This is a genomic window from Clostridium fessum (assembly GCF_027698965.1).
GTDB lineage: Bacteria > Bacillota > Clostridia > Lachnospirales > Lachnospiraceae > Otoolea > Otoolea fessa.
This window is the reverse complement of the sequence record NZ_JAQEQF010000006.1, coordinates 173015-217438: the sequence shown is the minus strand read 5'-3', so window position 1 is coordinate 217438 and position 44424 is coordinate 173015. Positions and strand designations below refer to the sequence as shown.

Genomic DNA, 44424 nt, shown 5'->3' with positions numbered 1-44424 from the left:
TCAGGGTTTTACATACTGTTCAGTTTTCAAGGTTCTTTGTTATTGCCTCAGCGGCAACTTTTATAGTTTATCAAAAGTTTTTGCTTTTGTCAACACTTTTTTATTTTTTTACAAATCCACGTTTTTCCGAAATTTTTCTGAGTTCATCAAGAATCTTCAAATCATTTCTTTCGTTCCGTGTTTTGTTTTTGTCCTTGTCTCGAGGACGTATGTTATGATACCAGAGCATTCCCGGAAAGTCAAGCATTTTTCTGAATTTGCTATTTTATATGTTTTTTTGTGATTTTCAAGAATATTCTGGCATCATTTAAACAGAGCTATTTCTATATTGCTGTTCTTTCTTCTACAATTTTATCTTCTCATCAGCAGCCGGAACAGTTCTGACAGGTTCTGCAATCGCGTGCTGTCTGGTTCTATTGATTTTTATTGCTTTCCCGGGTTTTCTTAGCAATGTGTTCCTTCTTTCCCATCCGTCCCGCTATCTTTCTGGCACTCTCGGTCACTGCCAGACCGCCTTCACTCGTCTCGCGTAAAGCAGCCGGAAGCGCATTGCCGATCCGACGCATGGAATCGATGACCTCGTCTGCCGGGATTGCACTCTTGATTCCCGCCATTGCCATCTGCGCACTGACCGCCGCATTGACGGCGCCGGCGGAATTCCGCTTGATACACGGAACTTCAACCAGACCACAGACCGGATCACAGGTTAGTCCCAACATATTTTTGAGGGCAAATGCCGCTGCATTCGCGATACACTCCGCATCGCCGCCCTGCAGATATGCCAGCCCCCCTGCTGCCATCGCACTTGCTGAACCAATCTCCGCCTGGCATCCACCCGATGCACCGGCGATGCTCGCATTTTCTGCAATAACCGCACCGATTCCTGCACTGACAAAGAGCGCCTCGACCATCCGGTTCTCCGTTTCCTTACAATATTCCTCATACGACAAAAATACCGCCGGAATCACCCCGCATGCGCCCGCCGTCGGAGCCGCCACGATTCGTTTCATACAGGCGTTGGACTCTCCCATTTTCACCGCTTTTTCCATCACAAGCCCCATGTATCCGCCCGCCAGGCTGCGACCGGAGGCATTGTATGCGTGCAGTTTTTCTCCGTCGCCGCCCGCCATTCCACTTGCCGAGACGATCGAGCCGTCGTATTCCTGATCTGCCTGGCGCATCGCCTGATACATCTGCCGCATTGTTTCAAACGATTCTTCCACCGTCACCTGGCGTTCCTGCACATCTGCCAGAAGAACCACCTTCCAGAGCGGAATTTGATGTTCGTTCGCTAAGCGGACCAGATCACTCACTGAATGATATAACATTTCCATTTTCCCGTTCCATTCCTTTTCTTATATGAACCTTTCCTATCGAAGACTTAAATATGTTACCTTTCGGATACCCTCCTGACGGCGCAGCCACACAAGCCCTTCTTCCGGAATCTCTTGATCGCACTCAATAACCATCACTGCCATGCCGCCGCGCGCCGCACGGTAGAGCTGCATCGTCGCAATATTGATCGATTTGTGCGCCAGCATCGCCGTCACATCCGCCACATGTCCCGGCTGATCGTCGTTGTGGACAACCAAGGTTGGATAACTGCCGGAAAAATTGGCTTCAATCCCATCGACCTTCGCAATATTGATCCGGGAACCGCCCAGTGATTCACCTACTACCGTCAGACTGCGCCCGGAAATGCCCTCAAGCTCCAGTTCCGCCGAATTTGGATGCGCCTCTTTTAAATTGGCTTCATCAAAGGAAAACTCAATCCCCTTCTCCTCTGCCAGGTGGAAGCTGTCCGGAATCCGCATGTCATCCGGCGCCATCCCTAAAAGTCCCGCAATCAGTGCTTTCTGGGTTCCGTGTCCGGTTCCCGTTGCCAGAAATGAGCCGTACAGACCAATCCGTGCCCGCTTAACCGGTTCCCCAAGAAGCTTCTGCGCCACAAATCCAATCCGAACCGCGCCCGCTGTGTGGGAACTGGACGGTCCGACCATCACCGGACCTACTATATCAAATAGATTCATATTTCTTTCCTTTTCTCTCGTTTACTTCGCCAGGTAGCCGCCATCCACCGGGATTACCGCTCCCGTTATATATTCTGCCGCGTCACTCGCTAAAAACACGGTAATTCCTGCCAGATCCTCCGCCTTCCCCCAGCGGTGCATCGGGATCCGCGCCGTTACCTCTTCATACTGACCCGGATTTTTGGCTTTCATATCCGATGTGAGCTTTGTCTCCATATAACCAGGTGCGATCGCATTGACGGTCACACCACGCGATGACCATTCATTGGAGCAGGCTTTCGTGAGCTGCGCCACGCCACCCTTACTTGCCGCGTATGCCGGTATCATCACACTTCCGAAAAAGGATGTCATCGATGCCACATTAATAATTCTGCCGTATCCACGCTGCAGCATATCCCGCGCCGCCAGCTGAGACATCTGGAACATAGCACCTAAATTTACTCGCAGAACCCGATTCCACTCTTCCATCGGAAAATCTTCTGCCACGCACCGGTGCTGAACTCCCGCACAGTTTACCAATATATCCGCCTGACCGTCAAGGCTTTCCACCAGATGATTATAGATATCCGGAACCTCCTCTTCTCTTACCAGATCTCCCACTATTCCGTGAACCACCGCCCCGGTTATCCGTGCAAGCGCATCTGCGCTCTCCCGCACCTTCTCACTTGTTCCCAAAATGGCAACCTCCGCCCCCGCTCTGCACAGTCCCTCTGCCATGCCATAGCCGAGCCCTCTGGTTCCACCCGTGACGATCGCTTTCTTCCCCTTTAAGCTAAACAAATCCATAAAATCGCGCATCTTTCATTTCCCCTTTCAAAAGCACCCATCTGTAAACAGTCCCCCTGCTGCTGAGCGCGAACTATCGATACATTTGTTTTCTATTTTCTATATATAAAAGCTGCCGCGAAACAAGAATTTCATCCTTTTCACAGCAGCTTTTTTTCTTTTATTCAATGCATTTTCTTCCGCTACCTGACCGGCTGCATCGAGCGATCCGCTTATGCCAGCTTTTCGCCGGTCAGCATCTCATAGCTCTGAAGATATTTTTCAATGGTCTTGTCTACAATCTCCTGCGGGAGTGTCCAGTCATTGCCCGGATGAGCGGTCAGCCAATCGCGTGCAAACTGCTTGTCGAAGGACGGCTGGGAATGTCCTGCCTCGTAACCCTGTGCCGGCCAGAAACGGGAGCTGTCCGGAGTCAGCATCTCATCACCAAGAACGATGTTGCCATTCTCATCCAGACCGAACTCAAACTTGGTATCTGCGATAATGATACCTTTTTCCAGTGCGTACTCCGCACATTTTTTGTAAAGTGCTATCGTGTATTCACGCAGCTTATCTGCATACTTCTTTCCCTTGCCCGGGAAGTATTTTTCCAGATGATCTACGCTCTGCTCATAGGAGATGTTTTCATCATGATCGCCAATCTCTGCCTTAGTGGACGGTGTGTAGATCGGCTCCGGCAGTTTGTCAGACTCTTTTAAGCCTTCCGGCAGTTCAATTCCACAAACCTTTCCGGTCTTCTGGTAGCTTGCCCAGCCGCTTCCTGTGATATAACCGCGGACGATGCACTCAATCGGAAGCATCTCAAGCTTACGGCACATCATGCTCTTTCCTTCGAATTTCTCCTGCTGGAAGAATTCCGGCATGTCTTTTACATCTACGGAAATCATGTGATTCGGGATAATATCTTTCGTAAGGTCAAACCAGAACTTAGACATCTGTGTCAGTACCTTGCCTTTGTTTGTCACTTCATTATGTAAGATAACATCAAAGCAACTGATACGATCCGTTGCAACCATAATCAGACTGTCTCCATTGTCATAGATTTCACGGACTTTTCCTTCTTTAATCGGTTTCATCTCCTGCATTTTTCGCACCTCATTCTTAAATTTTATGGTGGAATCCAGAGCCCCCCTATATCACAAATGTACAGCTCTGTATCCTTCTATCTGATAAATTACCACTTATCCGCCCTTATTGTCAAGACTCGCCTCCCCGTTTCCCCCTTAAATCCCAACAATTCAGCATTTTACCCTGTAAAGGGCAGTTTGGCATGAATTTTTCTACGCCGTTTTCTTCCAAAATGGAATAGTAAAAATGCAGCGTTATCTGCCGTTCTTCCCTGCTTAAAGAAGAGTTGGCAGATGACACCGCATTTTATCAATTTACCATTTATTATGTATATGCCTCGGATTTTCAGCCCGACACACTCTTACTTATTTCAGAGCTGCAAATCCACGCTCCAGATCCTCGATGATATCGTCGATATGCTCGGTACCAATGGACAGACGGATGGTGTTCTGCTTAATGCCCTGATCTGCCAGCTCCTCGTCGGTCAGCTGGGAGTGGGTTGTTGTTGCTGGATGGATAACCAGGCTCTTTACATCTGCTACGTTTGCTAACAGGGAAAAGAGCTGCAGGTTGTCGATGAACTTATGAGCTTCTGCCTGTCCGCCCTTGATCTCAAAGGTGAATATAGAAGCGCCGCCGTTCGGGAAATATTTCTCATACAGGGCATGATCCGGATGATTCGGCAGAGACGGATGATTTACGTGCTCTACTAACGGATGTTTGGACAGGTACTCAACAACCTTCTTGGTATTTTCCACATGACGGTCGATACGCAGAGACAATGTCTCAGTTCCCTGAAGAAGCAGGAATGCGTTGAACGGGGAAATCGTAGCGCCCATATCACGCAGAAGGATCGCACGGATGTAGGTGACGAATGCTGCCGGACCTGCTGCCTCTACGAAAGATACGCCGTGGTAGCTCGGATTCGGATCTGCGATTGCCGGATATTTGCCGCTTGCTTTCCAGTCAAATTTACCGGAATCTACGATGATGCCGCCCAGAGTGGTTCCGTGTCCGCCGATGAACTTGGTAGCGGAATGTACGACAATGTCTGCGCCATGCTCGATCGGGCGAATCAGGTACGGTGTACCAAATGTATTGTCAATGACTAACGGAAGTCCGTGTTTGTGTGCAATCTCAGCGATCGCGTCGATGTCCGGGATATCACTATTCGGATTTCCGAGAGTCTCCAGATAGATAGCACGGGTATTTTCCTGAATTGCACCTTCTACCGCTTCCAGATTATGAGCATCTACGAAAGTTGTAGATACACCGAAATGGGAAAGTGTATGCTCTAAAAGGTTATAGCTGCCGCCGTAGATGGTCTTCTGTGCTACGATGTGACCGCCGTCTGCTGCCAGTGCCTCGATTGTATATGTAATAGCAGCTGCGCCGGATGCGGTTGCCAGTGCTGCAACGCCGCCCTCCAGTGCTGCGATTCTCTTCTCAAATACATCCTGTGTGGAGTTGGTCAGACGTCCGTAAATGTTACCGGCATCTGCCAGACCAAAACGTGCTGCCGCATGGGCGGAATTTTTAAATACATAAGAAGTGGTCTGATAAATCGGAACGGCTCTAGAATCGGTTGCCGGATCCGGCTGCTCCTGACCTACGTGTAACTGAAGAGTCTCAAATCTATAGTTTCCCATCTCAAAATACCTCTCTTTCTTTTTCTGGAAGTTTATTTCCTAGTATGTAAATTCGTTTTTATTTTATATTCATTTTTTTATTTGAGCAAGCGTTTTTCCATTTATTTTCAAGCTTTCTATAAAATAATTGCTTTTTCCGCAATATTATATTTGCTTATGCAAATGTATATTTGGCTTTTTGGGTAAATAAAAAGCCGGACCGCTTAATCTTCTTTAAGCTCCCGGGCAAATGGCTTGCATCTTAAATCGTTGTCATTCTCTTGAACGGCAGATATGCAAATTTACCTGACCATATAAAATGCCCGGGAATTACACATTCGACAACAACACATCAGATTTCCGTTCCATACAATATTCTGTCTTGCCATTGTATCTGCCTCCTTTTCATTTTCATGTTCTTTCCGAACTCGATGGCTTAATGATACTCTTATAAACCAACTTTGTCAATAGGTATTAGGAAAAACTTTTTTTCTTTGTTTTCCACGCTTTTCTCCTTGAAAGTCCTATTACCTTGCGTTATAATTGGTTAATAGTAAGGAGGTTACCGAATGATATCAACAAAAGGAAGATACGCCCTGCGCGTTATGATCGATCTGGCGGAACAAAATTCTGCTGGATATATACCACTGAATGAAATTGCCACCCGTCAGCAGATTTCTGAAAAGTATCTGGAAATCATCTTGAAGGTTCTGGTCAAAAATAAATTACTGGAAGGACAGCGCGGCAAAGGCGGCGGTTACCGTCTGACCCGTCCGATGAATGAATATACCGCCGGAGAGATTCTGGAACTGACCGAAGGCTCTCTCTCTTCCGTTGCCTGCCTTGCACCGGATGCGCCGCCGTGCGAACGTCAGACAAGCTGTGTGACCCTGCCGATGTGGAAACGCTTTGATCAGGTTGTACACAATTTCTTCTATAATATTACTTTAGAGGATCTCGTAAAGGAAAGTCAGTCTTTGCCGAAAAGTACGAATTAGCATTTATAAATGAACGGGAAATCTTATCATTCATATTGGCATCGTTTGAAAATCCCATCACTTCGCGCTTTACAAGTTTACAAGGATTCAAAAAAGGCATTCCATTTTGACCGAATGCCTTTTTATTATATATAGATTTTTCTATTTATTTCAGATTGAAGGCACCTCAAACATTATTTTTTGATGCCTTTCCGCTCCTCTGCCCGCTCGAGCAGTTTCTCCGCCTCTTCCAGAGCTCCTGGAAGATACGCTTCCGTCCACTCTTTTCCGGCTTTTTCCTGCTTCTTGATTGCATCCCAATCTGTGATCGGTTCCCCCTGTTCGGACAGCATAGGCTTACCAAACACGTGCGGATGGCGGCGGATCATCTTTTCGCTGGCGCCATCCATGACCTCGCGTATCGTAAACAGTCCTTCTTCCTCCGCGATCTGGGCGTGAAGAAGAATCTGCAGCATTAAATCTCCCAGTTCTTCTTTCAGGTTCTCCGCATCGCCGGTCGCCTCCCAGATATTGATACCGCCGATCACCTCTGCCGCTTCTTCAATGCAGTACGGTTTCAGAGATGTATGCGTCTGCGCCCGATCCCACGGACAACCGTCCTCGGCACGGAGATGGCGGACTACCTCGCAGAAGCGCATGAACGATGCGGCGCGGTCATTTTCTTTTTTTATCTCATTTGATTCTCGTTTCATTCTCTCTATCCATTTTCTTGTCTGCTTTTATTTCTGAGCTTGTTTATATGCCTATCTTTTTATTATATTCCAAATTTTGCTTTCTGTCAGCCGTAAAATAAATTTGGAATTGACAGTCTGATATTTTTCATTTACAATACAATTATAATAAAATAGATTCTTTTATTTATCGGGACTCCTGCCCGGATGCTCCCTTCGTAAATAAGAGCCATGAATCTTACAGGATACGTGGGTCTTTTTTTATTGCACATGATTCCGATACAGCTACCATACCGGACTGCTGCCAATCTTTTTTGATTTGGAAATTATCCAGTAAATAAGCGCTCGGATCATCCAGATAGAAAATCCCCTGTCAATTTCTGCACAATGCAGTATACCTGGAGGATTGATACCATGACTTTTTATGAAACTTTAGATTCAATTATGAAACAGGATTTTGGCGGTCGCGGACTTTTAGCATCTCTGCCTGCTTCCCCACTTGCGGCTGTATCTGCTTCTCTCGCCCATGCGAAAAGAGCCGTTCTTCTGACCGGTTTCCCGGTTCGAATGCCAGACGGTTCTATTACCGGCGAGACGGATGGACCTTCCGGAACTGCCAACCTCGCAGCAGCGCTGACGGCAGCTGGCTGCGGCGTGTCAGTCGTAACCGACTGGTCTTCTTATCCGCATCTGGAAGCGGCTCTCCGCTTCCGCGCTCCGCAGGCAACCTTGATCCGTCTGCCGGAACAGAATACGGATAACTTTATCCGCACCTTTATCCATGATGCAAAACCGACCCATCTGATCAGCCTGGAGCGCCCAGGTAAAGCTGAAAACGGACATTATCACAGCATGCGCGGTGAACAGCTCGACGACATGATCACGGATTCGGCTCTTTTCCTGTCTGCTGCCAGAGAAGCTGGTGCCACGGTCATTTCCATCGGAGATGGCGGCAACGAGATGGGAATGGGGACTTTCCGCCGTGAAATTCTCGCAGGTGTTCCACACGGCGAACTTATCTGCACCGCAGAAGCAGCAGACCTGACGCTGGCAAGCGGCGTTTCCAACTGGTGGGGCTGGGGCATTGCCTCCCTGCTCTCCCTGGAATTAGGACGGAATCTTCTCCCCTCTGACCGCACCGAGACAGAATTACTCCGCCGGGTTGTGGCAGCAGGCGGTGTGGATGGATGCACGAAAAAAGCGGAACTGACCGTTGATGCACTCCCCCTGGAGACGCATCTGAGGATTTTGCAGTCTGTCCGCGAATTGACCGATGAAACGCTTAAAAAACAGACAGCAAAGAGGGAGACTCCTTGTTTTTGCAGAGAGCGGAAGGTACTGGCAGCTATTTAGGGACTTTTGGTTTTTTATTTGTTTTCATTTTCATAAAAAAGACCCGCCTATGTATTTCACTACATAAGCAGGTCTTTTTTGAATGCTTGTTTAACGCTCGCTTTTTACGCTTACAATTCACTTTTATCGTAACTGTTCAGTACCTTCACAGTCACACGCAAAAATCCATTAAAAATTGCCTACGGCAATGGGATTTTTGCCTGCTGGCCCATGTTTTCGTACGGTCAGCGCAGTAAATGCGCAGACCTACTGAACAGTTACCTTTTATCTTCTCTTTATTTGCTCTTACTTTTCTTCCGCAATCTGATATGCCTGGGTCACATTTTTCGTGATCGCTTCCGCTTTCCGGTCAGCCGCCACAACCACATGACTCAATGCAAGTAATGCCAAAACGTTCGGAATAACCATCAGCGCGTTGAAGAAATCTGCCAGAGCCCATACTAAATTTACCTTTAACATAGAACCAATGACAATACAAATCACTACGATGAAGGAATAAACCTTTGCCGCGCCCTCGCCGAACAGATATTTCGCATTCGTCAGACCAAAGAAATGCCATCCCAGAATCGTCGAAAATGCGAAGAACAGCAGGCAGATCGCAATAAAAATAGAACCAAAGTTTCCAAAGCTCTGCATGAATGCCGCCTGTGTCAGCGCTGTACCATCCTTGCCGGAGCTCATCGCATCCGTTGTCAGGACTGCAAATACGGTCAGATTTAAAATAACAAATGTATCAATAAAGACACTGATCATCGCACAAAGCCCCTGATGATGCGGGCTTTCTGCTTTCGCACGTGCGTGAGCATGCGGTGTGGAACCCATACCTGCCTCATTGGAGAAAAGTCCTCTCGCTACACCAAAACGGATTGCTTCGCGGACGGTGATACCAGCACCAGCGCCCATTACCGCTTTCGGATCAAACGCGCCCTTGATGATCATCATAAATGCTGTCGGCACGTGATTGATATGAAGACCAATCAGAATCAGGCTTCCTACAATGTAAACGCCTGCCATAACTGGCACAACCTTCTCTACCACAGCTGCCAGACGTTTGGTTCCACCAATGAAAATGAATCCTGCCAGTACTGCCAGCACAAGACCGATCGTGATCGGCGGAATATTGATTCCATATACCTGAAATACCTCTGTAAACGCAGCACCGATCGAGTTGGACTGTACCATATTGCCCATAAACCCAAGTGCTAAAACAATAAAGATAGCAAACAGAGTGGATAATACCTTTCCAAAATTACCTTTAAATGCCGCCTTGATGTAGTAGACAGGTCCGCCTGTCACCTCACCATTTACCTCTGTCTTGTAGGTCTGTGCCAGAACCGCCTCGGAGTAGATGGTCGCCATTCCGAAGAACGCGCTCAGCCACATCCAGAAGATTGCCCCCGGACCGCCGCCAAACAGCGCTGTCGCCGCACCTGCCAGGTTACCAGTACCAACCTGTGCTGCGATCGCCGTCATGATCGACTGAAACGGGCTCATTTCCCCTTTTTCATGTTTTTCTCCGTTCAGGCTGAAATGTCCAAACACATGCTTGCAGCCCTCTCCAAATTTTCTTACCTGAATGAATTTGAGACGAATCGTGTAATAGATGCCCGTTCCACACAGCAGAATCAGCAGAAGAAAACTCCACAGAAAATCATTGCCTTTGTTTACCAGTGTCAAAATCGTGTCCATTTTTTATCCTCCTCTATGTTTTCGTTACGATTCCGGCTCTTTTATAAATCCGGGATCGAGTAATAAAATAAGAGCTGATACAAATCAGCTCTCCAAAGAGTAGAACATATGCATACAATAGAACTCATCCCCTGGTTCCATTGTGATTGGTTGTATGCCCTGTCCTTTTGCCTGAGAGATCAACGAATACCATGGACGTGCATCCGTCTTACACCTTCGGCGCTCCTTCTTGGAGACTCTCCAGAGTGTCCCTGCCTGACTGACCTTCGATCACTCGTCAGGACGGTTCAGTAAACAGGAACGAACTTATGTGAGGTATGCTATCACATTTCTTCTGCTTTTTCAACTGATTTTTATAAATTATACGAAAATCCTCAAAATATTACGGTTCGCGACACGTTTTCCCCCTTTTCATTAAACTGCTCATACTTTTCCCCAATCAAAAGAGAATCCATCTGCGGGTATGCACCATCTTTTAAAATATACGATGGAATTTCCCCTTCTGGCTGCCATCCCGGCTTTTTCCCTCCCCATTCTTCCCGGTTTTGAGCTGCCTCTGCCTCCGTCACTTTCCTCCATGCCGATTCTGCTGCCTGACCACGCTTTCCCTGCTTTGTCAGAGGAATCACTTTAAAATGATATACGCCCGCAGTCTGCATCAACGGTATAAAATCGTACTGTTCAGCACTCGTCCGATGCGGATGTCCGACACGCTTCGCATCCCGGTAAAGCATCACCAAATATGCCGAAGCCCCCGGCGCTTTCTTCCACCTGCCAATTCCTCTTTCCGCCCAGACTGCTGCATCCACCGTCCCTATTATCTCTCCGGCATCCTGTAATTCGATCGTCAAAAGCAACGTAGTGCCATTATCCTTCCGAACTGCCTTGCTGCATACCGCGCCAAGCCCTGAAAACTGGATGTCCTCCTGGCGAAGGACGGAAAAAGAATCATCTGCGTCGGATTCCAGTTCTATTTCGTATAGAATTTCCGGAGCAGGTTCTTCTGCATGGATTTCTTCTATCTTTCGTTCTTCTAAAGAAACTTCTTTGGTACCTATATTTTCAGAGTCGGCTTGTATGCTCCCTTTATATTGTTCATTTTCTTTTTTTCCCACCTCTGCCCCATCCATCGCCGGTCCGCTTGCCGGATCACCGGAAATTCGTTCCACACCAGTGACGCTATATGCCCTGTCCCGGCTTTCCGCCTCCAAAACAGGCATTCCCATTTCATCCAGCTCTTCTGCTGCCAGCCGAATCCTGACCCGATCGATGGATGCCGCGGCAGCGGGAAAACATCCCGCAGCCGTCTGGCTCAGTACGGCTGCTCCGAAGAGCAGCCCTTTCGCCATCTGATTCATAAAATTCCTCCTCTCCCACTTTATGTACTCTCGAAATCTTTCTGTGCTTGATTTTGTGAAATGTTTTTTGTTAGCCGCAAAAGCAAGTGCAGAAAAGACTCCGAGAGTACATCTTTCTTCTGTTCATTTTTCTCTTATTTTTTTACTCCTCCTTGCCCTTATCATTCCTCTCCATATTCTTTTTTATATTTTCCTCCTTTCTTAGCCGCTCTACGAGCGCCAGTCCAGCCCCAGCGCTCATACATATCAGTCCAATCACCAGTTTCCACTTCCAAATCAGTGAAATCACTTCATTCAGACGCTCTTTTTCGTCCTCAACCTGATAAGCACCTTCTACTTCCCAGGTGGCTGATTCTCCATATCCCATCTTCGGAAGCGGCTTCATCTGTCTGCCGTCGAGAACAATTTTCCCATCTCCACAGATCGACTCTGGCACATGAACTGTTAAATAGCCCTCTTTCAGATCTTCTATCACTTTCTTTGGATGTTCCGGCTGACCGTGTCCCGGTCGCCCCGGATTCTCCGGCTTCAAGCAGTCATACATCCGCACAACCGTCACCGTTTCGCCCTCTGAAACCGTAAATGAAACTGGTTCGGCTTTTTCGTAGCCCTCCGGCGCTTCCAGCTCTTCCAGAATATAGCGGCAGCCCTCCTTTAAAATGCCCTGTATGCATTTCTCCTTTTCTTCAGAAATCCATTCCAATATTACCTTTCCAGTCTCATCAGAAATCCTCAGGCGGGCACCTTTTACAAATTCGCTATCTCCTTTCTGCTCCCTCCATTTCCGCTTCTCAACCTGCACTTTTGTCGGTCTGTCATACATCTTCACCTGATCGACTCGACCGTCCAGTGATACCGTAAATGTCACTTTTTCTGCTTTCCAGTACCCATCCGGCGCTATTTTTTCTACCAGCACATAGTTTTTTCCAGCGTTTAACTTTCCTTTTATCACATGGGCGCCCCGATCAGATACCCACGAATCAACCAAGGTTCCGCCTTCCTTCTCCTCCCAGAGTTCCATCCGCGCCCCCGGCAGTTCCTTTTCTCCCGTCACACTGTATTTTGTGATTTCCACGTGCGTCGGCTTATCCTGCATGGAAATCCGCTCGACCGTTCCATCCTCGGAAACAGTAAACGGAATCTCTTCCGCATACGCAAATCCATCCGGCGCTCCCGTCTCGCGCATTATATAACTCTTTCCCGGTGTCAACGTTCCAATTATCTCATGAGGATGATCCGCAGAAATCCATGATTCGATTACATTTCCAGACTGATCCAGAATCTCTATCTGAGCACCCGGAAGCTCCGTTCCGCCCAGATCTGTCTTTGAAAAGACCAGCTTTGTCGGGGAATCTATCATTCCAATTCCATCTATCTGTGCATCGTCCCACAGAGAAAAAATCATCTGATTCGACTCCACCTCTTCCGCTTTTCCACCGTCCAGTTCCAGCAGTTCAACCAGGCGGTATCTATTCCCACGTTTGAGCACTTCGCGCACCGACCGATCATTCTGATGAAATTCCCAGAGCGCTGTATTTCCATGCCGGGAGGTCCGTCCCGTGCTTCCTGTACTCTTCCACTCGATCGGCAGTCCATCCGGAGTCTGTGCCGGAACTTGTGCCCGAACCTCATAGTTGGCTCCCCACGGCATTCCTGTCAAAACAACCGATTCGCCACAAGAAAGCGTCAGGCTTCCTCCACTTCGCAGCGTTCCCGATTTAGAACCTGTGTACGAAATCAAGCCTGGAAGCTCTTTTCCCTCCGCATTCTTTAAGTATAACGTATATGTTATATCTACCTGCCTTAACAACGCCGCGGCAGTTCCTGTCACCCGCCCAGCGATAGCAATTGCGCCCGGAGATAGAATTGGATGGAAGGATTCATAGCTTTTGCCCGTTTTTCCCCATATCGTTGCCGTTACCGTCATACCAGAATGATTTTCCTGTCCGTTTTCATTTATATGCTCTCCAACCAGAACAGCCACCCGCAAAATGCCTCCTGATCCGGCTGCCACATTCTCTATATTCCAATACCAGGATTCACCTATTTGTTCCGCTCCGCCCATCGAAGCCGCTGTCATTAGTTCACACCCAGCTGGAATCTCCAGTCCAATCTTCATATTTTCTTTTTTATCTGACTGGTTCCGATATGTAATTTCATATACAATTACACTTCCCGGCAGCACCGCTGCTCCATCTTTTCCAATCGGGGAAACGGCGCGGATGCCACAAGGGTCGCTGTATTCCGGATTTCGTATTTCATGGATATATCCCAGGCCATCTCTGTTTTCCGGGATCCAGCTTTCCACTTCCCCGCCATCTGTCTCTTTTTGATGATATTCTTCCAGACGATACCTCGTTCCTTTTAATGTTCGAAGCGTCAGCGGATAATGTCCGTTCTCATCCCAATTCAGACGGAATGTATTTTTTCCTATCGTCCGGCGGCTGCCGTCACTGAACTCAATGATCTCCCGCAGTTCGAAACGATGTCCTTCCGCCACCCCCTCTTTTTCACATTTTTCTCGTTCCAGATAAGGCGCAGAAGCTTTCATCAGTGAAGAAAGTACAAATTCTTCCCCACTGTCCAAATCCCACAGTGTTCTCACCAGACGAAGTGCTTTTCTTCCCTGCACCCGCAGAGACGTTATGCTGTCAAATAAACCGTCTGCTGTCTCTGTCTCCAGCGCATTTGCACCATCTCTGGCTGCATTAATCCCCCTGCCTGTATCTGACACCGTGAAAATCATCGGTTTCTGCACAGTGTATCCATCCGGCGCTTCCAGTTCTTTCAGAAGATACGTGTGCCCGGCAATCAGCTTTCCTTCTATCACGTGTGTTTTCCCATCGCAGATCCAGGTTTCCAATGCCTCACCCGCTTCAGTGTACACACCATCCAAAAATCCGGCTTCATACACTGCCAGCTTTGCTCCTGATACAAAGAGACCCGTATCGAAATCCAGCTTGGAAATTTTGATTTTCGTTGTTTCATTCGGCACCGTCAGATCATACGTTAGCACCTCGCATTCCTTCTGATCTTCTATCAGCACCTCGTACACGCGCGGAATAAGTTGATATCCATCCGGCGGCATCGTCTCACGGACTTCGTAATGGTACGGAATCCAGCCTCCATTCTCCCCTATCGTTCCGATTGGCAGAAACGGACTTTCCGCCTGACCGCTCTCGTCTGTCTCCATCTGAACCCTTTCTCCCGTCTCTCTGTTTTTCACTTCAAACACCGCACCTGCCAGTTTTTCCTCTGGCTTTCTCTCATCCACCTTTTCAACCCGAACTTGCCCCTGTTTCAGCGTATTAACCGCTTCGATTGTCTCCTCCGAAGCAGCAGCCACAATAAATTTCCTAGGTTCCATGGGCCGATAACCTGCCGGTGCCGAAAATTCCACCAAATAATAAGCTCCATAGGCAATCGGAGAAATCCGATGCGGCTTCCAGTCCCCTGCCTTCCAGCCTGCCGGAATCTCCTGTTTTTCTGCTTCTTCCTCTGTAAACTTTCCATCCGATCCAGAAATCCAACGTTCCACTAAATATTCTTTTTCCTGCACCAGACTTCCATCCTGTGCCGCCCGGAAAACAGCAAGCTCTGCGCCTGCCAGATAAATTGCCTCTTCGGATATCTCCCCTGATCTTCCCAGCTTGGAAATATAGACAGACTTTGCCCTGTTTTCCAGCCCGTAAAGCTGAATTTCAGCAGTTTCTTCGACAATTACCGGCTTCGGTGCTGCTTTCTGATAGCCGCTTGGTGTTTTCGTCTCCACAAGAACGTAATAGCCTTTCTTTCTGTTCGAAGCCAAATCATTTTTCGTCGGATTCAGCGGTAAATAATCAATTCGGTGAATCCCATCGGAGGTATCATAACTGACCAGAGTTCCCTCCGCCTGGTAATTCCATCGGAAATCATAGCTGTAGCCTGCTTTTCCATCTAGCTGCAAATTTTTCGTCACCTGAACAAGCACCTGTGAACCATTTCCCAGATTCCAGAGCTGACGCACTGATTCGCCCTGTTCTGTCGCCGTTTCTTCCTGTTTTTCAGCGGTATATCCACACCATGTAACCGTGTTAAACCTTGTATGATATTCTGCATACAGCTTCTGATAGCGGGCTGCAAAGCTGTCGCTTCCTTGGCTGTAGGCTTTCGCATCTTCGGTCTTCCAGCTCGTCACCCGTTTTTCCCGGTCATAGCGCGGTGTTCCATCCGCTTCCATGACAATTCCATTTTCATCTGTCACTGCCTCGTACAGGGTCAGCTCCGCCGCATATGCATTCGGCAGACATTCTTTTTTTCCATCCTTCTCCTCATATTTGAAAAAGGCAGTTTTTATATGATCTTCCTGCATCGTGATGAGCTGCAGCTTAGAAGTTTCCCGGATTTCCACCTCCATTTGATTTGTCAGATATCCCGGAGGCGTCTCTATCTCCCCGAGAATATAATCGCCTGCCGGAATCCCCTCCCATGCCATTGGCGTCTTTCCGACGGTCCATTTGGCAGTCACTGTCTTTTTCTGGTTTCTCTCATCTAGTACCGTCCAGTTCGCCGGAAGTTCCCCTTTCTTTTCCAGATAATACCCGGACGGATGTGCTTCCAAATCATCACTCGCAATTCTTTTTGCTGGATAGAGCGCTAACACGGCTCCTTCCACACTTGAAAACGTATAACCTCCTTTTCCTTCCTCCCAGGTCTTAGAATCCGATTCGTTCAAAATGCGATCATAGTCCCGGACTGGCTGCTGATATTGTTCTGGCGCGTCGATCTTTTCAATCTGCACCGTGATCGGGCGGTTAGTAAGGCGCAGCTCCTGTACTTCACAGGTTTCCTCTACCGTAAGACCTGCCGGCATCCGTTTCGCATAGCCGGATGGAGCACGCGTCTCCTCTAAAATATACGTTCCCACCGGGACGCGTTTTAAAACGTCCACCTGCCCATCTCTGATCCGTGTATGGAACGGATCGTTTGGCATTTCATCCCCGGTTATCCAGCTGTTTTCCATCAGATACGCCTCACCCTGACGATGGTACAGTGGTCGGTCATCTTCCCGTTTTTCCGGATCATTTCCAATATCATAGAGCGCTGCTTTCAACTGCAGATCCCATGCATTGGCATTGTAAGCTCTGAGAAGATCGCTGTATCGGTAACGCACATAATCTCCATCCCGATCATAAACGGGATATCCTTTGATATAGGTCTGATCGGAACGCTGGTAATAAATCGGCAGCCCATTTTCATTCAAAACCGGATTGACATGGGGCTGCAGCAGACCTCCGTCATATGTCCCGATCGTGTATTCCTGTTCCGTATCAGCATACATCGTTGCCACGCGGCCAGTCTTTATCTTATCCCTGGCAATCACATTTTCATAGCGATCTTTCGATACCCGGACCACCCACACCAATGTTTTGCCGGTTTTCTCCTCCGTCACATATGCCATTCCCGTGTACGGTTCTACCTCGCTGTCCCGGCTTCCGTCTGATGCCAGATGATAGAATTTTGTCCCGGACGGAACATATTCAAACCGCCTTTCTTTCCGACTGTACGCCAGTTTTTCATAGCTGGGGCTTACAATTTCCAGAAATGGAACACCGTCTTTCATCGCATAGATCGGTTCGCCGTCTTTTGGACGCACCAGTTCGCCCTTTTCGTTATAGGCATACCGCACGCCCCGGAGTGTCGTAAATACCTCCAGAGCCCCGAGATCGTAATATAAAATGTCTGTATCTTCGCGTTCAACCCGCTTGAGAATCCATCTGCCTTTTCCCTGGTCGTTGAACCGGTCATCCTGCGTATATCGTGTATAATTGTTATTTTCTCCTTCGCTATCTTCCCCCTCTTGATCTTTATCCCTCACATACAGAAGCCGGTTTCCCGCATAACCTTTCTGCACATACATCCGGATCACATTTCCAAACGAATCGCGCACCACATTGACACCGGCATACGCCCGATCCTCACTGTCCCCGTTCTTCTTTACCTCGATCGCATCATACAGGCACATCGATGCACCTGGAAGATAGCGGTTGAGTGCGTGCGCCGTATCTGGAACCCGATGCCAGATCGCCTTTCCAGTAAAAACCTGATCCTCATAAATCAGGTCAATCCACTCCCCGGCTTCCTGTTTTGCCCTCAGACTATCCAGCCAGCCCTTTGACCACCCATATCCAAGGAACGTTCCCGACGCATTGTACGCCAGTTCCAGATTTTCAAGACCATAACGGTTCGAAAGCTCGGTCAAAGTTCCCTCTCGCCGATCGCTCAACTCAAACAAAATCTCCTTTTCCTCCTGTTTTACTTTCGCGATTTCCAGCCGGATCGGCGTATTTCCTACATAAATCCGCGCCACATCCCCCCGGTCCTGCGGCTTATTGCCATTCGGCTTCGTTCCATCCGGATTCTGGACTGCTTCTCCGTTGCTGCTTATCCGGGTTACCATTTCTCTATACACGGCAGCTGCCACCCGCTGACCGCGCTCTCCGTCCCGATAATACGTCACTTCATCCGAATACACTTCCACCGCTATCGGTTTCGTTCTCACGTATCCTTCCGGTACAGATAATTCACACAACACATAGGCTCCTGCTCCCAGCGGCTGCGGCGTGATCAGATATCCTGTATTCTGGTTGGACGGCAGAGTTTCCCCCGAACCACCAAAATCCTGCAGCGTCGAATAAACCCGGAATGTGCCCGTCCGCGTCCCAAAGGCATCCTGCATCACCACCTGATCGGTTTCACTGCAAATCGGAGTTCCTGCCGGGATTATGCCTGTATATTTTCCTGTATAAGGTGCTTTCCAGGGGTATTTTGACGGAATTAGCGTTTTCAAATCAACCGGCGCGATTTTCTTTGCCCCCATTGCCTCCAAAAATTCCCGGCTGGCTGTCACCTGTGTATCTTTTTCATAAAACTGCACCTCCCCCTCGCTGTACTTCGACGTGTCCCGGCTGGCGGCATAAATAGCGAACACCGCATCATCATGCAGAATATTCTCTCCCGTCTCCGAATCTAGTTTTTCAATCCGAAGCTTTGCAGCATAAAACGTATTCCGGTATTTTCCATCCGCGTAGCCGGTAAATCCCAACGCATCATAGGCAGACTCCGCCGCCGGTTCTGTCACACTGTAAGGCACCAATCCCTGAAAATACCGCCCGTCAAACCCGGTCAGCGCCCCGGTGATTGTCCTGACATGATCTTTCAGATAAAATCCCGCCGGATTGTTATCATCCGTCTTCTCTCCATACGGATATTCCACTGAATCTGCCCACCCTGCCTGCTCTGAGACCGAACCATAGCGGTAATAGCTTTCTACCTTCTCGTTGCTCCGGTACCGGCTGTTTGCATTTTCAGACCGATAAATGTCCTTGTACGGCGCCATTTCCCTCTGAGCGGGCGAAAATCCGCTGTAGTCATAGCTTCCGCCTGGATAGGAGATCGTTCCCTGCCGTTTATCCGCATCCAGACCATACTTATAAATCTCATAATTTCCATCCTGTCCATGTGCGCGGATCACATATTTCCTCAAATCCGCCTGATTTGTATCTCCCCACTCTTCATTCATCCGGATCTGATAGTTCGCCGCCAGCGTTTCCGGCAATGCCGAGGCGTCATATTGATAATCCGCTGACTTTTTTTCCGGAGATACGAGGTTTCCACCTGCCTCATAAACCGACGGGACTTCTATTTCTTTCGGCTGGTCGATCCGATAATGCTGGTTTTTGAAATCTTCCAGTGCTCCAGAATACGGCTGCTGCTCGACTGCCACATAGGTTCCGTAAGGAAGGTATTTCGAAACGCCGTAATAATAACTTTCCTCGGATTTTTTTAAGTTTTCCGCTGACAACGTTGTTTTGTCCCGATCGGAACCTCCATTTTCCGCGCTGTCCCACTCAATCGCGTATAAATCGTCCAAATCATAGGAGAAAAACGGCTTCAAATATTCCTCTGCTTTTAAAATTGCCTGATATAATGCTTCATCATAGATATAATCCGGATAGCTTTCCTGTTCTCCCGATGCTTGAATGTTCTGCTTCTTTACCTCATTCTTCAAATACCAGTCAATCGCAAACTGACGGACAGCATCCGACCGTTTTGCATTTTCTATGGCTGCTTCTGACGTACGGCTCTGATTCTGTATCGCCGCATTGTTATGATGCACCGGATCTTTTGTTTCTCCGCCGCTGCTTCCAAAAATACCCGTACGGATCCACGCAAACGGCTTAAAGGATGTATCTGCTGCATCTGCCCGCTGCCATTTATCCCGGTTCGCCACCGCCATCGCATCGAAAAATTTCTCATACTGATAGCCTGGAACTTCCCGTACCGCTCCCGCTCCATCTTCCTTGATCCGCATGACTGTCTCAAGAAGTCTTGTATACCCCTGATTGACCTCTTTCGAATCCGCGATCTGCCCGTCTTTTCCATATTCGTACAGACGATCATTTGCCGTCACTGCGCTGTCCCAGACATTGTTATTGACGGAACCAGCCGTCTGGGAATCTTTTTTATGAGTTACCTGCGTGAAAATTTTCTGAACCGGAGCAAAGGATTCTATAAGCAGCGGAAAATTCTTTTTTACCTCCGGCAACGAGACAACTTCTCCATCCCGATTCATCCACACGATTTCGCCATCCGTATTCCGGTACAGACGTTCCAGATTGGATTTCAAATAGAGCTTAAAACGGAAATTTGGCAGTGCCGAAGCGACATTTTCCTTCCCTCCCTCTTTTTCCGTAAACAGATCGGTATGTCCACTTTCCGCATAAGTGTTATGTGCATAGGTGTTCTCCGGTGTCGTCGCTATATCTTTGATGATTTTTATCTTTTGGCGGATCACACGCTCCAGTACACCCAGCGGTTCTTTTCTTGTCCCGGCATCCTGATAGGTGGTCTCCTGCCCAGGGTATGCCAGTGCCACCGGGACCACATAAGAATCATCCCCTATCAAGCCGGAACGTCCAGAATCGATATATGCCTTTGCCCGCGCCTGTTTTACCCACGTGTAATAGCTGGAACTGTTCATCTGGTGGCCGGCAAAGAAACCATTTCCCAGCATTGCGGCTTCTTCCTCGTTCAGTGTAACCTTCTTCTCTTTCAATACCGCCTTAAATCCCAGCTCTTCCAGCACACCTGCATTTGTTTTTTTTACACCAAAACTATCGGTAAAATTCGCGTTGATCTGCAGTATGTATTTTCCGTCTGCATTCCGGTCTGCTGCCTGATGAACCCATTTTGTCTCCGTCACCTCCCGCTGCTGTGTTTCTGTCTTTTCCTGGTAAATAAATACCCGGATCGGCTGCCCATCCGCATCGTACGGAATTTCCCCGGTTTTGTAATAGACATTTACCTCATTTTCCTTCGGAACAATCGTACCATCTCCCTCAATCACAGCATCGGTCTGCAAAAGTGCCGACGCCATCACCTGATTTCCAGCAGTTGTTTCCCTGTAATCGGTATACGTTCCAAATGCGTCCCGCTCGCGATTATTTGAATATGGTATATACACATAACGCGGACACATTTCCATATTCTCCGGCAGCCACTCTGCCCGGTGAAAAATCAAGCTGTCTTTCTCCGGATCACTTCCCAGTACCATAAAATTTTCCGGTATTCCTAAAATTCCTGCATATACCGTAAATTCAAACGAATCCGAATACTCATGCACCGCGTCCAGACCGCCATAGCTGATATATGGATGGGTCTGATAAAAATCCAGAATGGAAGTGATCGCGTCTCCCACTGTCATTGAGATTCCATCTTTTGTTTTCGGCACCGCAATCGTCTGAACCGGAGAACCATACACTGTTTTTTCTGCCTTTTCTCCCGGCGTCACACCGCTGACGCCGTACACGTCCCGCTCTCCTTCCCGGACGCCCCGGTCAAATACGCCGGTATAGATACTGGAATATGCATTTTCTCCTGCTCCCGGTGTCCTCGGCGTTGTTTTCGTATGTCTGCGGAGTACCCGCTCAGCTTTCCCTTTCAGATAACAAAAGTCATCCACATCAAATGTCTTTGCCAGCTTGTCCGCATTTTCTTCCTCTGTCATTCCCGTTTCTGCCTGCAAAAGAACTGCTTCCACTGTCTCCGGCACAAGTTCCTGCACCCGGACCTGGCGCATCCACCCCGCCGCATACTCAATCGGAACCTTTTTATTCATCGGCGTGCCATCCGCATTGTACTTTGGATACTGATAGTCGTTCTCTGCCACTGCCAGTTCCCCGGTATAAACTTTTTCATACTCACCTGTCCCAGCTTCCACCGAAACCGTTCCTCTTCCCTCGTCTTTTCGATAAAAGCTCACGCCCTCCGGCAGCCCTGACACCACAATCTCATAAACTCCCTCTTTCGTGTCCTTTGACTCTGCCGAAAAGAAAATTTCATTCGTATCAGCTCCGCCATCGCCTGCCTGCTCTTCCCCATACATCTGCATGGAAATATGGGCATATCCTTCTCCCGGTTCCAGGACCGCCGCCTCCAGATCCTGTCCTAGGTTTGTAACTGCGTGAAGTTTATTTCCAACCGAAAGTTCAAAGCCCTCGGATCGGCTTAATTCCTTGACATAATATTCCCCCATCAGAAGTGGGCGTCCAATCCAGGCATTCCCATTCTTTGACGTATTGTTATAATAAATCCGCTCCCAGGCTTTATCTGCCGTATAATCATCGATCGCCGCATCTTGTGTATACAGATTTCCCGGCGCTTTCTTTCGCCATCCATCTGCTGCATCCGCAATCGACCCTTTCGAATAATCATAGGTTCGCCCCGGCGCCTCTGTACATGCCAGAAACGAGGCATCCCCATTTTTGTCTGTCGTCGCCACCGCCACCAGATGATTGGCCCGGTAAACTACCCCTGTTTTCCCGTCCGGATGCAGCAGATCTTCTGCTGCAAACAAGCCATACACTGCACCTTCCAGCGTTGCATCCCCCTGTGAGTCCCCAAGCGCATTGTAAGACTCATTTTCGCCCTTTTTCAGATCCAGATCCTTTTTATTGATATGTACCTCGCCCTCTGTCCGGTGATCGTAGATCATCCAGGCATCTTTCTCGCCGTCTGCCCCATTGCAATGGCTGAAATTGCCAGCACTTCCCGGCTCTATCGCTGAACCCACACTCGCGGAAACAAGCGCCGCTTCATAGGCAGGGAAAAATAGTGACTCTGCTGCCGCCCCCGCCAGTGTTTCCATTCTTTGTGACAACTGCGGATTTTGATACAACGAAGAAGGTGAATGCCAGCTTGTATAAAAACCTGCCTCGGTTGTCAATAAATCTGAGCCGGTTGCTATATATCGCCGAATACTTTCACGTTCCGCTTTTTCTGCTTCTTCTAAATCATCATCCGCTTCATCAATAAACACAAAACCTTTCTGGACGCGATTTACCAGATGGTCCGAAATAGATACTTTCAGCTCCGAGGCAGTTGCTTCCTTCTTCTCCTGTGTCAATTTTCTGCCTTTTTCATTTATGTCCTGTTCGTTTTCACTTGTCTTACTCCTATTTCTCCCCGCTTTGCTTCCTGTATCTTGCGGTTTTTCTCCTATCTCCGCCTCCGACGGTGTCGCTTTCCCCAGAAGGGCTGCATCCAATGCCGTAAACAGAACCACCCTCTGCGGCAAAACACGCATTTTTAACGGCCCTGGAAATACAGGACTCTCCCCCAGAAAAGCCGCTAAATTTTCCCGGATCGTCCAGCCCGACGCACTTCGACGATCCCAGCCATTTTTTCCAGAAATTCCTGTCTTCCCCGCACTTTCTCCATTCTGATTTTCGGAAGCCACTCCGATGCCCTGACTCTTTCTCACACTCTTCGTTCCCAGCACCACATCACGCGAATATCCGCCTCCAAAGGCTGCATTTGCCCCATGCTCAGATGCATCGGTTGTGATAATCTCAATTGGCAGGTCATCTGCATGTTCATCATGCAGAATATATCCATCCCGCGCTTTAAATTCTTTCCAGGTATAACTGTACTTCATGGAAATGAACTTCTCATACGTCTGCCCACAGTCCTCCTGGCAGCCAGACTTTGCATACGAAGTTTCCCCGTCTGCCCCTGTCATCGGTCCCGCATCGGGTGTTTCTCCCTCGGAGCCGCCGTCTGACGCGATACCTTCTATCTCCCCTGCATCGACCTCCTCCATTATCCAGTGGAAATGGACGCCCTCAAAGTCTCCGCCCGCCTTTCTTTCACATTCCTCTTCGCACAAAAGCCAGCTATTTGCCAGGCGGATATTTTCTGCCTGCGCCGCCTCAATCTCATCCTCATTGATGACTTCTCCCTCTTCATCCTCCTCTTCCTCTGGAACAGGTACAAAGACCGGTGCCGGATGACCGTCACAGAACGTCTTATCATAGTGATAACCGTGTTCCACCGTCTGGGAGGCGTAGCCATCGCCATCTGTTACCGCCGAACCCACTTGTCTGAAACCATCCCAGAGAACCGGCTCATCCTGATAATGACTGGCATATGGTTCTCCGCCCTCATACAATTCGGCAGCTCCGTCCCGCTCAGTATTTACCCTGTTCTTATCGTCAAAGCGCTCAAAGAAGCCAAACCGCGCCCCTTCCAGCGCTTTCCCTGTCTCATGATCGTATTTATACATCTGTAGATTATAGGTGGAAGTAAAATCCTCTTCATGCCTAAATACCTCAAACTGAATGCCTCCCTGCTCCGGTACCGGGGTTGGATCGCCCGCCAATGCAGCAAAATAATTGACCGGAACCATTCCGAGCTCCATCCATGCCATCCGCTGATGAATCCACGGATCACTTTTGGCAGGCGTTCCGCCTCCGTGTGTCCCCGAACAGGTCACACACTCCCAGATTTGAAGCGACTGGTCAATCGCCTCCTCCGCCGAAGCATATCCCCCGCCGCCCGAAGCGTATGGGGTTCCTTCCACCCGGAAACGAATCAGGGCTTTCGACGGTTTTGGATTTGGATTTTTAAATACAATCTGCGAGTCGGTTTTTGTATACGTCCATCCATCGGTCGGAACCGGACTGAATGAAACACCGTCATTGTTTGAAAATTCAAGCGGTACAGAACGGATAAAATCCCAATCCGAGCCATCCGGCGCAAACGACAGCGTCAGAGTCGCCGCATCTACCTGTTTTGCCGTTCCCAGCGAGGTGCTGGAAGCTATCACATTTGGAATCTTTCCGCCGCCGACACCGGTATTTTCCTTTCCGCTGCCTCCGCCAGACAGCATTCCTCCCATTTGCATGTACGCCTCACTATTTGACGCAGCTGCCTCCAGCCACGGATATTTTGCCCGCACAGCTGGAACATAGAGGATTGTTTTCAGATCTTCCTCGGACACCATCTTGATAATTTCCGGTTTTCCCTGTGCTTTTGCTGCCACATTGATCGCCCGGATAAATGTATTTGCCTTTTCATCCCCCAGCGCGGCTTTGAGCGAGAGCATCGCCCAAAATACATATTTCTGTTCCTGACTGCTCAGCGGAACGGATGCCTGGGAGGGACGGTGTGCTTCATAGAGATCCCCTTTTTCTGCAATTCCCCAGATCGCATAACCGCCCTTATCGATACAATAAAGCTTGTGTCCCAGCAGCGTATCGCCATGGGCTGTCGTCAGTGTTGTCTGCTGACCACTCGCAGGTGCCGCTTTCGCCGGAAAAACCGGGAATCCTGGCAAAAAAGCCATTCCTCCCAATATAATTGCCAGTACAAACGCCATCCCCCGTTTCACATTCTCTCTGTACCGATACTCCCCCATAAACTTCCTCCTCGTTTTTACTGCCCCGCGCCCCTTAACACCGGCAGTCCCTCGTTTTCTTTATTTTTCAGTTCCCCAAACTGATTTCAGCAGCGAGATAATCCCCGTTTCATACTCCTGTCTTGATATTTCCTGTCGTCCCCACTGTTCTTCTATCTGCCCCATCGGTGCCTGTATTTTCTCCCAGGCAGACTCGGAAATCGTCCCTTCTCCCCGCATACTCAAGGTCAGCGCCAGCACATTGGCAAGACTGTCTGGATCCGCTTCATAGTCCTTTCTTCTCTGCTCCCGCTCCTTATTCTCATAGCGGTAAAACTCCGTCTCAAAGTCAACCGGATATGTTTTCGCATTTGAAAATAGCGGCAGGCTGGAGGTCGGATCCGTCGCATACCACTGCGTGCCGATCCGCACCAGGCACGCATCATGGAGATACTCCGGCGTGTAGGTCACACACTCCAGCCCTACGATCTGGCATAGGAACTGAAATTCTTCCGCGAAATCCCGGCAGACGCCAACGCCTCCTTCCAAAACCGGGAAATCCTTTGCCTCTTCCGGCGAACCGTAATGATTCTGGTTAAAACCTCCCTCTCCGTTTGCAATCCGGTTATGCACATACAGAAGACGCGTTTTTTCATCCAAATGAATCCAGTCAAAACTATTGACAAATTTCTGCAGTTCTTCGACCGAAGCCCAGCTATAATTTGCTTTCGGTTCTCCCTTCGTATTCCACCCTGGATTTGCTTCCCCCGGATAACGGACTGCCTCTTTCAGGTAATATTCTGGATCGCTGATCTCTGGGTGCTGCTCTGAAAAAATACTTCCATTTCCATAAAAACTCATCTCTCCATTCTGCCACTCCCATCTCAGACTCTCTGTGTCCTTCCATTCACCGACATGCGTCCCCTGATTGCCCGCATAAGCGCTGAAACCTCCGGCTGCGATCATGGCTGCTGCCAGTACGGCTGTACATCCCGATTTATTGGTTGTTTTCTTATCCTGTTTCATTTTTTTACCCCCATTTTTTATTCTTTCCGTGTCATTCCACTTCATTTTCCTGTTTGCCTCTGTTTTCTTCTCTCCTCCTCTCTCAGCTTCTCGTCTGTACTATTCCGTCCAGCACCCAGGAACCATCCGCATTGACTAAATTCCCATCGGGGGTGTGCGTATTTCGATACAAACGTCCCCTCATTCCATCAGAGTTTTCCTGAAAATAGTAACAATGAAACACTCCATCGCTTCCCGGCAGCCAGTTCCAGCCAGTCAGCATACGCCCCTGTGTTCCATCCATTTCCTTCCAGAGATAATATGTGTTTCCATCCACATCCGTATACCAGCCGTTCACCATCCTGCCATCTGCATCAAATCGGAACCAGTCAAACGTACTCTGCCCCTTTGCCGGATCGGCATATGGATTGTAGACAGCCGCCCATTCAGAAGCATAGCTTCTACCGCCCGCTTCAAACTGCCAACTTCCATCTGCATTCTTCCGCCAGTTTCCAGCTACTACATATTCCGGTATGGCTGCCGCATCCGCATTCTGCCCGGGGCCTGCCTGTCCTTCTGTCAGATTTCCAATACCCGCTCCTGTCAAATCACTGAACCCCGATGCCGGTCCGGTTGCATTCGCTGCACTGCTTCCTGCCGCTTCCCCCTTTCCAGAAGAAGAGCCTCCACCCAAGCCGCCGCCCGAATGAGAACCTCCGCCCGAATGGGAACCTCCGCTGTATGTCTGATCGACCGCCTCATACTGAATTGTGACTGCCGCCCGATCCGTGAAGCCACCACCCTCGGTTTTCACGGTCACATATGCCGTATGGCTGCCTGATTTTAAGTATTGATGGTCAAGCTCCTGTATCCAGGAAGCCGTCGTATTGACCGTCACGGTTCCATCCGATGATACATACAGCGAATCATCACTTGCCTGATATGTCACTTTCTGGTTAAACGCCTGCGCCGGAAATACCGACGCTGCCAGCTTTTTCGCACCGGTTCCCGTCCATGCCTCCACCGGACGATAACCTACCCCCGTCCGGGTGCGTTTGACCTCATATTGCAGCGTTTTCGGTATAAGTCTGGCGCTTTCCACATAAATCTTTGACTCATCCACCGTCCGAAAATCCACCTGAACCTCACACGATGCCGTCTGCCGGTTTCCAAGCATGTCATCGCCAATCACCGTTACCTTCGTCGTGCGGCTGCCGGAAGCTGTCTGTATTTCATACGGTGTATTTACATGTCTGCCCTGATCTGCCGCGATCAGATCCCGGATCCATTTTGCATCCTTTTTCGCCCGAACACTGGCAGACTTGTCCTCGCCATCCACCGAAATCAGTGCTGCATCACCGACAGTCCACGATATATCTTTCCGGTCAAAATAATCGGGTGTAAAAGACGCACTCAAGACCTGCGGTGCCGTAACCCGGATCATTTCATCTGGATGTTTCCGATTTCCGTTTAATGTCCGCACCACCTCGAATTTCAACTGATCCTGATTTAGTGCCGCACCTTCATTGGCTACATAGGTCTGATCCTTGATCTGGAACGTAACCTCAATCCGCGCATTTCCCCGGCACGGCTTCCCATCAAAGCTCGCCGCCGGTTTCGTCTCTGCCGTCAGCACCGCCACGCCGCCGTTCTGATGCCCCGCTCCGTATATGTCGCTTCCGATCGCATACTGGTATCCGCGGTCTGCCTGCTCTTTTTCCAGTTTCCGGACTATATCAGTGATAAACGAACTATTTAAATTTACCTGGACTGACGCGCTCTTTTTCGTATAACCACTTTCCTCATCGTCATTTGGAAGTAACGTAATCAAATCTGAATCATCGATACTCCAGCGCACCGATGCATCCGCCACATCATTATTCCGATCCACAATCGCCTGCACCGTCACCGGCTGCACCTGTGTTCCCGCCTGCAGATTTCCATGGATGTACGTCGCAATTAATTTTCCATTTCCATCCATCACGCGTGTGACTTTCGTCGGATGTTTCCGGTTTCCGGTCCGCTCCTGCACCACCTGGAATTTCGTCACGCCCGGCGTCAGACCGACCGAAACTGCCACCTTTTTATAAACCGCCGACACCTGCGTATTTTCCTCCGGCATCGTAAAACAATACTCGCCTCCATTTACATAAGTAGTATCTTTCCGGCTCTTCCCACGCGTGTACGTCGGAACTCCCTCCATCTGAAAGCGTGCTTTTTCCGCCTGCTTTGCCGAGGTGCTGACCGTCACCGTCTTTCCCGGTGCCACCGCACCGCGGTGTTCTTTATCGAGTGTCCGGTAATACGCGCCATTTCCCCGTGCTTCCAGCACTGCCACATCGTAATAATTCGTTCCATTGGAGACGGTATCGACCTGCGGAATCGTAATCAGATAACCACGGACCGGGCGTCCCGCATCATTTGGTGCAAAATGGTCAAGATCATACCCCACCGACTCCGCATCCATCTCCCCGCCCAGCTCTTCATCCACAATCGAGAGAATCCCCTGTTCCAGTTCTTCATAAAAATATCGCTCGTCCACATCCCGCGTGACACCGCCGGATACCAGCGTGAAGAAATTGTCCTTCGCGTGGGAATATCCGATGTGCGCCGCGTATGTATACTGGTTATCATCTGAAATGCCGCTTCCACAAACATTGTTTGCGATTTTCGCCTCCGTATCCGCAAACAGGTACGCGATGTCATCCCCATATTTAAAATAATTAGCTGGTGCGCGATATCCGATGAAGGTTCCTCTGTGTCCGGCAGCCCCGGTTCCCGACTGACCGATCGTTCCCTCAAACCGCCCCACTTTCAAGTCTCCACTGATTCGTTCTCCAACGAGTCCTCCGACATTCTGGCTGCCAGAACCGCCGATCGTGCCATTTACATAGGTATTGTAGAGAGCCGCCCCATTCTGAAGCCCCACGATTCCGCCGACAGTCGCATCCGTTCCCTGAATCCGCGAGGTACTGTTATCCCCGGTGCGGACCTGGCAGTCAATGATACGAGAATCATCCGCCGCTTCCCCGGCGATTCCGCCCGCAAGCGCCTGCGCTCCGGCTGCACGTCCCGTCGTTCGGACCGTTACCTGTGCCGTTCCATTTTCCACCGTGCTGCCTTCCATGTGCCCGATCATTCCACCGACCGCTCCGGTTCCTTCCACATCGCCTTTTACCTGACAATTAAAAATCTTGGAATTCTTCGCATTTCCTGCCAAAATTCCCACCTGACGCACTCCTTTGACCGGCTTTCCTGGTTCCAGCATCAGATTTCGGATCTCCGCCCCATCCAGCGCACCAAAGAATCCAACATTCGGCGAACTGCCTCCTGCAAACCGGAAATTTGAAATCTTATAACCGTTTCCATCCAGATTTGCCGTAAACGGGTGCGTCACCTCCCCTGAAAATTCTGAATCATCCCGGTAATAACCGATCGGATTCCAGTCCATTCCTCCCAGATCGATGTTCGCCGTCAGCTCAAACCATGCGCCCCGGTAATCCCCCACGATCTCTTCTTCCACCTCGCCGTAATCCGGCTGCATGCCAAACGCCGCCAGGAAGCTAAGTCCCATCAGCTGATGTTTCGTGCGTATCTGATACGGTTTTTGTTTCGTTCCAAGTCCATGTGTTCCATCCAGAAAGCTCAAATCCACCACATCCCAGTTTTCCCAGAGATTTCCGAGGCTGGCGCTGACGCTAACGCGCGGCATGATTAATTGTGAAGGAGTTGCCTCTATGACTTTGGAAGAACGTAATTCAGAGGGAGTTGCCCTCACATCCGCATTCATAAGCTCACTGGACGATGCAGCCCATTTCTGCCATTCTTTCCGCCTTTTTATGGCATCGTCTGTATCATCCAACTTTTCCTTCCTTTCCGAAATAATCCCCAAATCCCAATCCTCAAACACAAACCCGCTCGCCGCAAACGCCGGCAGCGTCACCGACAAAAGCATCGTCGTCATCACCGCAAATGGAATCACTTTTTTCATCTTCTTTTTCCCCATACACGTTCCCCTCTTTCCCCAAACATTAGATTGATTTTCCCTTATCCAATCTTTTCTCCTAATCAAACTGCCAAACAGCTTCACTCCCGCTTTCCCAAGCTCAACAAGTATTCTTTTTTACATCTGTGACAGTGCAAATGCCGGACGTACTCCATATGTCTCACTGTCCGTCCTCACCGGACGCAGACAGCCATTTACCAGATCAACGCCATAAATCTGCTGATTATAAATGAATTTCCCGTTTTCATCCTGCAAATAAAAAGGCGTCCGCAGATAATATCCCTGTGAATAGGCACTGACCTGACTTTGTGAGTTATCATCCCCGGAATCAAACCGCCATAGATATTCCCGGTACGCAAGTGCCTCTTCCAGTGACAGGCAGAAAAGCTGGTCGTTCATAAGCTGAAAACCAATATCATGACGCGCCAGTTCCCGCCCGGAAGTCTGCGAAAATGCACCAGCCGCCGTGCTTCCCATGTACGCGGTCTGGATTCCCGTATGGATCGGTTCCAGGCAGAAGCTGCTATTCTGACTGTTTTTCTGCAGCCATGCGCGCACCTGCGAAGTCTTATAATTATTGTCTTTGCCAAACGAGAAAATCTTCATCTTTTTTCCCGGCTCCGTGTCCACATCCGCCCGGATCACGCGGTCACAGAGAAACAACGCTGCTTTCCGATGCCCATCCTGCCAGTCATGGTAATCGTCGTCGATACAGGTAAATGACAAAATCTCTCCGCCCACCTTGCGCAGCTGGACATCGCCCTCCTTCCAGATCACTTTTTCGGGCATTTCACTTTCGCTCCAATCCACACTTCCACAGCGGTCACAGATTTGATCCCCGTTTTCATCCAGGTGCCCCAGCGCCGGAAGGTGCTCTATCTTTTCTTTCTGACATCGTCCGCAGACATACACTGCCCGCCCATTCTTTAAGCAATCATTTTCCTCCCACTCCCATTGGCTCCACTGATGCGTACAAGTACGGTCATCCCAGTTTCTCCGCACCCGGATGCGCGTGATGATATATTCCTTTCCATCCACCGAAAAGGAATCCTCTTCCACCTCAGAATAAACTGCGTCGTATTCCACCCCGATTGTTTTTGCCGATGGTGTAAAATCCTGACCAATCAGATAAAATTCATGCCACGCTGCATCCCCGATCGCAAATACCAGATTCCGGATCCTGGCATCATTTTCCGACTGATTTTGAACGGTCAGACCGGAACCGCTGCCCGATACCGCCGCATCCTCGCGCCCAAATATGGCGCACTCTGCCTCCCATGCACTCTGTTTCCATCGTTCCAGGCGTTTCCGAAGCGCCAGCATGGCGGCATCCTCCTCTGCTCCCATTTCTGGAGCCTTGCCGCCTCTTTCATATTTGATATAAATTTTTTCAGTTCCTGTTCCATACAATTCAAATATTTGCGGTGACTGTACCGCTGATTTCCAGATATGCCCGTCGCTCCCTATGATTTGCTCTGGGAAAGATACGTTCAGGGAAGTTCCTTCCAAAACTTTTCCCGTCTGCGTATGAAATATAAGATGATTTGCATTCTCAGCATCTATAAATGAGACGCTGTAGCCGACTACGACAGCTGTTTCTGCCTGTTTCACTGCATTTTCAGCTGCCCACGCCATTCTACCGGATGAAAATATCAATATCAGTGATATTCCCAAAATGGTCCCATTCCGGCAGCGACACCCTTTATGAGCCCCCATGTTTATTTTTAACAACTCAAACCTCCCCCCTCAAACCTTTTTCACATCCTCACTCTGAGTTAAACAACGGTTCTTTCCGTCTATAAAAAGCTTTCATTTTGCATTGCATATATCATATAATATATTGCACATTTTTTATAACGATACAGTTATCCGATTCTCCCAAATTTTCCTAAATCATCGAATTCTGTGCGAAACGCACCTCACAAATTACCAGAATAAAAAGATAAATTAGAACGAAACCACCTGCGACCGCAGTTCATTTCGATAAGATATATTAAGTCTAACACATCTATTCTCTAAATGCAAGAACTCTTTTGGAATTTTCACAACGAAAAACGCCCGCCCCAGAAAATAAAATTCATATCCGAAATTTCATTTTCCAGAGCAGGCACTTTCCCACTAACTCATATATAAATTCCTATTTATTTTATCTCAGCCACATTCTCCCAAGGGTATCCCACATCAATGCCGATGCATCGAGAACGACGACATATCATACGCCTTCAGGTTCTCATGTACTTCTCTTGCATCTGCCTCGGCGATGAGTTTGTCTCTCGACTTCTTCGCCTCCAGCTCGGCTTTGTGCTTGCTCGGTCCGCCGACACAGCCGCCGACGCACGCCATACCCTCGATGAAGTCCTCCGGCAGACGTCCCACTTTCAGAAGAAGAAGGGCTTTCTTACACTCAGCCGCACCGTTGCAGCGCGCTACCTTGATATCGGTATTCTCACCAGACTCCTTCAGACATTCTAATACCGCCGCTGTTACGCCGCCGCCGTTGCCGAAGCGTTTTCCAAATACACTGGCTTCCTGCATACTGTTCTCTTCCGGCTCCAGATTTACATCTTTCGCCCGCATCATCGCACGGATCTCTCCGTAAGTCATCGCATAGTCCGCATTGCCCTGGATATTCAGATCCAGCGTCTCGCTCTTCTTCGCGATACACGGTCCGATAAAGACAGTGACAACCTCCGGATCCTGCGCCTTCAGCATACGGGAGACCGCACACATCGGGGAAACCGTCGTGGACATATTGTCAAGCAGCTGTGGGAAATGCTGTTTGATCATGTTGACAAATGCCGGACAGCAGGAGGTCGTCATCTTCTTGCCCTCTTTGTAAGCTTCCGCCCACTCTTCTGCCTCGGCTGCCGCGGTCATATCGCCGCCCAGACCAACCTCGATCATATCTGCAAATCCAATCTTCTTTAAAGCTGTTTTCCAGCTTGCAAACGTGATGTCCGGTCCAAACTGGCCTTCGGTCGCCGGTGCCAGCATCGCTACGACCTTTTTGCCTGCGTTGATCAGGCGGATCACATCGACCATGAAGGTCTTGGAACCGATCGCACCGAACGGGCAGGAATGGATGCAGGCGCCACACTGGATACATTTTTTCTCATCGATCACACATACACCATACTCATCGTAGGTAATCGCATCCACTGGGCAGACCTTCTTACACGGGCGCTCCAGATGGGCAATCGCATTGTATGGGCATGCCTGGGAACACTTTCCGCACTCGCGGCATTTATCCGGGTCGATGTGCGCCTTGGTATTTCCCATGCTGATCGCTCCAAACGGACAGGAGTTCTGGCAGGCTTTACCCATACATTTACGGCAGTTATCGGTGACTGTGTAGGACGCAATCGGGCACTCCTCACAGGCTGCATTGATAACCTGTACGACGTTGTTTGTATTGCGGTCAGACGGACATTTACCTTCTGCCAGACGGATTCTCTGGCGGACAATCTCTCTCTCCTTGTATACACAGCAGCGGTACTGTGCCTGCGGACCAGGGCTGATTTTGTACGGAATATCGTCTCTTCCGTCCTCTAACTGATCATTCCAGGCAAGCTTTGCTACCTCATAAAGTATCTCATGTTTGATGCGCAGAATTGTCGCGTCATTCGTTACCATGTTTTATCCTCCTTATTAATAATACGTTACCGTAACTTTCTTTCCCATACCTTCGACTGCTTCTTTTAGCTGTTTGACCAGGTTCTGGCGGATTCCCAGATCAAACGCCAGCCCTGGATTCTGGTAGGCGCTGTTCGCCGCCGTTCCCACAAACATATGTAATTCCGTGCAGTCTTCTATCAAAATCTTCGCGATCATGGACGCACCATTTTTCTTGTCCAACTCGCTGAAAAACTCAGAACTTAAATCGCATTCGATCAGATAGCGTTTCAGAAGTTCGATCGCTTTCCGCAGCGTCAGGACTCCCTCCGTCACCAGATCGATGCCTTCCATAAAAGCGATCGGCGGAATATCCGGGTCGCTGTAATCCATTGATACCCGCAGCGGTCGTCCCAGCTCCCGCGACAGGATCGTCGCGCTGGTTCCGCCCGATACAATGTGCTTTGCCGACTCATCTTTCATAAAATCCGCCGTGATCGTCTCATCGTCGTTGCGGTCGAGCGGCGGTCCCGTCATCAGGTTGACCGGTTTCCGGTCAATGATCCGAGCTACCACAACCGTCGTATCATCGCCCGGTTTTCCCTCGTAAATCTGGCTGCATTCCGCACAGAGTGCCGCCGCCATACGTGCCGACGAAAGAGAGGTCAGGCATTGTTCCGAAACAAACTCTGCCACCGACTCCCACGGCCAGCCAAATTTATATTTGCCGCTCTTTCCGACTCCCGCGTGCGTCACGCCGTCGCTGACAAGTACCAGCGCATCACCCTTCTGAACCTGGAACCGGCACTCGCTGATCTCCTTGTCCTTGACGAGACGCTTGTATTTCTGCAGCTCCACCACATGACCACAGCGCAAAAAAATGCATCGCGGGTTATCATATTCAACTAAATATACCTCGCCGTTGTTGAAAATCTGGAGAATCGAGAACGTCGCATACGCCACCTGTCTCGTCTGACAGATCGGAAGCGTCTGCACAATCGTCTCCACACATTCCTCCAGCGTGGCTCCATTTAAAAACATCGTACCCAGAATCTTTGCCGTAAGCGTCGAAAGAATATTCGCCTTGACGCCGCTTCCCATGCCATCCGCCAGAATGATAACGTCCGAATCTTCCGTTTTCAGGCACTCTACCGTATCGCCGCACAGGATCTCTGAATACTTATTCAGACTTTTAAACGTGACATCTACGGTTACTCCCATTTATCGGACCTCACTTTCGCTCTCATCGTCAATCAGGGAACAAAGCTTCATCAGGGTTGTCTTCGTCTCCGCCGTCGTCTCACCCAGGAGTCCGGCAATATTCTGTGCAACCATCATCTGTTTGTAAATGACATTCTGTGCCAGATCAATGGTCGCCTTTTTCTTGGCATATTCCTGTTTTGCCTGTTTTTCCTCGCGCGTCACATCAATGATCGTGGCAATGACAAAATTGCCGTCATCGATATACGCAATGTTTTGAAGCGTCACAAGATTCCGATCCGGATAGATCACCTTCCGGCTGTGGACGCTTGTGTGCGTCCGGAATACCTCGCGGACATCCTCGGCGTTGATAAAGTCCTCCAGCGGTTTTCCCTTGATCGCCTCCGGTTTGACGCCGAAATACATTTCTGCTGCCACAGAGCACTCCCGGATCCGCATATCATCGTCGATGATCATGATCAGGTTCGGGGACGTATCCATCACCAGATGAGACAGCGACTGAGCCCGGTCATGCAGGTACGGAATACACATATCGACCTCCGCCTTTTTCTGGAAAACGGCGATCGCCTTCTCCCGGCAGGTCGGATAACCGCACGCACCGCAGTTTAATTCCTGCTCTGGTGTCGTCTTGCCCGTCTTTTTCAAGATCTCCCGGATCTCTTCCTCGGTCGGAATCGGCTCCTTCTGGGAACGATCCGCAAACGTCCGGTGAACCTCCACCTGGCGCGCCGCCTCATGCATCAGGGATAGATCTGCCGGTTCCTTCGGAAGCATCGCTTCCAGATCCAGCTTAACTTTAAAACTCGACACTGAGGTCGCCGTGGATGGTCCATTGACACAGCCTCCATGACAGGCATTCATCTCGATGAAACAGCCAGCCACCTCGCCGGTTTTCATCGCCTCACAGACATCCAGGCAGTCCTTCACGCCGCTGACGTAGAACTTGCGATATTTGTCCGGTTTCTTCTGGGTCGCCGTCACCGCCGTGAGCAGTCCGCCGCTGACCGGATAACGCAGGTTCGCGCCCGGTTCACGATCCTCGAACGGTTCTTCCTCACATGCTTCGATCTCGATCTGTTCCTCTGACAGCCACTGTTTTAAATCCTCAAATGTGAGGACTGCATCCGGCTTCACAACCCTGTTTTTCTCTTTTTCCGCGATACACGGTCCGATCACGACTACCTTCGCCGCCTCGCCAAACTCCGCATACAGCATGCGCGTATGGATCCCCGACGGAATCAGCACCGGTGCCAGATATTTGATGAGTTCCGGATAATGAATCTCAATCAGGTTCACGATACTCGGACAGGCAGTTGTGATGATATTTTTCATCTCGCCCTGCTCTAATAAACGGACATACTCTTCCGTCGCCAGCGCGGCGCCCTCCGCCGCATCACAAACATTCGTAAATCCCAGCTTTTTTAATGCTGACTTGACCTGCCCCCGCTTTTTATACGGCAGAACCCCCATATAGGAAGACGACAGCGATGCAATGACCGGTGCGCCGCTCTCAATCAGCTTTTTGACCTTGGAAAGTTCGCTCGGAACACGTTTTGCCGACTGTGGGCAGTTCAAAAGGCACTGCCCACAGAGAATACAGCGATTTGGCATGATATATGCATGACCATCCCGGATCATGATTGATTTCACTTCGCAGCCCCGCACACATTTATAACAATGCTTACACATCGTCGCCTTAAAATCAATAATCGGCATAGACTCTCCCTCTCTTTTTGCCGTTATATGTAAACGATTACGCGTTCAGGCGTCCCAGAATCTCCTTCTGGAAAAATTCTTCGGTTGTCTCCGGTTTTACGGAATACAGTTCTCCGTCTATCGTCACACAGACACCTTTACGGCAGTTGCCGCTGCAGAAATCTCCATTTAAATCTACCTCACTGTCCAGATGATTCTCTGAAACCAGCTTCTGCAGCTTCTGGATTACCTCACGGGATCCTTTCAGATGACAGGCACTTCCGATACAAATCGATACTCTCATATAATGACCTCCTCACTATCCGTTATAAAACAGACGCAGCCTTTCACCGGAGATTCCCGGTCAAAAAACTGCCTGTTCACATGCATCTTCCAGGGGAATTTACTAAAAATGCATCTTTCCCCATTCTTCTTCATTATCTCATATTGTGATATTATTATCAATCAAATTTCTTGCTGATTTTGTATTTTTTTTAGACCATAAGTGCCTGATTCCAAAACCTTTTCACTTTCTTTTCATCAGCTTATGACTCTCCCGGTGTTTTTTAGGAAAATAATCTTTTTATCGGCCACCTTGCACTGCTTTTCTATAATATTTCCATCTCCTCCATGTACGCCCGCAGCCTCTCCACATTCCCGTCCGCAAAACAGTAACCATCCATGCCGCAGCCCTTCGCGCTATCGATGTTATCCTGACGGTCATCGATGAAAAAGCATTCTTCCGCTTTGAGATGAAATTTTTCAAACAATCTCTCATAGATCGCCGGATTCGGCTTCGCCAGCTTCTCCTCCGCTGAGACAAGCGTGCCATCAAAATATTCAATGCCCGGAATCTCATACTCGAACACACGCAGGCGCACGGAACAATTCGAGCAGAGGTAGATGCCGCAGCCCTTTTCTTTCAGTTCCTTCACCAGCTCTCCCATCCCCGGCTTTGCCCAGATGTTGTACTCATGCCAGTGTTCCAGACTTTCCTTCGCCAGCCAGCGCAAATGTTCATTTGGCAGGCGTTTCTGCACCCGCTCCAGCGCCTGTGCATCCGTCAGCGTTCCCTCGTCTAAAAGCGACCACTCCTTCGAATCAAACAATTCGCGGCGCATCCACTCCACATCCTCCGGATTATCTGTGTACTCCCAGCACACCTTGACCGGATCATACTCCAGTAAAACCATTCCCATATCAAATACTATATTTCGAATCATACTTCTGCCTTTCTCTCATCCCGCAAATCTGCCACCATTCCTGCGGCAGATGGAATTTTCAGTCCAAAAAATTCTCACCTGCAAGCAATCATAATCATTTATATTTTAACATAAATTTCTCATTTTTTTATTTCCATTTTCATAAATTAATGGTACAATAATAGAAAATTTTTCAGGAGGTACCGCTTATGAAAATGATTATCGCAATCATTGGCAGTGAGGACGCCGATGATTTAGTATATGAATTAAACCAGCACTCCTTCTTTGTCACCAAGCTTTCCACGATGGGCGGCTTTCTGAAAAAGAAAAGTACAACCCTGATGCTCGGTGTCGAAGATGAACGCGTCGAGGACGCCATCTCCATCATCAAAAAAATGTCCGGTGCCCGCGAGCAGCTTGTATACACGCCGCCGACCATGGCCGGAAACTGCTGCCCGACCGTCAATATGACCGTTCCGATGAACATGAAAGTCGGCGGAGCAACCGTATTTGTAATAAATGTAGAAGAATTTCAGAAATTCTAATTTTTTGATTTATATTACAAATCCGAATTACAAAAGGGGCTTTCGCTTGCGCGTCTGCCCCTTTTTGATTCCTTTTATAGAAAAAGAAAAACTCCCGGAGAAATCATCTCTGGGAGTTCCACGCTGCACTCAGGTTCTGCAGCTAATCATGCAGAAGAAGGGACTTGAACCCTCATGATGTTGCCATCACACGGACCTGAACCGTGCGCGTCTGCCAATTCCGCCACTTCTGCGTAATTTCTAGTGCGGGCAACAGGACTTGAACCTGCACACTCTCGTACCAGAACCTAAATCTGGCGCGTCTGCCAATTCCGCCATGCCCGCTTGCTTGTCTTTCTGACTCACAAGTGAATTTATTATAACATAGGGTAGTTCAAAATGGAAGAGCTTTTTTTATTTTTTTGAATTTTTTTGAAAGTTCTTTTAGAAAAAAATGTGCGGCAAATTCATCCATTCTGAAAGTCCGTGTGTTATTTCGTATAATACTTTTCCTGAAAACATATTCCTAAAGCCGGCTCCTTTGTTTCGTTTTAAACTTTCCAAAAAAAACAAGAAAGCCTAAAAAACAAAGGAAAAATCCTCATTTTCTAAGCTTTCTCTATCATGGAGACAACGGGATTCGAACCCGCGACCTTTGCGTTGCGAACGCAACGCTCTCCCAGCTGAGCTATGTCCCCGTCCAAACTGTTATCATTATAGCACAACTGGAATGAATTGCAAGTAGAGAATAAAAAAAACGGAAACCCTTGTAAATCAAAGGCTTCCGTTCTTTTCTAGCAGAGCTGCTGACGGGAATCGGACCCGTGACCTCCGCACTACCAATGCGACGCACTACCGACTGTGCTACAGCAGCATCTTTTTGTTTTCGGCTCATCTCTAAGCCTCGATTAGTTTATCATGATACAATCGTTTTGTCAACGGTTTTTTTGAATTTTTTTTATTTTTTTAAATTTCCCGTTTTTTTCATCGGATGCCTCCGTTTTCATTCGCAGACATCCGATTCTCATTTCCTATCTTTTCATATTTTTATATGATTCCAACGGGGAGGGGAGTAGCGGAATCGGTTGCCCGATACCTTTCACTTACCCTACATCATTCTCTGACGCACAATCTCATATGCCAGCACACCAGCTGCCACCGATGCGTTCAGGGAGTCGATATCTCCCTTCATCGGGATCGATGCGATGAAATCACATTTTTCCCGCACCAGACGGCTGACACCTTCGCCCTCATTGCCAATCACCAGACCGATCGGTCCTTTTAAGTCGAGGCGGTACATGCTCTCTCCGCCCATATCGGCGCAAACAAACCAGAGTCCTCTCTCTTTCAGCTCCTCGATCGTGGCTGAAATATTGGTTACCTTCGCCACCGGCGTATAATTCAGCGCTCCCGCCGAGGTCTTAGCAACCGTCGATGTCAGTCCCACTGCGCGGCGTTTCGGGATGATCACGCCATGTGCGCCTGCCAGATTGGCAGTACGGATGATCGCACCCAGATTATGCGGATCCTCAATGCCATCCAGAATAAAGAGAAACGGCGGCTCGCCTTTCTCTTCTGCCAGCTTTAGCATATCTTCCACCTCTGCATAGCGGTATGCCGCTGCCTGTGCAATCACGCCCTGATGCTTGCCGGTCTCAGAAAGCTGGTCGAGTCTCTCCTTCGCCACATAGTGGATGATCGTATTCTGCTTTTTTGCCTCTCTCGTGATCGTCTTGACCGGTCCATCCTGGCAGCCATCCAGCACAAACAGCTTATCCACCGTCTTGCCCGAACGGAATGCCTCTAAAACGGCGTTTCTGCCTTCGATCATCGTCTCTTCAAATCTATTTTCCTGCTTATTTTCCTGTTCCATCTATCTTCCTCATCATGATTTATAACGATATTAATTCTCCCATCTGTTCCAGCCCTTTTCCCAGAAGTTCTGCCATCCTGTCAAACTGCTCGGTCAGATAGAGATAGCCCATCAGCGCCTCAAATCCGGTCGCCATCCGGTAATCCTTCATCGTCGCGTGCTTCGGCATCGTAAAAGATTTCGCATTGCGTCCGCGTCGGTATGCCGCCTTCTCCGCATCCGTCAGCTCTTCCTCCAGAAGCAGATAAAAATGTGCCTGTGCGTCCGCCTTGACCAGGTTCGCCGTCTTCTTGTGCATCTTGTTGACCTGCATATTGCCGCGGTTCATGACAAGGGTGCGGATCGCCAGCTCATAGACCGCATCGCCGATATACGCCAGCGCCAGCGGGGAATACTCCCCCGCCTCAACATGTTTTAAATGCAGCGCTTCCTTAAACGCATTTAAGCCCGTTTCCATTTGACGCCCTCTCTCGTATCTTCCAGAATAATTCCCATATCGAGAAGCTGTCCACGGATCTCATCCGCCAGTGCGAAATTCTTGTCTTTTCTCGCCTGCTGGCGTTTTGCGATCAAGTCTTCTACTTCGCTGTCCAGAATCTCTTCCTTCTTCTCCGTGATAATACCGAGCACATCGCAGAGTTTGTCCATCGTCTCTTTGACATAGGAAACGTATGCCTTCGTCGATGCTTCCGAAATCGTGGAGTTGCTCAGGCGTACAATCTCAAAAATGGCTGAAATCGCATCTGCGGTGTTGAAATCATCGTCCATCGCCGTCTCGAACTTCTGAACCAACTCCTCGACTGCTGCCTGATTCTGCTTCTCCTCCGCCGTCATCTCGCCCTCTTTCGCTGCTTTCAGGCAGTCTGCCTGATGCTCTGCCGCAGTGCGGATGCGCTCTAAGCTGTTTTTCGAAGCTTCCATCAAATCCGCGCTGAAATTGAGCGGGCTGCGGTACTGGGCGCTCAGCATGAAGAAACGCAGAACCTGCAAATCGTATTTCTCACTGATCTCACGCACGGTAAAGAAGTTTCCAAGAGATTTGGACATCTTGCGGTTATCGATATTTAAGAATGCGTTGTGCATCCAGTAGTTGGCAAAAGTCTTGCCGTTCGCGCACTCGCTCTGCGCGATCTCATTTTCATGGTGCGGGAAGATCAGATCCTCTCCGCCTGCATGGATATCGATGGACTCGCCAAGGTATTTCTTGGACATCTCGGAGCACTCGATATGCCAGCCTGGACGGCCCTGGCACCACGGAGACTCCCAGAACGGCTCTCCTTCTTTTTTCGGTTTCCAGAGAACGAAATCGGTCGGATCTTCCTTGCCTTCCTCGCCGGTTACCTTGATCTCACGGAAGCCGGACTGCAGATCGTCCAGATTTTTATGGGACAGTTTTCCGTACTCTTTAAAGGATTTGGTGCGGAAATAAACCGTGCCGTCAGCTGCCACATACGCATGTCCTTTTTCGATCAGCGTATTGATCATCTCGATCATACCGCCGATCTCCTGAGTCGCCTGCGGATTCTTCGTCGCCGGTTTGACGTTCATCATCTCCATATCTTTTTTGCACTCTGCGATATAGCGCTTGGAGATCGTCTCCGCATCCACGCCCTCCTCAATGGCTTTCCTGATGATCTTGTCATCCACATCAGTAAAGTTAGATACATAGTTTACTTCGTATCCTTTGTACTCAAAATACCGGCGGACCGTATCAAATACGATCATCGGTCTTGCATTTCCAATATGAATAAAATTGTAAACGGTCGGTCCGCACACATACATCTTAACCTTGCCCGGTTCGATCGGCACAAACTCCTCTTTTCTGCGGGACAATGTGTTGAAAATTTTCATAACCTCATTACTCCTCTTCTATTTTAAATCTGCTTCCGGTGCTGCCTGACAGCCGCCACAGCCGCCGCATCCACCGCAAGCCGCTGCCTGCGTCATCATTTCACTATCATAACAGTAATTCTCCACTTCCGTCAACAGGGTAATCGCCTGTGAGGAAATGCCCTCGCCGCTGCCTGTAAAACCAAGCCCTTCCTCGGTCGTCGCCTTGACACTCACGCGGCTGACCGGAAGCCCCAGCGCATCTGCAATATTTTCTGCCATCTGTGGGCGGTATGCAGCCAGCTTCGGGCGCTGCGCAATGATCGTGGCATCGATATTTTCAATCACATAGCCGCGTTCCTGCAGAAGTTTCCCTACCTTTTTCAGAAGCTCGATGCTCGACGCACCCTCATATTCCGGATCCGTGTCCGGAAAATGCTGTCCGATGTCGCCCAGTGCCGCCGCCCCTAAGAGCGCATCCATCACCGCATGCACCAGCACATCCGCATCCGAATGTCCCAACAGCCCCTTCTCATACGGGATCGTCACGCCGCCTAAAATCAGTTCCCGATCCGGAACAAGTTTATGCACATCATATCCCTGTCCTATTCTCATCGTATTCCAGTTCCTTTCTTGGTCATTTTGTAACTGTCCGGACTGCCCGCAGTTACTTTATTTGATAAATTATTTTATACTTTTGAAAAATATACACTTATCCAACAATTTTTAATTTTCGCTCAATACAGCGGACTTCCAGATTGCTCTGGTACTGACAGCTCTCGCCGTCCACGTGAACTGCCATCGGGCGTTCCGTGTAGATCTGGACCTCCCGGCAGCTGAAGCACCGAAGCCCCCGGTTGTGGGAGCGCCGGAACAACGCCCGGAGCAGAGTTCCAAGCACCTGCCGCTTCGAGGCATGGCTGACAATGCAGACCTCCAGGTTGCCGTCGCTGCTGTCCGCCTTCGGCGCAAACCAGAATCCGCCACCCTCGCAGGGTTGAATCTGTGCACTGATAAAATAAATATAATTAAATTCCACCCGGCGCGTTCCATCGAGCAAAATATATCCCCGGATCGGTTTCGCCTTCAAATACTGTATAAATCCCAGTATCCGGTACGACAATCGCCGCAGATGAATCCGGTTGCAGATATTTTTGATCGCCGAACGCTGCATATGCTGGCATACCTCCGCATCCAGCCCGATCCCCGCGCTGACGATAAAACGCCGATGTCGGAGCACATCATCGCCATATGCAATCACACCATAATCGATCTGCCGGATCCGCCGCGCCTTAAAAATCCGGCGCAGTCCACGCATCGGTCTTCTCGAAAGCCGGAGCCCGCGCGCCAGATCACTGCCTGTCCCCACCGGAATATAGCCCAGCGTCACCATGTCGCAGGAAACGATTCCGTCCACGACCTCATTCATCGTCCCGTCACCGCCCACGACCACAATCACCCGTGCCTCCTTGCAGTGGGACGTCAGCTTCCTTGCATACTCTGTCGCCTGCCCCGCATATTCTGTCAAATATGCCTGATACTCAACCCCGTCCCGCACAAGCCGCTGCTCTATTTTCTTCCATATCTTATAGCCGCGGTCACTCTGTGAAGCGGGATTAATAATGAAATAATACATTACTCCATCCTCATATTTTGCCATAACGTCCCCTGCTTTCCGAAAATACAGAAACTCCCCTGCTGGGCCGTTATATTTTATCTTTTACCCTGCCAGAATACCTGTCACAGGATACAGCGCCATTACAATTTTGCATGAGATAAGTATACCATACTTCCTTTTAAATGATAAGAAAATTTCTATAAATTATTTTCTCAAAAGTGTTGACAATCTTGAAAATTTATATTATACTTGCAAAGCAGTCGTGATTTGTGCGAGTGTCAGCGGGATCTTAGCTCAGCTGGGAGAGCATCTGCCTTACAAGCAGAGGGTCACAGGTTCGAGCCCTGTAGGTCCCACTTTTCTAAATTTAATATGGCGAGATAGCTCAGTTGGCTAGAGCACGCGGTTCATACCCGCGGTGTCGAGGGTTCGAATCCCCCTCTCGCTATTTTATCTGGGATCTTAGCTCAGCTGGGAGAGCATCTGCCTTACAAGCAGAGGGTCACAGGTTCGAGCCCTGTAGGTCCCACTTTTCTAAAT

General features: G+C 49.2%; 25 protein-coding genes, 7 tRNA genes and 1 riboswitch. Of the genes, 6 read left to right on the top strand and 26 right to left on the bottom strand.

From position 1 onward, the window contains the following. Positions 1–413: 413 nt before the first annotated feature. The 5 genes from sdaAA to PG862_RS09715 all read right to left on the bottom strand — a co-directional run bounded on the left by sdaAA (position 414) and on the right by PG862_RS09715 (position 5533). A complete protein-coding gene (gene sdaAA / locus PG862_RS09735) occupies positions 414–1328 on the bottom strand; it encodes an L-serine ammonia-lyase, iron-sulfur-dependent, subunit alpha (protein WP_118629982.1) in 915 nt (304 codons plus the stop codon). 42 nt (positions 1329–1370) lie between these two features. Then, positions 1371–2030, bottom strand: a complete 660-nt coding sequence (gene sdaAB, locus PG862_RS09730) for an L-serine ammonia-lyase, iron-sulfur-dependent subunit beta (RefSeq protein WP_118293861.1) — start codon at positions 2028–2030, stop codon at positions 1371–1373. A 21-nt stretch (positions 2031–2051) separates the two neighbouring features. Next, the gene (locus PG862_RS09725; RefSeq protein WP_118293862.1) at positions 2052–2828 is read right to left on the bottom strand and encodes an SDR family oxidoreductase; all 777 of its coding nucleotides are present in this window, start codon (positions 2826–2828) and stop codon (positions 2052–2054) included. 200 nt (positions 2829–3028) lie between these two features. Then, the gene (locus PG862_RS09720) at positions 3029–3901 is read right to left on the bottom strand and encodes a phosphoribosylaminoimidazolesuccinocarboxamide synthase (protein ID WP_270707247.1); all 873 of its coding nucleotides are present in this window, start codon (positions 3899–3901) and stop codon (positions 3029–3031) included. 348 nt (positions 3902–4249) lie between these two features. Next, positions 4250–5533 (bottom strand): O-acetylhomoserine aminocarboxypropyltransferase/cysteine synthase family protein, encoded by a 1284-nt coding sequence (locus PG862_RS09715; protein ID WP_107000465.1) that lies wholly within the window; start codon positions 5531–5533, stop codon positions 4250–4252. A gap of 548 nt (positions 5534–6081) precedes the next feature. On the opposite strand from PG862_RS09715, the gene PG862_RS09710 reads away from it, so the two are divergent. Then, complete coding sequence (locus tag PG862_RS09710; protein ID WP_118293863.1) at positions 6082–6510, top strand: RrF2 family transcriptional regulator; 429 nt, start codon at positions 6082–6084, stop codon at positions 6508–6510. 173 nt (positions 6511–6683) lie between these two features. On the opposite strand, the gene PG862_RS09705 is transcribed toward PG862_RS09710, so the two are convergent. Further along, positions 6684–7202: a MazG nucleotide pyrophosphohydrolase domain-containing protein gene (locus PG862_RS09705; RefSeq protein WP_207665599.1), complete on the bottom strand. Its 519-nt coding sequence runs from the start codon at positions 7200–7202 to the stop codon at positions 6684–6686. A gap of 393 nt (positions 7203–7595) precedes the next feature. Here PG862_RS09705 and PG862_RS09700 point away from each other — a divergent pair, with 393 nt between their 5' ends. Continuing rightward, on the top strand, positions 7596–8534 hold the full coding sequence (locus tag PG862_RS09700) for a DUF4392 domain-containing protein (RefSeq protein ID WP_270707245.1): 939 nt from the start codon (positions 7596–7598) through the stop codon (positions 8532–8534). A gap of 285 nt (positions 8535–8819) precedes the next feature. Here the strand turns inward: PG862_RS09700 and PG862_RS09695 are convergent, their stop codons facing one another. The 11 genes from PG862_RS09695 to PG862_RS09645 form a co-directional block, all read right to left on the bottom strand. Further along, positions 8820–10223 carry an alanine/glycine:cation symporter family protein gene (locus PG862_RS09695; RefSeq protein WP_270234076.1) on the bottom strand — a complete coding sequence of 468 codons (1404 nt, stop codon included), beginning with the start codon at positions 10221–10223 and terminating at the stop codon, positions 8820–8822. A 149-nt stretch (positions 10224–10372) separates the two neighbouring features. Continuing rightward, positions 10373–10477, bottom strand: a riboswitch (glycine riboswitch). 120 nt (positions 10478–10597) lie between these two features. Then, positions 10598–11581, bottom strand: coding sequence for a hypothetical protein (locus PG862_RS09690; RefSeq protein WP_270707244.1), 984 nt, complete (start codon positions 11579–11581; stop codon positions 10598–10600). 142 nt (positions 11582–11723) lie between these two features. Then, positions 11724–25319: a SpaA isopeptide-forming pilin-related protein gene (locus PG862_RS09685; RefSeq protein ID WP_270707243.1), complete on the bottom strand. Its 13596-nt coding sequence runs from the start codon at positions 25317–25319 to the stop codon at positions 11724–11726. 60 nt (positions 25320–25379) lie between these two features. Next, complete coding sequence (locus PG862_RS09680; protein ID WP_270707242.1) at positions 25380–26324, bottom strand: hypothetical protein; 945 nt, start codon at positions 26322–26324, stop codon at positions 25380–25382. A gap of 82 nt (positions 26325–26406) precedes the next feature. Beyond that, positions 26407–30309 carry a peptidase A26 gene (locus tag PG862_RS09675; protein WP_270707240.1) on the bottom strand — a complete coding sequence of 1301 codons (3903 nt, stop codon included), beginning with the start codon at positions 30307–30309 and terminating at the stop codon, positions 26407–26409. Between the two features lie 117 nt (positions 30310–30426). Then, entirely contained in the window at positions 30427–31920 is a 1494-nt protein-coding gene (locus PG862_RS09670; protein WP_270707239.1) for a DUF6273 domain-containing protein, read from the bottom strand. 570 nt (positions 31921–32490) lie between these two features. Then, the gene (locus PG862_RS09665; protein ID WP_107000472.1) at positions 32491–33942 is read right to left on the bottom strand and encodes a 4Fe-4S dicluster domain-containing protein; all 1452 of its coding nucleotides are present in this window, start codon (positions 33940–33942) and stop codon (positions 32491–32493) included. Positions 33943–33957: 15 nt separating this feature from the next. Next, positions 33958–35142 carry a SpoIIE family protein phosphatase gene (locus tag PG862_RS09660; protein ID WP_107000473.1) on the bottom strand — a complete coding sequence of 395 codons (1185 nt, stop codon included), beginning with the start codon at positions 35140–35142 and terminating at the stop codon, positions 33958–33960. Then, positions 35143–36858 (bottom strand): [Fe-Fe] hydrogenase large subunit C-terminal domain-containing protein, encoded by a 1716-nt coding sequence (locus PG862_RS09655; protein WP_118523971.1) that lies wholly within the window; start codon positions 36856–36858, stop codon positions 35143–35145. Positions 36859–36895: 37 nt separating this feature from the next. Beyond that, positions 36896–37141, bottom strand: coding sequence for a (2Fe-2S) ferredoxin domain-containing protein (locus PG862_RS09650; protein ID WP_107000475.1), 246 nt, complete (start codon positions 37139–37141; stop codon positions 36896–36898). 304 nt (positions 37142–37445) lie between these two features. Further along, complete coding sequence (locus tag PG862_RS09645) at positions 37446–38060, bottom strand: HAD family hydrolase (RefSeq protein WP_118468125.1); 615 nt, start codon at positions 38058–38060, stop codon at positions 37446–37448. 188 nt (positions 38061–38248) lie between these two features. Between PG862_RS09645 and PG862_RS09640 the strand changes: the two genes are divergently transcribed. Next, entirely contained in the window at positions 38249–38584 is a 336-nt protein-coding gene (locus PG862_RS09640) for a cyclic-di-AMP receptor (protein WP_022358984.1), read from the top strand. 149 nt (positions 38585–38733) lie between these two features. Here PG862_RS09640 and PG862_RS09635 read toward each other — a convergent pair. From PG862_RS09635 to PG862_RS09595, 9 genes are all read right to left on the bottom strand, one after another. Further along, positions 38734–38817: transfer RNA gene (locus PG862_RS09635), tRNA-Leu, on the bottom strand. 11 nt (positions 38818–38828) lie between these two features. Continuing rightward, positions 38829–38908, bottom strand: a tRNA-Leu gene (locus PG862_RS09630). 280 nt (positions 38909–39188) lie between these two features. Next, positions 39189–39261 (bottom strand) — tRNA-Ala (locus PG862_RS09625). 103 nt (positions 39262–39364) lie between these two features. Next, a tRNA-Thr gene (locus tag PG862_RS09620) sits at positions 39365–39437 on the bottom strand. A 234-nt stretch (positions 39438–39671) separates the two neighbouring features. Then, positions 39672–40436 carry a 23S rRNA (guanosine(2251)-2'-O)-methyltransferase RlmB gene (gene rlmB, locus PG862_RS09615; protein WP_022358985.1) on the bottom strand — a complete coding sequence of 255 codons (765 nt, stop codon included), beginning with the start codon at positions 40434–40436 and terminating at the stop codon, positions 39672–39674. A gap of 19 nt (positions 40437–40455) precedes the next feature. Then, entirely contained in the window at positions 40456–40893 is a 438-nt protein-coding gene (locus PG862_RS09610; RefSeq protein WP_107000477.1) for a Mini-ribonuclease 3, read from the bottom strand. Continuing rightward, entirely contained in the window at positions 40878–42287 is a 1410-nt protein-coding gene (gene cysS / locus PG862_RS09605; RefSeq protein WP_270707236.1) for a cysteine--tRNA ligase, read from the bottom strand. The genes PG862_RS09610 and cysS overlap by 16 nt, the downstream gene beginning before the upstream one ends. 18 nt (positions 42288–42305) lie before the next feature. After that, positions 42306–42881 (bottom strand): 2-C-methyl-D-erythritol 2,4-cyclodiphosphate synthase, encoded by a 576-nt coding sequence (gene ispF / locus PG862_RS09600; RefSeq protein WP_107000479.1) that lies wholly within the window; start codon positions 42879–42881, stop codon positions 42306–42308. A 97-nt stretch (positions 42882–42978) separates the two neighbouring features. Next, complete coding sequence (locus tag PG862_RS09595) at positions 42979–43926, bottom strand: diacylglycerol/lipid kinase family protein (protein WP_233430198.1); 948 nt, start codon at positions 43924–43926, stop codon at positions 42979–42981. 241 nt (positions 43927–44167) lie between these two features. On the opposite strand from PG862_RS09595, the gene PG862_RS09590 reads away from it, so the two are divergent. From PG862_RS09590 to PG862_RS09580, 3 genes are all read left to right on the top strand, one after another. Beyond that, positions 44168–44240 (top strand) — tRNA-Val (locus tag PG862_RS09590). Between the two features lie 18 nt (positions 44241–44258). Beyond that, positions 44259–44332: transfer RNA gene (locus PG862_RS09585), tRNA-Met, on the top strand. 8 nt (positions 44333–44340) lie between these two features. Then, positions 44341–44413: transfer RNA gene (locus tag PG862_RS09580), tRNA-Val, on the top strand. Positions 44414–44424 lie beyond the last annotated feature (11 nt).

Coding starts and splice junctions, on each gene's coding strand:
- PG862_RS09725 (WP_118293862.1), bottom strand. CDS start 2,828: ATGCGCGATTTTATGGATTTGTTTAGCTTAAAGGGGAAGAAAGCGATC.
- sdaAA (WP_118629982.1), bottom strand. CDS start 1,328: ATGTTATATCATTCAGTGAGTGATCTGGTCCGCTTAGCGAACGAACAT.
- PG862_RS09680 (WP_270707242.1), bottom strand. CDS start 26,324: ATGAAACAGGATAAGAAAACAACCAATAAATCGGGATGTACAGCCGTA.
- PG862_RS09700 (WP_270707245.1), top strand. CDS start 7,596: ATGACTTTTTATGAAACTTTAGATTCAATTATGAAACAGGATTTTGGC.
- PG862_RS09710 (WP_118293863.1), top strand. CDS start 6,082: ATGATATCAACAAAAGGAAGATACGCCCTGCGCGTTATGATCGATCTG.
- PG862_RS09595 (WP_233430198.1), bottom strand. CDS start 43,926: ATGGCAAAATATGAGGATGGAGTAATGTATTATTTCATTATTAATCCC.
- PG862_RS09720 (WP_270707247.1), bottom strand. CDS start 3,901: ATGCAGGAGATGAAACCGATTAAAGAAGGAAAAGTCCGTGAAATCTAT.
- PG862_RS09645 (WP_118468125.1), bottom strand. CDS start 38,060: ATGATTCGAAATATAGTATTTGATATGGGAATGGTTTTACTGGAGTAT.
- PG862_RS09640 (WP_022358984.1), top strand. CDS start 38,249: ATGAAAATGATTATCGCAATCATTGGCAGTGAGGACGCCGATGATTTA.
- PG862_RS09660 (WP_107000473.1), bottom strand. CDS start 35,142: ATGGGAGTAACCGTAGATGTCACGTTTAAAAGTCTGAATAAGTATTCA.
- ispF (WP_107000479.1), bottom strand. CDS start 42,881: ATGAGAATAGGACAGGGATATGATGTGCATAAACTTGTTCCGGATCGG.
- PG862_RS09705 (WP_207665599.1), bottom strand. CDS start 7,202: ATGAAACGAGAATCAAATGAGATAAAAAAAGAAAATGACCGCGCCGCA.
- PG862_RS09715 (WP_107000465.1), bottom strand. CDS start 5,533: ATGGGAAACTATAGATTTGAGACTCTTCAGTTACACGTAGGTCAGGAG.
- cysS (WP_270707236.1), bottom strand. CDS start 42,287: ATGAAAATTTTCAACACATTGTCCCGCAGAAAAGAGGAGTTTGTGCCG.
- PG862_RS09610 (WP_107000477.1), bottom strand. CDS start 40,893: ATGGAAACGGGCTTAAATGCGTTTAAGGAAGCGCTGCATTTAAAACAT.
- PG862_RS09690 (WP_270707244.1), bottom strand. CDS start 11,581: ATGAATCAGATGGCGAAAGGGCTGCTCTTCGGAGCAGCCGTACTGAGC.
- PG862_RS09665 (WP_107000472.1), bottom strand. CDS start 33,942: ATGGTAACGAATGACGCGACAATTCTGCGCATCAAACATGAGATACTT.
- PG862_RS09675 (WP_270707240.1), bottom strand. CDS start 30,309: ATGGGGAAAAAGAAGATGAAAAAAGTGATTCCATTTGCGGTGATGACG.
- PG862_RS09650 (WP_107000475.1), bottom strand. CDS start 37,141: ATGAGAGTATCGATTTGTATCGGAAGTGCCTGTCATCTGAAAGGATCC.
- PG862_RS09655 (WP_118523971.1), bottom strand. CDS start 36,858: ATGCCGATTATTGATTTTAAGGCGACGATGTGTAAGCATTGTTATAAA.
- rlmB (WP_022358985.1), bottom strand. CDS start 40,436: ATGGAACAGGAAAATAAGCAGGAAAATAGATTTGAAGAGACGATGATC.
- PG862_RS09685 (WP_270707243.1), bottom strand. CDS start 25,319: ATGGGGGAGTATCGGTACAGAGAGAATGTGAAACGGGGGATGGCGTTT.
- PG862_RS09695 (WP_270234076.1), bottom strand. CDS start 10,223: ATGGACACGATTTTGACACTGGTAAACAAAGGCAATGATTTTCTGTGG.
- sdaAB (WP_118293861.1), bottom strand. CDS start 2,030: ATGAATCTATTTGATATAGTAGGTCCGGTGATGGTCGGACCGTCCAGT.